A 57,671-nucleotide genomic window follows, 5' to 3' on the forward strand; every position below is an offset into this window, starting at 1 on the left:
TGATTGGGCATTCGTTCGGCGGCGCGGTCGCGATCAACGCGGGCACGCTGAGCCCCATCGTCACCACCGTGATTGCGCTTTCGAGTCAGCTCGCGGGTGCGCACGTGGCGGGTGAGCTGGCGCCCAAGCCGCTGCTGCTGATTCATGGCGGGGCAGACACAATTCTCTCGCATGAAAGTTCGCAGGCACTTTCCAGTTTCTGAATCGCATCGGTCGGCGTCTTCGAGAAACAGTGACCATAGACTTTCAACGTGATCGCCGCCGACGAGTGACCAAGCAGATGTTGAACCTCGGTCACGGGCGATCCGGCCATGATCATTACGCTCGCGAAACTGTGCCGCAGAGAATGCACATTGACACTGCCACAGTTTGGCGCGGCGCAACGTCGGCCGAAGCGTGCCCTTCAGCGTTCGAGAACGATGCAGCGCCGTGCTCGTTGGTCGCTGCGAAAACCAAGTCGGCGCTGCTCGGCGGGCACTGCAGTTTCCAAACGCGCAGGATCGAAACCAGCGCTGCCAGGCGCATCCCAGTCGGCGCGGCGGTTGTCAGGAACGCCTGGTCAATCCCGGCGCCGCGTGGCTGAGTAGTAACGCAACCTCGTCGGCATTCAGCACCTTGGCCGGATCAACCGTCGCGGCGTCACTCTCGTCTTAGCCGTCCACTATCTCCTTGGCCTTTGCCGCAACCGGCGGAAGATCGTCGGTCGGGTTGTCGCGTATTTGCTTGTGCCGGCGAGCCATCTCGAGAACGCGCCCGAGGACCGCGATGATTGCGTTCGTGTTGCAGTGGCCGGTCTTCCTGAAAAGCTCTGCGCGAAACTTCTCGCAGGTCTGAACGTCAATGCGATCCAGACGTTCGGTTCGGAATTTTGGCAGCAGCCAGTTGTCAAGGATGACGCGATAGGTTGGCTGCGGTTCCCGGGCGGCAATTGCCCGTGGGCGAAAACCACTCCTCGGCCTTTTCTGCAAAGGTCGGTATGCGTTCGGGCGCGATGTATTCGCCCCTGCGGATCTGCTGCCGAATCTGTCTTCATAGGCGTCGGCCGCGCGCTTCGTCTTGAAGGTTTGGCCAGGTAGCCGACCTCCGTGGCCGTCTGCCGCCCGAACCAAATATTTGCCATTCCTTTTGACAGTCACCGGTGCGCCTCCGTCGCAAGCGCCTTGACCAGGACAACAGCCGTTTTTGTCGGATTGGCGTTGCCGCATTCTCGACGAGAGACCGTGGCAAATATCACTTTCTAACCGTTGCGCGAGCGAGGCCTGGGGCTGCGCGGTCCCGGTGTCATTCGGGTTACGCGAACTATCCGGAAGCGAATCGCAATTCGTTCGTCAACGGCTGGTTCCGCACCGGCGACAATGGCAGGGTCGATCGCGACGGTTATCTGTTCATCGCCGCTTCGACCGTCAGCGATTTGCCGCTCACTTCGGCGCAGCGGCGCATGTGGTCTCTCTCTGAACTCGAGGAATGACAACCAGGTCCCGCTGCGGTTCGATGGCGAAGACGTTTACGTCTACGAAGCGTACGCAAGGAAGGGGGGAGTTTTCGATTCCGCGATTCCGGCAGTTCGCGTTTCTCACATCTCGCATTAAACGCAACTCTCATCCGCTCAACGAGCTTCCCCGATGCTTTCGTTCCATTCGGCACGAATTAGTGGATCTAGCCTCCTCGATTCTGATACTACGGTGAGTAGCTTTAATCGCCAAAATCAACGTTTGTCATTCAGGAGCCGTGGTTTATGTGCTCAGACGAACTTACTCTTGCACGGCACCGAGGAAATACCGGGCGTCCGTTGAGACTAGATTGCCTGTAGAGTTGTATCGGTCGAATGGACATCCACCAGGCGCTACAGGAGTGGTCTCAGCGAAATCCAGATAGTTTCGCGTTCCTTTCGCTTGACCGCGATCCGCTCACATATTCGCGGCTGTTAACTCATTGCTACCGCGTGATGGCCGACTTGAATCACGCCGGGATCTCGCGCGGCGACCGGGTGGCGGTCGTGCTGCCCAACGGTCCCGAGATGGCGGCTTGCATGCTGGCGGTCGCGATGGGCGCGTCGTGCGCGCCGCTCAATCCGAACTATCGGCGCAGCGAGTTTGAGTTTTACCTATCGGATCTGGCGCCGCGGGCGCTGATCGTCGAGGAGAGCGCGAACCTGCCGGCGATTGCGGTAGCTGAGTCGCTCGGCATCCGCGTGATTCGGCTGCGTCCTTCAACGGCAGACGCAGCAGGAATCTTTACGCTGGATCTTCCGCCAGCTCCGGTGAACGTTACTCCGGTATTCGCGGAGCCCGGCGATGAGGCTCTCGTGCTGCATACCTCGGGCACGACGGCGCGGCCGAAGATGGTGCCGCTGACGCAGGCAAATCTGGCGGCCTCGATCGATAACATTATCGCGACGCTCGCGTTGACGCCGCGCGATCGATGTCTCAACGTGATGCCGCTGTTTCACGTCAACGGAATGATCGGCGTAGTGCTCGCCTCGATAGCGGCGGGCGCGAGCGTGGTGTGCACACCGGGGTTTTATGCTCCGCATTTTTTCGAATGGTGCCGTGAGTTCGCGCCCACTTGGTATTCGGCGGTGCCCGCGATGCACCAGTCGATCCTCGCGCGCGCCCGCGAGCATCCGGAATGGGCCGCCAAGTCCACATTTCGTTTCATCCGGTCAGGAGCTGCCCCGCTCGCGCCCAGCCTGATGGCGGAAATCGAGCGCGTCTTCGGGGTCCCGGTTATCGAAGGCTACGGATTGACCGAGACCGCGCAGCAAGTTGTTGTGAATCCGCTCCCGCCCGGCGAACGCAGGCCGGGATCCGTCGGCGTTCCTGGCCAGACCGAGGTTGGAATCATCAACGAAGAGGGCGAACTCCTGGCATCGGGCCAAACCGGCGAGATCGTGGTGCGCGGACCTGCCGTCATGGCGGGTTACGCGAAAAGTGCGGTGGCCGACCGCGAGTCGTTCATCAACGGATGGTTCCGGACGGGGGACCAGGGCCGCCTCGACGCCGACGGCTACCTCTACATCACGGGACGTATCAAGGAAATCATCAATCGCGGCGGCCAGAAAATTTCGCCTCGCGAAATCGACGAGGTGATCGGCCAGCATCCAGCAGTCGCCGAGGCAGTATCATTCCCGATTCCCGATTCCCGCCTGGGGGAAGACATTGCCGCAGCGGTGGTTCTGAACGCTAGCGATTCTGTCACCGAGCACGGGTTAAGAAGTTTTGTCGCCGATCGGGTGGCCGACTACAAGGTTCCTCGGCACATCCACTTCGTCGATCGAATTCCGGCCGGCCCGAGTGGAAAGGTTCGGCGCATCGATCTTGCCGCGCAGCTCGGAATCAAAGGCAACGATTCGCGGTCACTGACCCGCGCGCCCTATGTTGCGCCGTCCAGTGAAACCGAAAAGACGATGACCGAGGTTTGGTCGCACGTGCTCGGTGTCGATCGCGTCGGCATCCACGATGACTTTCTTTCCCTTGGGGGGGATTCGCTGCTACTCGCGCAACTCGTGCTGCGTTTGCACGAAGCTGGGTGGCCGCAAATTTCCATCCTGACCTTTTTCGATCGTCCGACCATCGCCGCGCTCGCTGCGCTGTTCGATTCGGAAGGAAAAGACCAGCGAGGGACTCCGTACGAATCTTCGGGAGTCCTATCGGTGCAACCCCAAGGTTCGCGCACGCCGATCTTTATGGTGCGGGGATTTACGATTTTCCGCGACCTGTCCCGGCTCCTGGGAACTGACCAGCCGATCTACGCTCTGCTGGATCCGGAAATGATGAATATCGTGCCCCCGTACGACTTCGCGGAGATCGCGAGAATTCATGTAAAAACGATTCTGGGGGTGCGGCCTCACGGTCCTTATGTGCTAGGAGGCTTCAGCGCTGGCGGCCCGTTGGCTTATGAAATCGCGCAGCAACTGATCGCCGATGGACACGAAGTCGCTTTGCTTGTGTTGTTTGATTCGTCCTGCCCGGTGCAACCAAATGTGTCCTCGGCCCGACGGAAACTCTCCAATGCGCGGATACACTTACGCGAGCTTCAGGCTATGGGCGTTAATGAATATTGGGCTTATCTGGCGCCAGTTCTTGGGCGTCGGGTTCAGGCTCTGAGAGGTCGGATTCGCTCTGTGGCACGAGGCGTCAGCATAACGCCTCCGGAACAACCTCTAGGCCAGGATGCTGACCCCTCGCTCGCGTTTCAGGAGTCTTCTCGCGCTTATCGCCCGCGGCCGTACCCGGGCCGCGCAATCCTGTTCAAGCGCACCAGATGGATTTCGAGTCGCTTTGTCTTGCCCGATTGTGGATGGGGCGCATTCATTCCCAACGGGTTTGAGGTCTGCATAGTACCGGGCGACCATTTCGCCATGTTTGTCGAGCCCGGCGTCGCGATCCTGGCGGATAAACTTCGATCTATTCTGGACGAGGTGTCGGGGGACAGGTCGCCGAGCGACGCCCACGTATCGATCGCCCCGGCACCTCATGGGTCGGGTCCCGCTCAACTCGCCGTCGTTACACCCCAGCGCAACGGCTCCGGGAGCGCAGTATCACCGCTAGCGGCAGTCAGCCACCCGCACGCTTTGGGCGCCAACGGAAGTCGCGAGGCGGCCACCACACACTGGCCGATTCAGCCGCTGGGGAAGCGACCGCCACTCTACGTGATGGGCAGCTTCGATGAATTTATCCCACTCGCCTGGAGGCTTGGGCTCGATCAGCCGGTGCTTGGGGTTTCGGTCCCGAACGAGCTTAAACTTCGGATGCCTTACCAACTCGAAGAATTGGCCGCGGCGCAAGTCGAATCAATTACAAAAGGCCAACCTTCGGGCCCCTATTTTTTGATCGGATTCAGCGCCGAAGGAGTACTGGCGTATGAAGTTGCGCAGCAGTTGACTGCGAGCGGACGCGAGGTTGGATTGGTGGTCCTGGTTGATAGTCCATGTCCGGCGGAACCCGATCCTTTTTTGATTCGAATGGTGCGCAATGCCGGAATCCATGCAACTCGAATCTCGCAAGGCGGAATCCAGCAATTGCGACTCGCCGCATCGGGAATCGTCCATCGACAGATTCTAAGAATGAAGATTCACAGTTGGCGGTTCGCGAGTGCCTTGGGGATACCCGTCGGCAGGCCGGCGCCGCGCGAGCCGATGGACGTGGTTCTGGCAAACGTCATCGCAGCCCGCAACTACGTGCCGCAGCCGTACTCCGGGCGTGTGTTGTTGTTCAAGCGGACTCGCGACCTGATTGGGAGATACCGGCAACCCGACAATGGATGGGGTCGTGTGGTGCGCGAGGGACTCGAGGTTTACCGAATTGAGGGCGACCACCTGGCACTGCTGGACGAGCCGGGCGTCGACATTCTGGCCGAGAAGCTAGGCGAGGCGCTCGGGATCAAACCAGAAGAGCGGATGGCCCAAGCAGGGGTGGGATTCTAGCCCCGACGCAGCTCTCGATCTCAGTTACTCAGGTGGGAGTGAATTCTCTGGATAAGCTATTCAGGGGCGAACGAAGGAAAACCCGTTTCCATGATGAGCGAGGAAATTTGATCGATCTGAAGGGTGTCGTTTACGCGCCGAGAGCATTGGTCGGCACCGTTGCGCGCAAGTTGTTCAACGTCCGGCCCGTGCGTCCCTGGATTTCCTATCGTGCCGTGAAATTTCTCGACCATAAGATAACGCCAGATTGGCGCGTGATCGAGTTCGGATCCGGCATGTCCACCCTATGGTTTGCCCGCCGCTGCGGATTCCTGCACAGCATAGAGATCGACGACCATTGGTATCAGCTCGTGGCGCGGCGTTTGCGGGGAGCAAAGAACGTTCGCTACGATCTGCGGCCTCTGGACCAATACTACGATGTGAGTGACTACGCCGACGCCTCGGTGGATTTGGCCTTCGTCGACGGAGAATGGCGTTCGCGATGCGTGGAGAACGTGGTCTCGAAAATCCGCCCGGGCGGGCTTCTGTATCTGGACAATACTGACCTCGAAGAAAATGAACCGGGGGACGATATGCGTCAAGCAGAAGCCCTGGCGTTAAGCGCGTGCAAAGCGCGCGGCGGGACCTACCGTTATTTCGTGGACTTCCGTCCCGGCCGATTCGAGGTCACCCAAGGCTTGCTGGTTCAGTTCTGAGCCGATCGTTAACGGTCAGTTTCAGTACTTGCGATCGATGCCGGTATAATTACGGCGTCGTGGAGAGCTCGCGAGATTCGGTGAAACTCCAACCTGGTGAGGTTCACGTGTGGTTCGGGCGCCTTGACCGCACGCCTGCGCGTGTGGCCCGGATGCGCACCATACTGAATGCCGAGGAGACGGCGCGCGCGGATCGATTCTACCTGGACGTGCATCGCAATCGCTTTATCGCGGGACGCGCGCTGCTGCGCGACTTGCTGGCCGGCTACCTGGCGCAACCGCCGGAAGCGATTCGCTTTGCGTACAACGAATGGGGCAAGCCGTTGCTCGCGCCGGGGTTCGTCGCGAGTGACCTGCGCTTCAACCTGTCGCATTCGCAGGAGCTTGCGATGTACGCGTTTGTGCTCGAGCGCGACGTCGGCGTCGATATCGAGATGATTCGCGAAGAAGTTGCGAGCGAAAAGATTGCGGAAAATTTTTTCTCGCGCCGCGAAGTCGAGACGCTGCGCGCTCTTCCGCGCGAGCATCAGGCGGAAGCGTTCTTCAACTGTTGGACCCGCAAGGAGGCCTACGTGAAGGCCCGCGGCCAGGGACTGTCGATCGAGCTCGACAGCTTCGACGTGTCACTCATTCCCGGTGAGGAGGCGAAGATACTTCGCGGCGACGATTGGAACTGGTCGCTGGCGTCATTCAAGCCCGATCACGGCTGGGTTGCCGCCATGGCGACGCAAGGAAGCCCGCTTAGAATTTCTGAACCGCGCTGGATCTGAGCGGATGCACATTCTCTTTCACTCTCTACGATTGAATAACGAGCGAAGGCCCCCTGAACTTTTCAGCCTTACGCTCGGCAATGTTCGGTGCAAAACTAGGCGTGAATGATCAACTGGACATCAGGCAGGCATCGATCTACCCGGACACCTTGCGTGCAAATGAGTGCAATCGTTGCGGATTGCTTGGCCGTTAGCGAATAACCGACCGGCAGGGCAGTTGCAGCGTATGTACTTAAAAAAGATTTCAGTGCGGATCGTTGTGCTGGTGATTTCCATTCCGCTGGTGGTGCTTGGCACGATTGTGAGCGTGGTGGGGCAGGCGCCGCCCAACCTGCCGCCGCCAGGTGCGTATGTACCGATCCCGAACTTCACCGGTGTTGGGGCCGGGGCGCTTTTCCGAAAGGCGATTAACGATCGCTTTTCGGGCGCACAGCGGATGGCGCCGGCAATCGCGACGACGTCATTCGCAAATCTTCCGGCCGAACAGGACGGGACTTTGATCTATTGCGCGGATTGCAAGCTCACCTCGCCCTGTGCAGGAAGCGGGACCGGCGCGTGGGCGCTTGGGGCGCGGGGTCAATGGTCATGCGCGAGCGGAGCGCTGGAGGCGAGCCTCAACGCAAACGGAAACAAGATGACCAACCTGGCGAACGGGACTGTCGGCGGCGACGCGCTGGCTTTTGGACAGCCGGCCGGCAGCGATCTCAGCGGATCATTGCCCACCCCGATCGTTCAGACCGTGCTCGGCGGCAAGACGCCGGTTTATCTGACCGAAGCGAGTCCGGGGCTAACGGACGCGGTTCTTCCGGCGTTGGGCGTATCGACAAATGCGCAGGGATCGCCGAACTTTACGCTGAACAAGCCCTCGAGCGTCGTCTCGGGCCATACGATGATCGCCGGCTACTTCTCGCAGAACGTCGCCGCACCGACGCCGCCTTCCGGCTGGACTCTTATTCGCAGCGACACGGCTTGCGGCATCTACGGAACGATGGGCAGCTACTACAAAGTGGCGGGCGGCAGCGAGCCGAGCAGCTACACCTGGACCTTCTCTGGTGGAGGCGCCACTTCAGCGGCATTGATCGACGTCGGGGTGACGGCCAGCAATCCGGTGGACGTAATATCTCCCGCCGTTTGCGCCAATGGCCCAACGCTCGCCGGGCTGAGTCTCGGTGCGCAGCCTGAGAGGATAATTCTCTTCGGTGCGGAGTCTAATAACGTCAGCTCGTCGACGCAGGTATTGTTCAACCAAGGGACGCAATTTGCGGCAATCTCCGGGAGCGGCATCGAGCCGTTTACCGGCGCTCAGCTAGCCGCGAGCTACGCCACCAGTCCGCCCGTCACGATGACGGTCGGCGGCGGCGCGGCGCAGATGATCGCTATCAAGCCGGCAAGCACTTATAGCTCGAGTCCGGTCCTGCAGGGTGACGGGTTTGCGGAAGTGACCAACCTTGTCGGAACCTCCGGCAGCAATTCCTCGATCAAAGGCTTCAATATCGACGGCCGCTTCAACGTCAAGAATCCTATCTATGGCGCAAAGGGTGACGGGCTGACCGATGACACGGTAGCGATTCAAGCGGCATACAATGCGACTTGCGCGGCAGCTATTGCATCGAATAGCGCAAACGCAAATATCGGGGCGACGTTATGGTTCCCGACCGGCGTTTATATTACGTCGTTCTCGCTAATCTCTAACTGTTCGCAGCCTATAACCTGGAAATGCGAGAGCGAAGGCGCTTGTATAATTCAGGCAGCATCGGAAGGCTTATTTCCCATCATCATGCACGAGTCGAACAGCTATCTGAATGCGATCACGACCGCCGCGCCGATTCTGGCGACATCGCTCGCCACGGGCGGCGGTTCAGCCCTGAATTGGGGGGTTAATTCTGAGTACATGTACGACTTGAGAGATGCGCAGACTGCGTTAGGTTCGCAGTCAAATGCTACTCCGCTGAATGGACTCTCGGCGTTCAGCGTTGAGGGCTTTGTGAACTATGCTGGCGGCGCATCTTCGCAAATCTATATGATGCACAGCAGCGGCGACGATCTTAATCTGGCCAATATCATGGGCGCAGTAAGGCTAGGTTTATCGCCCGGTTCGCCCAACACGATGGGTGTATGCATTACCACATCGATCACCGGAATCGCATGCGCCGCCGGTTCAGGTGGTAGCTTCACCGCAGGAACTACTTACGAGATCGAAGCCAGTTACGACGGCTCGACGCTGCGGTTGTTTCAGGGAACGCCGGGCAGCACGACAACGCTGATCGGCAGCGTAGCCGCCACCGGCACAGTTATTCAAAAGCCGTCGGAAGTGTGGGCACTCGGTGACGGTGGCTTTTCCATCGGTGGAGTAAACGGCTCTGGTTCTACGCATTGGATTGGGCAACTCGACTCGATTCGCGTCTCGAAGGTCGCGCGCCACACAGCAACCTACACTGCGCCGACAGCGAAATTTGCGAACGACGCTAATACTCTAATCCTGCTTAACAATCTCGCGCAGCAAGATGTCCTGCTACGAGTGACGAATATCAGCTCCGGTTTTTTACCCATATGGATTCCGATTCACTGGGCCGGAAGCTTCGGCACCGGGGGAACGCCGGGAAATATCCACTCGAATTTTGTGAATCTCACCCTTCAGGGCGGCAACTACAACCTGCTCGGCGAGAACGTACTCTACACGACGCTCGATCATGTAACCGGGACCGGCGCTTCGCGTGATGCCTTCAAGTTTGAATATATTTCTTACGGCACACACATCAACCATCTGACAGCCTCGACTCAGCAATATGGCGAATCGAATCTCTCGATGGTTCATACGAATGGTCTGGTACATCTAGCGTGGCTGGATTCGACCGGTAGCTATTACGGGATAGAAGCGATTGACTCGCCTGGTGTCTACGAGCAGCTATTTATGAATCCCGGGTTCAACGCCATTGCGGATCTTGACCTCGGCGGCAGCACCATCTACGACAGCACGTCGATTGCTGAGTTGAGCGTCGATTACGAGAGCGGAGGAACGCCGATTCCGGTCAAGGTATGGGGCGTTGGTGCATATCAGTTTACCGGCGGCAACTATCAATATGATCCAAGCGTGAATGCGATTTGGGCCAATCCGGGCGGCATCAATGCGGGCCTCGCGCTCTCATTTTTCGGAGGTCAGGTTGCCATCTTGGGAACACCGACCAATCCCCTGATTAGTTGGAAGGGAGCAGGGTCACCGGCTACGCCGGCGACATGGATAAATCCGATCGTGAACGGGAAGTCTCTGTCGGCAGCGGGCGTAACGCTGTCGGATAACGCGGCCTATGCCCAAGCGCTCAGCGACGTGACGATTCCGCCGGTAAAGACGGTGGCGACTCTGCCGACTTGCAACAGCGCCGCGAAGGGATGGGAAGTGCAGATCAGCGATTGCAACACGAACTGCACGACTTATCTCGGGACAGCTTTCACAGGCGGCGGATCGACGCGTTCGACGGTGCAATGCAACGGGACCGCCTGGGAGCTGCATTAATTATGAACGTCGGAAATATACTTCGGTCGCTGATTCCGCAGAGATTGCATGACGACCTCTTCCGCCTATCCTCTGCCCGGGTGAACGATGATCTCAGACACACTTACGCGTCGGGAATGTCGATGTGGTGGAGTCTCGAGAACTTAAGGCGATGCGGGTTCCATCCGGCCAACGTGATCGATGTAGGTGCATTCGTCGGGGAATGGACCCGACGAACGCGGGCTATCTGGCCTGAAGCGAAATATCTCATGATTGAACCCCAACCCAATAAGCAAGAGCGGTTACGCGCTTTGTGCGATGACTCGGTTTCCCTTGAATGGGCCCTGCTCGGTAGCGAGCCGTCGGCATCGGTGCGCTTTCATATGGATGACTTCGGGAATTCATCGGTGCTTGAGTCAGTTCAGAACAAATGCCCAATTGCGGAGTCTTTGCCGATGAAGACGTTGGACAGTGTGGTCGCTGAACGTAAGATGAGTGGTCCTATCTTGCTTAAGGAAGATGTCCAGGGTTTTGAGTTAGAGGTATTGCGCGGCGCAAACGAGACGCTGCGAAACACTGAGGTCATCCTGCTGGAAGTCTCGACGCTTCCCTACAACGTCGGGGCGCCTCTCTTCTCGGATGTAGTAGCTTTCCTGGCCGACCGTCGATTTTTGTTTTACGATGTCTGCCACTTGCATCGTCGTTATACCGATGAGGCCGTGTTCCAGATGGACGTTCTTTTTGCTCGCGAAGACAGTGCGCTTCGAGCGGAGAAACCATTCTTTCGACTCCCCCAATCGGAGTGGCGTACTAAAGATGCTCCTTGAGGCTGACGGCGAAAGGATGGGTGGTGCTGATAAAGGATTGCAACACGAACTGCACGGGAAGTCCGTTGAAGAAATAGGAACGTCGGTCTTAGCCACACTTCGCGTGAATGAAGCCGGGGGAGGCTGCCGGATCTAGAGGATTCGGTGCGTAGTACACCTCTATCGGCGGAGGGACCGAGATATCATGGAGAGCAGCAGTTAGATGAGCATCCTCTCCAGGTGCCACCGCGAAAAACGCCACGCATCTGTCGTTGAAGACGACGTTGCGTGGAATGCGCCAAAGCGCGATCAATCGCCATTGTGGAGCCCCGCGTGTCCATACCAGATTCCAAAAAGACGGCTCGAGAATAGCAATCGCGACATTCTGTGAGTCTGCCCAGTTCGCCAGACTGGCCGCGTCGTAGCCTTGCGGCCGCATCCGAAGGCGCACGGGTTCGTTATTTCCCAGGCCGAAAACATCAAGCACGCGCGCACCGCCATAGTACGATAGGGCGCCCACGTCGTCCGCCATCACTACTCGATTTTGATACGCCAGGTGTACAAACGCGGCTGGTAACAGGTGCTCCAAGCGTCTATCATTCACCGCCCTGACAGACTGCACCGTCTCTAGAAATTGCCGCTGTAACATAAGAACCGAAAGAAACACTAATGCGAAACCGAACAGCCTACGATGCTTCCGCAAGAGAGTGTCGAGCAAAAGGATCGCCGCAGTAGCGTCGAGCGTTACGATCCAGGCTTCATACCGGAAGAGCCAACCGAGGGTCGCGAAAAGTAACTGGAGGACGCTCGCGCCTATAGCGGCGACAGCGAAGAAAACCCGAGGGTCAAAGCTATTCCAATCTCGCAACGCGATCCCTGCCGCCATCCCGGAAACGAGAATGATGAGCCACATTACGGTTAGAAAACTAGCGTTTCTGTGAAAATTACTTCTAATATTCGTTTGGAGTGAGTGTAAGAGTCTAGCGACGCTGGCCGACCCCGCTGGCGCAACGCCTTTTATCAGCAAAGAATTAGGCAACAACCAGCCGCCGTGTTCAATCCAGTAAAGTCCGAAGCCGAAAATTGGTATGACTATTCCAATTGCCAGAGCTGCAATCAGAGTCAGGCGTCTCTGGATGAGAGCCAGGCCCATCAACGGTGCAATTACGAATAAAGATTCATAGCGACAGGCAACCGCAAGCGCCGCGATCGCACCCAGCCCTACCAGCTTCGTTGCCGACGAGTCGTTGTCGAACATCTGGCCCACAGCCGCACTGACCAGCGCCAAAGCCAGCGCAGCGTGCAGAACGTGCTCCATCCCAGTGATCGAAAGTGCGCACAGGCCGGTCCCTATCAAAAGAACGACGATGCATGCATCTCGCCAAAGGACTCCATTGAGTATGCGCGCCCATACAAAAATTGCGAGGCCGCCTGCGAGCAGATTCAAGATCAATGGGACCGCGACGAATCCATCGATGAAGCGCTTCGGCCATAAGAAATAGGCCGCCCCGATCATCAGTGAAAATAGCGGGGACGAGGAAGCCGCTGCTGGGTCGGTCGACTGAAGACCCCACACTCCCGAGGTCGCTAGTGTACGACCCAGCGCAAGGTGGATATAGGTGTCATCCAATGGATACGCAAATGGACGCCCAGCGAGAGCGACCAGGAGAAGAGTAATCGCAAGATAACCGACCGCGATCAGGCTGAGGCAAACCATTTCGAAGGAAGAGATTCTCGAGGCAGCTCTGTGTATCGTTTGGGGATGAGCTGAGACTTCAGTTTGAGAGTCGTCCAAATTTAACAGTTGGCGCATCGCGCTTAATCCTGCCTGCTCCATTGGAATTTGCAAGATCGCGCGGAAATCGCGCGCACTACTCCGATCACAGGGGAACCTTGCGGCGACTCTGATCCCTCGAAACCGCTAGGATAGTGGCTGCCATCGACGATATACCCCATTGCAATGTTGGCACCGGTAAAGCGTGAAACGGAGCAGCCTGTAAAACCAGAACTGGGGTTTGCTCGAAGGTCGGATTTCGTGGCTGCCGCATTGGGGGCATTCGGAGGTGGAGCTACCGGCGAGCCTTCCAAACGCACTCAGTATCTTCATACTGTACTCTCAAAACTCTCAGACGCTCAGACTCTTTCTAACCCTGTCAACAGGAACGCTTTATCGCAACCGCGCGGCTGACGGTCCGCGGCAAATCGTTCAAACTCAGCTTGCAAATGCGTGGGTGAAACTGGTCTGATCCTGGCGTGGTTTCCGCTGATTGGTCTGAAGAATCGCGGTGACATGGAGAGCGGTGCATCCGATTGTCAAATTGAGGCATACGATCTTTGCCGGGCGCAAAGTGATGTTGCCTATCGCGCGGGATGCGCGCGTGCTTGAAGTCGGCGGCGGCGACAGTCCGTCACCGCGTTCTGACGTGCTGGTGGACTTCGCACTCGAGCCGCGCGAGCGATGGGGCGGCAGAATTGAGCGCGACGACCGTCCGCTGGTGCTTGCGCGCGGCGAGGCATTGCCGTTTCGCGATAAGGCATTCGACTACGTAATTGCGTTTCACGTGCTGGAGCATAGCGAGCATCCCGAGGTGTTCCTGTCGGAATTGCAGCGGGTTGCGTCGGCCGGATATATCGAGACGCCCAGTTTCTGGTCGGAACGGGTGCTGCCGTTTGTGGTCCATCGGTTGGAAGTCGCGGCGATCGACGACGGCAGTGGTCCGATGCTGGTAATCCGCAAAAAACCGGCGCCGGTGTGCGATCCGCTGCTCGAGCGCGCGTTCAAGGTGAAGATGAACGAGGGCGCGCTGGCGGCGATAAGTCCGGAGGCGTGGGTAACGCGCTTTCACTGGAAGGATCGGATTCGATACACAGTAGTGAATCCGGAAGTTGAGTCGGTGTGGCCGGTGGAGCCGGCGTCGCACGATGATTTCAATCCTCGTACGCGGGTCAGGCGAATCCTGGTGGCAGGGGCGGCGGCGGTATTTGCTTTGCGGCGCCGTCTTCGCGGCGCGAGCAGAATCAGAGCGACTGTGAGGCTGCATTAACACGTCTCTGCTGAATTCATAGCGCGAGAAATAAACCGTCGGGCTCGACTCAAGACGAAAATTTGAGTGCTGTTTGATTGGGCACTCGATGGCGTTTCCATTCCGGATTTTAACCACGGATTGACGTTTGCAACTGATCGGACACGCGAATAGAATTCCCGCGCAGTGTTGAAAGTCTTCGCCTGACTATTCCGGTATCGCAAGGACGTTTGCGTGACGGAAATGGCCAGCAGTGCTTGTACCGAGGGGACCACGGAAAGAGCGCAAGGACGCCCGCTTGTTTCAGGGGGAATACCGAACAGAGCCGATGTCCGAAATCTTCGCATTCGCCGATGGAGCGCTTGCGGCCGCCGTGCTTTACTAATATGGTGGACCTCAACGCGTCTACGCTCTTCTTAGGTCACTTGAGAGACGCCTGAATGAAATCAGGCAGCGTTGCACTTTTGTAGATGCCGATAGCATCAGTTAGGCATCGATTGGGGCAAACTGGGTCCAGCCCTATTGGTTCCTCGGGAATCATGGGATGGCGGACGCGTGTCCGCTGGATAGGGTCCTGAGTCGAGGACGCTTTGAGCCGGCGGTTATCGAGCGACCGAATTCTGACTTTGAAGAAAGGCGATAAATTGAAGACGACGACAAAACGATCCGCGGGCCGGTTGGCTTGGCCGTTTGCGGCGTTAGCGGCGATTGCATTGAACGCCTGCGCGAGCGCTCCGGCGCCAGTTCAACCGGTCACCAGTGCGCCTGGAACGCCGACGATCGATGCTCGAGTGCCGAGCGTGGCAAATTCGGATGCCAATCAAGTACGGTTGAAGGCGTTGTGGGACAAGCGGTCGGCGCGCGCGGAGAAGACGACGGACTTTCCGATCGGACCCGGGGACGTGATTGAAGTCGAAGTGCCGGGAGTTGATGACCTGAAGGATCGAACTGTTCGAGTCAGCGGCAGCGGTCAGATCGAGCTGCCCCTGATTGGAATAATCCAGGCCACGGGGCAAACTGAAGCGGGTCTGCGAGAAAAACTGAGGGCCGCACTCGGCAAGTACATGTACGATCCGCAAGTGGACGTATTCGTGAAGGAGTACCACAGCCGGCAAGTGGCGGTAGTGGGTGCGGTGAGGAATCCTGGGCTGGTGACATTGACCGGATCGGGTGAAACGATCCTGGACGTGATCACTCAGGCGGGCGGAATGACGCCGGACTCGGCGGACGAGATCGTAGTCCTGCCAGAGGTGAAGGGCGGAAGCGATCAGCTCAGGGAGATTGCGAACTCGATGGCCGAGAGCAGTTCCGCGAAACCCGGGACAGATGCGGACTCGCATACCGGCACCACGCAGACGGCGGAGGCCGGGTCCGCGACCGGGGTGATGCCAGCATCGGTGGAAACGGGCGGCGGCGCGGTCGATCTGGCGACGCTGGAGCGTGAAGTGAGCAACGGTCCCGCGGTGGTCATCCCGTTGAAGAGCTCGATGCGCGGCAGTGGAAGATACATGAACATGCCGGCGAATCCCGGCGACATCATTGTAGTTCCCGGCGGGGGAAACGTGATGGTGACAGGCTGGGTCTACAAGCCGGGGTACTTCCAGGTGGGATCGGGGTTGACGGTGCTGGGTGCAGTCGGTTCCGCGGGCGGCGCGATGTTCGCGGCGAATACGGCGGACGCGACGCTGATTCGGAGCGACGGCAGCGGCAACAAGGTTTCAATATCGGTGAACCTGGACAAAATTTCGAAGGGCGAGGATCCCGACATTCCGGTTCGAGCCAACGATGTGATCGATGTTCCGTACTCAGACGTTAAGATCGGGCCGTACGTTTTCTATAACATCCTGACCCGGGTGCCGTTGCCTACCTACGGCTTCTGAAGTTGAAGGGACGATGACTCAACCTTCGCCATATTTTATCCGCCGCACCACGCCGCTCGAGGACGAGGCGGTCGACAGCCGGGTTACCTCCTTCGAAGACGAGGAGGGGCGGATAGATTTCAATCAGTACTGGCGTACCCTCCACAAGCATATCTCGATGATCATCGCGATCTTCGTGGGCGTGACGCTGCTGACGATCATTCGGGTGCTGATGGAAACGCCGCTGTACACAGCGCAGGCGACCATCCTGATAAAACCAGGGTCGCCGCAAATATTCGGAACCCAGGTGCTGGGCGGCGACAATTCGGAGAGTGGAGATCAGTCGGACTACTACGACAACTACAACAAGACGCAGTACGAGATTCTGAAGAGCAGGAGCCTGGCGGTCAGCGCGATCAAAGATGACGGCCTCGAAAAGATCCTGACGGCCGGCGGGAACAAGTCGGGGCCCGGATGGATCAGTTCGGCGCGCATGGCAGTCTCGCATTTCGTCAAGGGGATTTTCGGCGGATCGTCGAGCAAAAAACCTTTGCCCGTGTCGCATTTCGGGCGGGATGCGGACGGAGTCAGCGGAGCAGCGATTGGCGCGTACATGGGCGGTTTGTCGATCAAACCGGTACAGGATACCAACCTGGTCTATATCGTATTCACTACGCCGGACGGCGAGCTGTCGGCGAGGCTGGCCAACGCTCACGCGCACGCGTACATCCGGCAGGGAATCGAGCTGCACAGCCAGGCAAACGAAGAGGCGCAGAAATTTCTCGAGCAGAAGCTGGTCGACCTGAAGGAGAAGCTGCAGAAGTCGGAGTATGCGCTTAATCGGTATCGGCGCGACCAGGGAATCGTGCCGGGCCTGATGTCGTTGGACGGCAAGGAGACGATCGTTCTCGACCGCCTTACCGAGCTGAGCAAGGGTCTGACGGAGGCGCAGGTCGCGCGCCTGGAGATCGAGGCGAAGGTTGAGCTGATTCACAATCATCAGTACGACGCGCTGCCTGAGGTCCACGAGGACAAGATGCTGGCGGACTTGCGTGGTCAATACGACGCGCTGTCGACCGAATATGCCGGCATGGCGAAGCAATTCAAGCCTGACTATCCACCACTGGCTCGGCTGTTGGCGAAACGAGACGAGGTGCAGCGCGATATCGATCAGGAAACCCGTCGCGTGACCGCGAGTATCGAGTCGTCTTACCAGGAGGCCAAGGGCAAGGAAGACCGGCTGCAGGAGGAGATGGACAAGAGCAGGACCCACGCGCTCGGACTCAACGACGCGGCGGTCGAGTATGCAATTCTCCAGCGCGAGGTCGATACCAATCGCGACCTGTACAACAGCGTGCTCCAGCGGATGAAGGACGTTGGGCTTGCGGCTGAGGCGCGTTCGTCGAACGTGGTGATCGTCGACGAGGCCGAGACTTCGACGGTGCCGTCGAGTCCACAGATGTCCAAGAGCGTGATGACAAGCGCGGTTCTGTCGCTGGCGGGCGCGGTCGCGCTGGCGTTCCTGCTCGAATTTCTCAACAACCGGCTCAAAACGCCCGAGGAGGTGGAGCAATACCTGCGGCTGCCGAACCTGGCGGTGGTGCCGGTGTTTTCGTATGTCGAGGAGAAGGGGCGCGAGAGTTTCAGGGCGCTCAAGCTGGCAAAGAAGACCGGCGAGCAAAAGACCGGCGATCAAGAAGCGGTGCCTGCACGTTTGTTTCGCGGGCATCCGCGCGAGCTGATCGGGGCCTCGAATCCATATTCGGTGCATGGCGAGGCGTATCGAACGCTACGCACGGGAATACTTTTGTCGCGCGCCGGCGCGCCGCCGAAACTGATTCTGATGACGAGCACCACCAGCGGCGAAGGCAAGACGGTGACCTCGACCAACGCGGCGGTTTTATTTGCGCACACCGGAGCCAAGGTCCTGTTGATCGACGCGGACCTCCGGCGCCCGCGGTGTCATCGCGTTTTCGGAATAGACAAGGAACCGGGGCTTACCGAAGTGCTGACCGGAGGGCGCACGGTATTCGAGATGATACGTCCGACGCAGGTGGACGGGCTGTCGATACTCACGTCGGGATCGCTGCCGCCGAATCCCACCGAGCTGCTCGGATCGGACAAGATGAAGAAGATCCTGGCCGAGCTCGCGGCGAGTTTTGATTTCGTCGTGATCGATTCGCCGCCGGTATTACCGGTCAGCGATTCGGTGTTGCTGTCGACGATTGTCGATGGCGTGGTGGTGGTGGTGAATAGCGCGACGACGGCCAAACAGCAGATCAGAGTTGCGTGCGCGCGGCTGAAGTACGCGCGATCGAAAATATTCGGAATCGTGCTGAACAAGGTCAATCTGCAGAGTCCGGAGTACAAGTACTACAAGAATTACTATTTCCACTATTCGAATGACATTCTCGAAGGCAACGAGGATTTCGCGCTGCCGCGGCCGAGTACCAAAGAACTCAGCTAGTTCGTCACCCCCGAAGCTCTACCGAGGGCCCGGTAAACGCGCAGTTGCGGGCCCTGTCATTTGCGTATCCTCGACAGAATATTTCAGGCGATTCTGTTCGGCCTGATTTTCCTGGCGCCGCTCGCGTTCGGATCGGTATATCCTTGGGCTTACCGGTTGGTCGAAGCGGCCTGCTTCGGTTTGTTCGCGTTGTGGATGTTGAAGCTGCGGATGCTCGACAGCGACGGCGTGACGCCTGCGCGGCAGAACGGCAAGCTGATCCGATCGATCCGCGTGCCGGTTGGACTGCTGCTGCTATTTTTTGCCTTTCAATCGCTTCCGATCCCACCGGCAGCGTTGCGGGTAATTTCGCCATCGACGTATTCCCAGTACGCGCATATTTTTTCCGACTGGCCCGACCGCGCGCCGGGAGGAGAGCTGGCGTCGATAGACGATCATCAGAAGGCGCCGGCGCCGCAGGCGGAGACCGGCGCTCCGACGATACTGCCGACCAGAAATGAAGTCCTGCAAGGCGCGGCGGTACCATTCTCGCCGCCGGTGGCCGGCCGCATCGATGCGACTCAAGCGAGCGAGGCGAAACCGCCGGTGGCCGGGCTTGCGGTGCCTGCGATCTATTCGACGCGATGGCGTCCGCTGACGATCGCGTGGCCACTCACGAATGCCGGCCTGGTTGGCGCGTTGGCCGTCGCGGCGTTGCTGTTCGCGGTTGCGTTCTATCCGCTTAATGACCACGAGGAATCGAGCGCGGGGATCGAGTTCACGCGCATCACGTTGGTCGCGGTGCTTGCGTCCGCGCTGGTTATCGCGATGGTCGGTTTGATTCAGTGGGCGACGTGGAACGGCAAGATTCTCTGGACAATGGTGCCGCTTGATTGGGGCGCGCCTGATCCGTCGGCGGCGCGCGCGTCGGGGCCATTCGTCGATCCGGATCACTTCGCCGGATACCTGGCGATGGTGTTTCCGTTGATGCTGTCGGGGGCGGTCTTCGGCGGCTTCCCGGCGCGTTCCGGTGCGGATCTCGCGAAACGAATATCATGCGGGTTCGCAGCGTTTCTGATTTTCATCGCGGTCGCACTCAGTCAATCGCGCGCGGGATGGATGGGCTTGGGAATCGGCACGGTCGCCCTGTTTTTTTTCGTGCAAGCGCGATCGCGGCCGACTGAAGATTCAGGCGGGGGCAAGAGAACGGCCCGACCGCTACGCACATCGCTGGCGATCCTGGCCGCGATGGTCGTGCTGGCATTGATGTTCGTCGGCGGGCGCGGACGCGAAGAGTCCACCGCACGCCTGGGCGCGACGGTGTCGCAGGGCAGTCTGGATCTGGGGGAACGCATGGCGCTGTGGTTGAAGACCCCATCGATACTGCGCGAGTTTCCGCTTTTCGGGGTTGGGCTCGGCGGGTGGCCGGAAGTTTTTTTCCGCTTTCAGCCGGTGCCTCGATCAGATTTGCTCTACAACGCGGCTCACAACGATTATCTCGAGCTGTTGGTCGATATCGGACTGGTCGGGATGGCGCTGTTCGGATGGCTGGTGGTCCGGGTGGCGGGGCGACTGCGATCCGCGCTGCGAACGGTGCCCGAGCACATACTTCCCGCGCTGGGGGCGATCACTGCGGGACTGATCGTGATGGCGGCGATCGAGTTTTTCGATTTTGATCTTCAGATTCCCGCGAATCTGATCTCGTTCGTGATCCTTGTGAGTCTCGCGCTCAGGCTGTCTATTCCGGTCGAGATGCCTGAACCGGGGCCGCGGCTGGTGCATCCAGATGAAGGCAAATCGACGGGCGGAATTTTTTACCTTCCGTTGGCGGCTGCGATTGGTCTCGGGATTTTCGCGCTGATGCAGACGGGGCGGCCGTATCCTTATGATATTGCGACGCCCGGTTCGTTGAGCGATGCGCGAGGCCTGCTGCTCAGCTATCCGTACAATCCCGATGCCCATCGGCTCACGCTCGCGCGCTTCGGCGCCTCGATGGAACCGGCGATGCGATCGCGCTGGATTGCGACGTGGGCGTGGCTCGATCCTACCGATCCACACGCGCGCGACCTCTACGCGCAGGATTTGATCGACCGCGGCAGGCGACCGGATGCGATGCGGCAGATAAGCGAGTCGGTATTCGCCGCGCCGATCGCGTCGTGGCACTTTTATCTAAGTCCGCGAATCCTGCCGTGGCTGCCTGACGACGAAAAGCGCGCGATCAACGATGGCCTCGAGCGCGCGGTGGGGGCAGGTTTCAAAGGATCGGTCGACGCGTTGGGGGACTTCTACCAGTCAGTTGGCAAGCCGAGTGAACGTGCGTCGTTGTTCGCACAGGCGGCCGAGCGCGAAGAAGATCCCGCACGACGCGCGCAATATCTTCGTGGCGCAGCCGACGCCTATCTGCAAATGGGGCGGCTTCAAAAAGCCGGCGAGGTGCTGCGGACCGCGATCGACACGGATCCCGGCGAGGCGGATGACTACACCGAGCTAATCGCGCGAGTGCTGGTGCCGGGTGAGGAATTCGAACAGGTGCAGAGTGCCATATCGGATGGAATCGATCGCGGCGCGGACCCATGCAAGCTCGCGCTGAGTGTGGTCAACGGGGCGCAGGCGCTTGGTCGCTTCGACGTCGCTGAGCAGGCGCTCGACACGGCGGTCAAGGCCGATCCGACGTCATATGAATGCACGTTTGCGATGGGCGCTCTGTACCTTGCGACCGGACGGAACGCGCGTGCGGCGTTGCTGTTCGAGAAAGCCACCGAGCTGAATCCGGATTCGGTGCAGGCGTACATCAACCTCGCGATGGCCGCGGATAGAAATTATGACTACTCGACGGCGGAAGCGGCGTACAATCGCGCCGCTTCGTTAGCGCCGCAAGACCAGGACGTCGCGGAACGGTTGGCGGGATTCAAGCGCAAGCTGGCCGACGCCGCGGCGGATTCGAATCGGCCACAGACGATGCCGGCTGAGGATGCGGCGCCGGACGCTCAGGCGTCGCCGGCGGCCGATTCGGACGCGCGGTAGCATCGAGACAAATCTCATGTGTGGTATCGGCGGATTGATTGGAGCGCAGGACGAAGGCGGCATGATTTCGCGCCGGCTGCTGGCGGCGTTGCGTCATCGCGGACCCGACGACGAAGGCATGATCCAGCCGACGCCGACCGTGTCGCTGGTGCATACGCGGCTCTCGATTTTCGATCTTAGTCCGGCGGGACATCAGCCGATGACGGACGGCCCTTCGCGCGATTCGAGCGGGTCGTGGGTCGTGTTCAACGGTGAGATTTATAACTTCAAGGAATTGGAATCGGAGCTCGCGGCGCGCGGGCAGACGTTTCGGACTCGATGCGACACCGAAGCGATCCTGCGCAGCTATCGGGAATGGGGCGAGGCGGCGATATCGCGGTGGCGCGGGATGTTTGCGATCGGCCTCGTGGATCCTGCGCGCGGAGTCGGCTACCTGGTGCGCGATCGGCTGGGGATAAAGCCGCTATATATGAGCAGGCTGCCCGGAGGCGCGTTGGCGTTCGCAAGTGAGCTGCGCGCCTTGATGTCGCTGAGTCCCGAAATGGGTTCGAACGAAGTCGAGCCGGCGGCGCTCGAGAGTTTTTTCGCGCAAGGCGCGGTGCACGGCTACCAGACGCTGATCAAAGGCGTCGAGATGCTTCGGCCGGGCGAGATGCTTGCGGTCGATCTCGCGACCGGCAAAGAACTGCGTCGCGCGACTTATTGGCATCTGCCGTCGGCCGTCGGCGGTGACGCTCCCGCGCGCGCGGACGCGGTCGAGGAGCTGCACGAGGTCGTGACGGGTGCGGTCAAGCTTCATCTTGCGAGCGACGCGCCGCTCGGGCTGTTTCTCAGCGGAGGCATCGACTCGTCTGCCCTGCTGGCGCTCGCCTCGGCGTCGTGGAGCGGCACGCTGCGGACGCTGACGATTGGTTTCGATTCGCCGGAGTTCGACGAGAGCGATATTTCAGCCGCGACTGCGTCCCGGTTCGCGGTCGAACATCAGAATATCCGGCTGGCCGGGTCCGATGTGCTCGGCCAGATGCCCGGCGCGCTGGCCGCGATTGACCAGCCTACGGTTGACGGGTTCAACACTTATTTCGTCAGCAAGGCGGCCCGCGAAGCCGGACTCACGGTGGCATTGTCGGGGCTTGGTGGCGACGAGCTGTTCGGCGGATACGCCACGTTCACCGACGTCCCGCGGGCGATTGCGCTAGCGGAAAATCCGGTGCTCAGCATGATCGCCAGACTGGGCAGCGGTTTCATGCGAAATCGCGCGGGACTGAAGCTGGCGGAAACCAGCCGGCGTCCGGCTGACGCGCTGGCGATGTATCTCCTCCGACGCGAGCTTTTTCTGCCGGTCGAACGTCGAGCGCTGATGCCGCGGCCCGAATCGTCGGATCCTCTCACGGGGGTCGATTCGGCGTTGCTCGAGCAGTTGCGGGTCGAATCACGTGGAATGGGCGCCGCGACCAAAATCAGTTTTTTCGAAATGAACCTCTACATGCGCCACATGCTGCTGCGCGATTCCGACGTCGCGAGTATGGCGGCGCCGATCGAGTACCGCGTGCCGTTTCTGGACCATCGCATGGTCGAAGCGGTTTTCTCGACGCCGGATAGCTGGAAGATGCCGGACCCGCGGCCGAAACCGCTGCTGCTCGATATTGCGGGCGCGGGAGTTGCGCCCGAGGTTTGGCGACGCGCAAAGCGCGGGTTCACGTTTCCGTGGGCAGAATGGATGGGCAAGGACCGGCCGCTCAACCAGGTCGCGGAGGACGCGGTGAACGATACGGGCAGATGGCGCGATCTCGGAATCGACGCGAGCGCACCGCGCAGAACCTGGAAGCAATTTCTCGCCGGTGACAGGCGCGTCAGTCCGCTGCAGATTCTCGCGTTCATCGTGATCCGCGACTATTCCGCGCGATTCAAGCTCCACGCAGCGTGAAGATCCTGTATCTCAATCCGTCGGGAGAGCTGGGCGGCGCCGAACGCAGCCTGCTGTTCCTGATGGCTAGTCTGAGGGCGGCGAAACCTGACTGGCAGATGCAACTGGTCGCGGGGAGCGACGGTCCTTTGATTCGTCGCGCTCGAGAAATCGGAGTTCAGGCGAGCGCAATGGATTTTCCTGGTGCACTGTCACGCCTCGGTGACGCGGGCGCGGGCGGCCCCGCCGGGCGCCAGCAATCTCATCTGCGACTGGCCGGCAATGTGGGACGCGCGGGAGTTCCGAGCATCGCGTACGTGCGTCGCCTGCGCCGGACGTTGGCGCGATTGGCGCCGGACTTGATTCACAGCAACGGCTTCAAGATGCACGTGCTGGCGGCGTGGGCGCGTCCGGCGGGATGTCCGTTGATTTGGCACATTCGAGATTACGTCAGCGCGCGGCCATTGATGTCGCGGCTGATCCGCGCGAATGCGAATCGATGCACGGCGGCGATTGCTAACTCGAACAGCGTCGCCGAAGACCTGCGAACGGTTTGCGGCGACAAGTTGCGAATCCATCGAGTGTATAACGGCGTCGATCTGAATGCGTTTTCTCCGAGCGGGGAGATCGCGAATCTCGACCAGATGTGCGCCATGACGGCGGCAGCACCGAACACGATAGGAGTTGGGTTGATCGCGACGATGGCGCGCTGGAAGGGTCACCAGGTTTTTCTCCGGGCGGTCGCGAAGGCATCGCGCGTGTTGCCGATCCGCGCGTACGTGATCGGGGCGCCGATTTATAAAAATGAGAGTAGCCAGTATCAGATTGACGAACTGCGGCGGATGGCGGCGGAACTCGGCATCGAGGAAATTGTCGGATTCACCGGTTTCGTCGATGACAGCGCGGCGGCCATTCGCGCGCTGGATATCGTGGTGCATGCGAGCACGCAGCCCGAGCCGTTCGGACTCGCGATCGCTGAGGGGATGGCGTGCGGCAAGCCGGTTATCGTGAGCGCGGCAGGCGGCGCAAGCGAGATAGTCAGGCCGGGAGTTGACGCGCTCGCGCATGCGCCGGGCAATGTCGACGCGCTGGCGGATTGTATCGAGAAGCTGGCGGGCGATTGCGGCCTGCGAGATCAGATCGGCGCGGCGGCGCGAGCGTCGGCTGAGCGCCAGTTCTCACGCGAGCGAGTGGTTGCGGAGTTGCTTCCTATTTACCAGGGAGTGGCGCGCGCCGCAGCGTGATGGGTCGCGCGGAGGAAGCAAAAATCCAGTGGCTGTTTCCATGCCTGCTGATTTCGTTCTGCGCGATTTACCTTATCTACTATCCGCCGTCGTACGGAATCGAAGACGAAGGGAATATCCTGCAATTGTCGTACAGCCTGAGTCACGGGACGATTTTTCCCGATCGTGCCGGGCCCTATCCCGGACCTTCAATCGATGGGCATCGAGTTTCGAAGTTCTCGGCCTTTCACGCGGCGATGATTGCTCCGCTGTGGAAGCTCGATTGGCGGCTTGGGTTTGGAGTGGCGGCGTTATTTTTCGTGGCTGGCGCGTTCATCGTCCGCAATTGGCTGACCCGCGAAAACCTCAATCCCGATTGGAGCGCCCTCTATTTTCTTTTGTTCGGATCGCTCTATTACACGCAGACCCTGATGGCTGCAATGCCTGCGGCCGTCGCCGCACTGTTTGGCGTGTCGTTGCTCCTGCGCGAAGAGCCGCGGCCGATGCTGGCGGGACTCATGTTCGGCGCAAGCGTCTTGATGCATCCGTGGATGGGTCCGTTCGCGATAGTGAGCGCCATGGTATGGCTGCTGGAAAATTGGCGAATCGATTTGATCAAAAGAGCGGGCAGGTTGTTTGCGGGAGCGTTTGTCCCGATCGCGATGTTGGCTATTTACAACTTAGAGACCACGGGAAATCCTTTTCGAAGTGTGTACACACTTATGGGGCATCAGAACTCATTTGTGGGTGATCATTTCGGATCGTACGCGTTGTTCTACGCGGCGTCGCTCGCGATATTTCCACTTGCAGGATGGGTAGTGTTTTCGCCGAAATGGGCCAGGGGCTGGACGCTGCCGGCGACGAGTGCGGCGATGGTCTTGCTCGCGTCGCTCTACTACTACCGCGACGGGCTCAACCTTTCGGCGTCCGCGGTGCAGAGCACGATGGCGTTGATCGCGGGCGCGATTCCCGGCCAGCGATTTCTGATACCGGTGTCGATGGTCGCATGCGTTCCGGCGGCAAGGTTTCTCGACGCGCAATCAGAAAAGATGCCGTCGTGGGTAAGCCGTCTCGCCAGACCGGTCGCGTTGGCGGCGTTCATAGCAGGCTTCGCAGTAATGAGCACGGCGCATAGTTCCTTTCTTCGCGCGCACGCGACGGTGCAGAAGGCGCTGTGCGAGACTATTCCGGGCAACGCGCCGGTTGCGATTTCCGATGACGTGCTGAAGGAGACGGCGCCGATTTGCGAGGTATTCGAGCATGCGGTGCTGACGCAGGATTCCGCGGTACCGTCGCCGGAAATGTTCACCGCGTGGCTTGGTGCGCCGGGCGCGCGTGCGCCGAGTGGTTGGCTGGAGAAGCGCGACACGAAGACTTTTCAAATCAGATCATGGATCTGGAATCGCGATCTGTTTGTAGCAGCGCCGTCGGGAGAATCTTTGCGTCCGGCGCGCGGTGCTAGCGAGCACGCTCCGTCGGCATAGCCAAAAAAATGACTCGCGTTCTGCACATCGGCAGCGGCAATCTTTACGGCGGCGTAGAGACGCTCATGGTAACGCTCGCGCGCTTCCGCGAGAGCTGCCCCGCGCTGGAGCAGCAGTTCGCGGTTTGCTTCGAAGGGCGGCTGAAACGGGAACTCCTGGTGGCGGGCGCCTCCGTGCATGACCTGGGTGAGGTCCGAGTCCGTCAACCTCTATCGATTTGGAAGGCACGCAAGCGCCTCTTCGAGCTTATCGAAGAAAATCAAATCGACGTGGTGATCTGTCACATGGCGTGGACGCAAGCGCTGTTCGGTTCCGTGGCGCGGGCGTCACGCGTGCCGGTCGCGATGTGGCAGCACATGGCGTCGAACGGGCGCCATTGGCTGGAGCTATTGGCACGCTGGTCGGGCCCTGACCTGGTGATCTGCAACAGCGAATATTCGGCGCGGGAATTTCGCGGATCCTTTTCGTCGATCCCGATTGAAGTGGTGCACTGTCCAGTAGCGGCGCCCACTATCAGTTACTCGCGGGTCGATCATGACGCGGCCCGGTCTGAATTTACGACTCCAACTGACGCAGTCGTCGTCGTGCACAGCAGCCGAATGCAGGAATGGAAGGGACACCGACTGCTCATGCAGGCTGCATCGAGGATCAAATCGAATAGCCAGTGGATTCTTTGGTTCGTGGGTGGGGCGCAGCGCGGGCTCGAACAGAGCTACCTCGCCAGTCTTCGCACCACCGCGGCAGAACTCGGAATCGAGGATCGCGTGCGATTTTTGGGTCAGCGCAACGACGTCGAGCGGCTGCTAGCGGCCTCGGACATTCATTGTCAACCGAATATTTCTCCGGAACCCTTTGGGATTACCTTTATCGAAGCGCTCTATGCGGGAATTCCGGTGGTCACGACGCAAATCGGCGGCGCGACTGAAATAGTGAACGATTCATGCGGCGTCATGGTGCCGCCCAACGATCCCAACGCACTAGCCGCCGCACTTGAGCGGCTCATCGCTGACGGTGAACGACGCTGTCAGCTGGGGAGCGCAGGACCGGCGCGGGCGCGCGAGCTGTGCGACCCGGTCAGGCAGATGAATCTCCTGCGCACGACGCTGCTCAATCTATGCGGCTCGGGCAGAACAGTTGCGAGTCCCGCGCGATGAATCTCCGATACGAATTTTCGCAAAGCAGCCGCGTTCGCGATGGTAGCCGGAAGTGATGCTCCAGGAACGTACGATCGAAGGACAGCACGCGGCATTGTTGCCGATCATTAATACGCTGGACGGTATTTCCCACGCTTCACCGATTCTCGATTTGGGATGCGGAACCGGTGCGTGGCTCAAACGCCTTCATGATGCGGGCTATCGCAATTTATGGGGAGTCGACCGCGATACGGAGGCGTTCGGGGCAAAAGAAATCGCACATTTCGTTCCGGCCAATCTCGACGCAGACGATGATTTGCCGCAATTGGCGAACTTTGAGTTAGTGACCATAATCGAAGTCATTGAGCATGTAGCCAATCCACAAAGACTGGTCGAGCGAGCATTCCGCGCGCTAGTTCCCGGCGGCCAGCTACTGATCACCACGCCGAATATCTATTCGCTGCGAGCTCGCGTTAGATTTCTGTTGAATGCGGGCGTGCCGTATTTTGAACAGGCGGCCCATTCGACATCGATCGAGCTGGACCATATTCACCCAATTGTGCTCGAGGCATATAAGCGCAAGATTTTCACGCCGCTTGGACTGTCCCTCGTGCGTGTTTGGTCTTACCCTGACGACGGCAGTAACGGTTCGCGATGGTTTGCTCGACTCGCGGCGCGCGCGATGCGGTTAGCTCTTTCTGACTATTTGCCCGGTGATACCATCTGCCTTCTGCTCCGTAAACCTGAGCAAAACGGAATAGCAACCGCATGATTGCGTTTCTAATCTGTCTGCTGGGCTTTGTCTCGGTGTATATCGCGGGACGACGGTCGTTGTCGGCTGGCGTGGGCCTCGCGCTATCCTTCGGGTATATGTACGGATTGATCCGCGGCAACGTTCCTCAGCCGGCCGCGTACTTTGTTTTCGATGCAAGCCTGGCCGGGTTATACCTGGCTATTCTCACGCGCAAGCGCACCCCAGTTGAACGGCGCAAGATGCGGCAGATCGCGCCTTGGGTACTGATAATGACTGCGTGGCCGATCGCGCTTGCGTTGCTTCCGCTCCAGGACAGTCTCATTCAATTGGTCGGGCTCCGGGGCCAGGTATTTTTTCTGCCGTGTTTGCTGATAGGAGCGATGTTGGACGATCGTGAGCTTAGGAAGCTGGCCTTCTGGCTGGCCGCCCTCAACATCGTGGCTTTTGCGTTTGGGGCGGGCGAATACATCTGGGGGATTGCCCGATTTCTTCCGCGTAACGCCTCCACCGCAATTATCTACATCTCCAAGGATGTGGCGACGAGCAGCGGCGATTTCGCGTACCGAATTCCTTCGACCTTCGTTAATCCCGCAGGCTATGGCGGAGTGATGGTCCTGACTATGCCGTTGCTCGTCGGCGCGTGGGCACGAAAAGGGGAATTTACCTGGAACCGCGTGTTGTTTGCCGTCAGCATCGGAGCAGCAGTATTGGGCGTGTTCATGTGCGCTTCTCGCAGTCAGGCCGTGCTAATGATCGTGCTTGCCATAGTAGTATCGTTGTCCTTCCGGGTTCGTTTGACCGCCTACCTGGCGTGGGCTGTAATCGCCGTGGCTGTAGGATGGATGGTAGTAACATCGCCGCGCCTTCAGCGATTTACATCGCTACAGGACACGAGTTATGTGCAGGTCCGTCTGCGGGGCAGTGTTAACCAAGGGTTTCTGGAACAGGCGGAAAACTATCCGCTAGGCAATGGACTGGGCGGCGGCGGCACCAGCATCCCGTACTTTCTGCAAGACCGGCTGGCGAATCGGCTGGTAATCGAGAACGAATACGCGCGCATAATGGCGGAGCTTGGTATCCCGGGCCTGGCTATGTGGATTGCTTTTATTTTCTGGGTTTTCACACGCGCAGCGCCGCGGAGATCCGATCCATGGTTCATCGGGCGGCGCCTCGCCTACGTGGCCACCCTGATGTTCCTCGCGATGGGGGTGATTGGACTGGGATTGCTGACCTGGGTCCCCGGCACCGCAATGCTCATGTTACTGATCGGCTGGGTCGCGGTTCCGAACCGGCTGCGAGTCGCGGTAGCCGATCCGTGGGCGCCTGCGATTATACGCAGTGACTTCATCCGATCACGTGTGGGAACTTAGATGTCAGTTTCGGCGATCAAAATGTCTCAACCCTCGCGCGCGCGGACCTGGGTGCTCGTGGCGGGCGGATTCCATCGCAGCGGCGGCATGGACGCGGCCAATGCGGCTCTGGCGACCCATCTTGCGGACCGCGGTAGCAAAGTACACCTCGTATGCCATCGGGCCGACGAGGATCTTCGCCAACATGAGATGGTCGAAGTCCATCGCGTTGAGCGGCCGGCGGGGTCATTTTTTCTCGGCCAATGGTTGATCAACTCCAGCGGCCGGCAAGTCGCCCGCACGGTGCTGACGCAGGACGCTTCGGCGCGCGTAGTGGTGAACGGCGGCAATTGCAACTGGCCCGATATCAACTGGGTCCATTACGTCCATCACGCGTGGCGCGAAATGGATAGCGGCGGTCCGCGACTGTCGCGTGCCAAGCTGCGGCTCGACAAATCCGTGGCGCTCGTCCGTGAGCGACGAGCACTGATTCGCGCGCAAGTGGTAATTGCCAATTCAAATCGTACCCGCGACGATTTGATCAATCTCTTGGGGATTCCCGCAGAACGCGTACACACGGTCTATCTCGGCAGCGAACCTCACTGGAAGATGCAGACTCCTGAACGCCGCACGTCGGCTCGGGAATGGCTGAACAAGCCGGCGGACCGCCCGATTGTGGCGTTCATCGGATCTCTCGGATTCGACTCGCGAAAGGGTTTCGACACCTTGTGGGAAGCGTGGCAAAAGCTGTGCACGCGCAGCGATTGGGATGCCGATCTGGTCGTGGCAGGCGCAGGTCGCGCGCTGCCGGCGTGGCAGGCGCAGGTCGCGCACGCGGGCCTGGGCAGTCGCGTATCGATGATCGGGCACACGGACCGAATTGCTGACGTCCTTGCGGCGTCGGATCTGCTGGTGAGCCCGGTTCGATACGAACCTTACGGCCTCAACGTTCAGGAAGCCTTATGCTGCGGAGTCCCGGCTATGGTCAGTGCGAACGCCGGGGTTGCCGAGCGCTACACTGGGGATCTTCGCGACTTACTGATTCCTGAGCCCACCGATGTTGATGGATTGGTGGCGAGGATGCTTGGATGGCGTTCGGCAATGAATAGCTGGAAGCAGAGTGTGGCGCCGCTTGCACGTCAATTGCGCGCGCGCACCTGGGAAGCGATGTCACGCGAGATTATCGAGATCGTCGAAGATGCGCGGCCGGCCGAGCTGGCGGCGTCATCGAACTGAAGAAAGGATTTTAAGTTGGCGTCAGCGTTGACAAATAAAGTGCCTCCTCCGGAAATGCCGGAGGCATCGGGCGACCACGCGATCGAATCGACGCCGATAATCACGATCGTGGCGGGCCGGCGATCGGCCGGACTTGATCTGTACGAACTGTGGGTGCACCGCGATCTTTTCTATTTCCTGATGTGGCGTGACGTTAAGGTCCGCTACAAGCAAACACTGCTTGGCGCTTCGTGGGCGATTCTTCAGCCGCTGCTTACGATGCTTCTCTTCACGGTAATCTTCGGCCGGTTGGCGAAGGTGCCGTCGGACGGAATTCCGTATCCGATTTTCGCCTACGCAGGACTGCTGCCCTGGACGTTTTTCTCAAATGCGGTAACCATCAGCAGCAACAGCATGTTGGGCAATGCCGCGATCATCACCAAAGTTTATTTCCCGCGGATGATGATTCCGGCCGCCGCGGTCGGAGCGGGACTGGTCGATTTTGCGATCGCGGGCTTGATTCTGGTCGCGATGATGGCCTGGTACAGATTCGGGTTGAGCATCGCGGCGTTGATGCTGGTGCCGCTGGTGATTCTGACTGTGATTCTCGCGCTCGCGGTCGGAACCTGGACGTCGGGCCTTAACGTGAAATATCGCGACGTTCGATACGCACTGCCGTTCTTCATTCAGATGTGGATGTATGCGTCGCCGGTGATCTACCCGACCAATTTTGTGCCGGCGCAATGGCGATGGCTGTTGGTGCTGAATCCTCTGACCGGGGTGATTGAAGGATACCGGTCGGCGCTCTTCAACCGGCCTTTCGAGTGGCGGCATCTGGCGGTGTCGGCGGCGATCAGCATCGCGATGCTGGTTTACGGAACCTATTCATTCAAGCAGATGGAGCGCGAGTTTGCCGACATCATTTGAACGATGGCCGGCGCATCGGTTCGCGCGTGCAATACGACTCTGAATCCGATCATCAAAATTCGCGGCCTGGGTAAGCAGTATCGAATCGGGAAGCGACGCGTCAGCCGCACGCTTCGCGAAGCGGCGATGGATTCCATCATCGCGCCAATGCGTTACTCGCGATCCCTGCTCAGGCCAAAAGCAGAGGGCGCGAATTACGGCGAAAAACATGACACGATCTGGGCGCTGCGCGACCTGAGTCTTGATGTGGGAGAGGGCGAGGTGCTCGGCGTCATCGGGCGAAACGGCGGCGGCAAGTCGACGCTACTCAAGGTCATGTCGCGGATAACGGAGCCGACGACAGGACGGGTTGATCTGCACGGCCGCGTCGGAAGTCTGCTCGAGGTCGGCACCGGATTTCATCCGGAGTTGACGGGACGCGAGAATATTTTTCTGAGTGGCGCGATTCTCGGGATGCGGAGAAATGAAATCGAGCGGAAGTTCGACGAGATCGTGGCGTTCGCCGAGATGGACCAATTCGTCGACACTCCGGTCAAACATTATTCGAGCGGGATGTACGTTCGATTGGGGTTCGCGGTCGCGGCGCATCTCGAGACCGAGATCATCCTCATCGACGAAGTGCTGGCGGTGGGCGACGCGGCGTTTCAGAAAAAGTGCCTCGGTAAGGTTGGCGACGTCGCGCGCCAGGGCCGCACCGTTTTGTACATCAGCCACAACATGGCGTCGGTCGAATCGGTATGCGACTCGTGCATCTATCTCATCGGCGGACGGCTTGAGGAAGCGGGCAAGCCGCGCGACGTGATCGCGAAATACATGGCGTCACAGACCCGAGCGAACCCGGGCACGATTTCACTGGCGGAGCATCCGGGTCGCAGGCCCGGATACAAGCCGCATCTTCAATCCCTGGAATTGCGATCCGGCGCCAAGACTGCGGTTGGAGCAATTCGTATGGGCGACCCGCTGACAATAATGATGAGCTTTGAGGCGGCAATCCCTCTGCGGCCCATAGCCGGAGTGACGATAAAGACAATCCAGGGGATGCCGGTGTGTTCCGTGAACGACAGATTTTCGATGCAGCTGCGTGATTGCAAGATAGTATCCCGCGGGACGGTGGTTTGTGAGATCGACAAACTGATGCTTATGCCGGGCCAATACAGCATAGATGTATCGTTCGGCGACTTCGGTCCGGAGCTGGATGTTATATCCGACGCGATCTCGTTCGATGTGTTGCCCGCCGAGCTGTTGGGAAACGGACGGCTGCCGCCGTCAAACCAGGGCCCCATGTTTTGCGCGGGAACGTGGAAGCTACTCGAAGATAGAGATCGACTGTGACGTACTGGCGCGGATAAGAACCCGAAAAAATGTTGGAATCAGTACAACGATTGGCGCGCGCGGCATCCGGCGCCATTGGCAGAGAGTCGTGGATCATTCGGCAGTTACGACCCGCGTACGAATCAACGCTGCAAATGTTGAGCGGCGAGCGCGGCGTGCCGTGGGAAATTAACGGCGCGCCCTTCAGGATTGACCCGCGGTATCGCAACCAGTTGGGAAAAAACTACGAGGCAGACGTCGCGCACTTCCTGAGCCAAAGAATCAAGCCGGGATCGATTTGTTTCGACGTCGGCGCGAACGTGGGCGCGTACGTATTGCAGTTGGCGCATTGGACCGGTCCGACAGGAAGGGTCGTCGGATTTGAACCGAATCCGCTGGCAGTCGAAGTCTTGTCGGCGCACGTGCAGTTCAACGGGTTCGAACCAATCGTCACTATCGAAAAGAGCGCGGTTGGATCTTCCAGCGGCAGCACGACGATGTATTGTTCGGCCGCTGATGGGATGAGCCGACTGGCCGAGCAGAACCGTCTGCTCGACTCGGCAGAGCGCATCACGGTGCCGATGATAACGGTTGATGATTTCTGCGCACGGACCGGACTCGAGCCCGATTGGATATTGATCGACATCGAGGGATTTGAGCTTGCGGCACTTCGCGGGGCTGCGCGCACGATCGAAAGGCGTCGCGGGAGCCTGGGGTTGGTGGTCGAGATCCATCCGGCACTTTGGGATTCGGCGGGTATCAATCGCGCCGATGTCGAGGGATTTCTTACTGAGACGGGATTGCGCGCCGTACCGTTGAACGGGCAGCAGGATCCGTTGGGAGAATACGGCCTGGTTCATCTTTCGTGGAGTCAGTCCTGAGCGCGACCTGCGTTTTGGCCCAAGCGACGCGGTGACAGCGTGGAACATTATTACTGGAGAGTATCCACCTCAGCCCGGTGGAGTCAGCGATTATACGCGGCTGGTTGCGGAGGGCTTCGCTGCTGCTGGCGATGATGTTCGCATCTGGGCGCCACCAGTGGTGGGACCGGCTCCATCGTCACGGCACAACATCCGAGTAAGTCGTCTCCCGGATCACTTCGGACTTCGTGGCCTTAAGATTCTCGCGCAAGAATTGGAGAGTGATCGGGCCGCGCGAGTGCTGGTCGAATACGTACCGCACGCATTCAAGATGAGAGCGATGAACGTCCCGCTGTGCCTGATGCTGCTGCGCCGGCGTCACAGCGACATTACCGTGATGTTCCACGAAGTCGCGTATCCTATAAGTCGAGGGCAATCGATTCGTCACAACGTTCTTGGCGTCGTCCACCAGGCGATGGCGGCTATGCTGACGCGAGCAGCGTCAAGGATATTCGTCGCCGCGCAGAGCTGGACCGAGATGCTTGCTCGCTACGCGCCGAAGGGTCGCAAGATTGGCTGGATGCCGGTGCCGAGCACGATCCCGGTGGTCCGCGACCGCGCGGCGACACTCGCGGTGCGAACACGCCTGGCGCCGTCCGAATCGCGATTGCTGGGGCATTTTGGAACCTATGGGACGCTGGTCGCCGACCGACTGAAGCCTGCATTGGAATCGATTCTCTCGACGCATCAAAGTGCGCGAGTTCTGCTGATTGGGCGCAACGGTGAGAAATTTCACGACGAGTTTGTCCGCGAGCATCCAACATTTGCGTCGAGGTTGTTTGCCACCGGAGCGCTCGCGGAGTCTGACGTCTCAATTCATATCGGCGCGTGCGACGTGATGATTCAGCCGTATCCGGACGGCATTACCTCGCGCAATACCAGCGCGCTTGCGGGTATCGCTCATGGAAAAGCGACCGCGACCACGACCGGGAAACTATCGGAAGACTTCTGGCAGCGGAGCGGAGCAGTGTTTCTTGCGCCAGACCAGAACGCTGAAGCGTTGGCGCGAGGCACGATCGATCTGATCAATGATCGGGATCGTGCAAAGGCGATGGGCTGCGAGGCGGTCAGGTTGTATCGCGAGGTCTTCGACCTCGAGCATACGATCGCAGCTCTGCGGGAAGCTTGATGCGAGTCGCCGTCGCAAATTGGCATAGCCACGTAGTAGGCGGCGCTGAGTCCTACATAAGAGGAGTGGTGACGGCGCTCGAGTCGGCCGGGATCGAAGTCGCGATGTTGAGCGAACGCGAATCCGCCGCCGGCCGCGAGAAAATCGAGTTGTCTGCCGGCGCGCCGACCTGGTGCGTCAGTGACATTGGCGAGGAGGCGGCGCTCGCGGCGATGCGCGCGTGGCGTCCCGACGTGGTGTACGTTCATCTGATCGAGTCGACAACGCTCGAAGCGCGATTGCTCGAGCTGGCGCCCGCAGTTCTGTTTGCGCATTCGTACCACGGCATGTGCATCAGCGGCGAGAAGACCTTCAGGTTTCCGGATGTGCGGCCGTGCGGACTGCCTTTCGGATGGAAATGCCTGCTGCACTTTTATCCAAATCGATGCGGCGGCCTTAGCCCAATCACCATGTGGCAGGATTATCTGAAGCAGAGCGAGCGGCATTCGATGCTGCCGAAGTACTCGGCGATCGCGACGGCTTCGGAATATTTGCGCCGACAACTCATTGCGAATGGCGCTAAGCCGGAGCGCGTTCACAAGCTTGCGATGCCGGTGAGCGCTACTTTCACACAGGCGGGCAGTCAGCCCGTTGCGTCGCGCACCCATGAAACGAAGCGAATAATTTTTGTCGGGCGAATGGGTCTGCTGAAGGGTACGGGAATCTTACTCGACTCGATGCCGGCGGTTGCGGCCGCGCTGAACTCGAAGATCAATCTGACTTTTGTCGGCGACGGGCCCGGCCGGACGGCATGGGAAGAACGCGCGCGCCGGTTGGAAGCCGCAGACGCGCGAATCAATATCGAGATGGCCGGATGGAAGAAGCCCGAAGAAATCCGCGCGGTGCTGGCCGAGGCCGACCTGTTGGTTGTGCCGAGCGTGTGGCCGGAGACTTTCGGGCTGGTTGGGCCTGAGGCCGGGCGGTTGGGCGTACCAGCCGCGGCGTTTGATGTTGGCGGTATCTCGGAATGGCTGGTTGACGGCGTCAATGGTGAGCTCGCTCCCGGAAATCCACCGACTGCCCAAGGACTCGCCGATGCAATCGTGCGATGCATCCGCGACCCCGCGGTCCATCAACGTCTGCGCGCCGGAGCATTGGAGGTTTCACAAAGATTCGACACCAGGCTCCATGTCCAATCGCTCATCAAGATATTTCAGCAAGTCGCGGAACCTGAATTACGACGGGAGTCGGAATCGCTGGCTGCTGTCAGTTGATTCACGGTGAAAAGATGAGAGCCGTGCCGCTGGTTTCCGTAGTAGTACCTGCATACAACGCGGAACGGACACTCAAGGCGAGTGTCGACAGCGTGCTTGCGCAGGATTTTCGCGATTTTGAAATAATCGTCGTGAACGACGGCTCGTCAGACGCGACCAAAGCGATACTCGAGGCGTACGATTCTCAAATTCAGGTGATTGATCAGAACAATCGCGGCGCTCCTGCGGCACGCAACGCCGGAGTGAGTGCGGCGAGTGGAAAATATGTCGCGTTTCTCGATTCCGATGATCTGTGGAGTCCGGACAAGTTGACCCAGAGCGTGCGCGCCCTGGAGGCGAATCCTTCCGCGTCGCTGGTGTTTACGGATTGTTGCGGACTGCGCGCGGACGGCACCAGTTCTACATTTTATAGCTACCAAGGCGCGCCCTCATTGAAGGAGATGCTCGACAACGGATTTGAAATCGTCCCGAGTGCGGTGACGATGAGGCGTGACGTCTTCGAAGCTTGCGGAGGATTCAGCGATCGCTTTGCCCCTATCTACTTCGAAGACCTATGGCTGTGGTTCCTTGCGCGCGAGTTAGGCGAGTTCGAATATATTCCGAAAGAGCTGACTACTATAAGGCTCCGCGACAAGCGCCTCGCCGACAGCTACTTCATTAACGGACGCACCTATATCGAGTTCCTGCGACAACGCTATGGACATCGCGCGCGCGGTGCGATTCGGCAGACTTGCAAACATCTCGCGGGCGTGTCGGTGCACGAGGCATTGCGAAGAATGGACGCCGGCGACAGTTGGGGTGCCGCGGGCTGGTGGATATACGCGATTCGCTTGCGGCCCACCCTTATCGCGGAGTGGGGCAGCCGAGTGTTCCGCCCGCGCAATCTCCGACGACTGGTCAGGACAGTTAGTCCATCGTCAAAGGTCTCCTAATCGAACAGGCTGGTTGGGTGGTGCCTGAAATAAAGGAAATCGCAAGGAGATCGATTCCGCAGCCGCTGTGGACGATGCTTCGTCTCGCGCGCGTCTGGTCGAGCGTTCATTTCTATCGCGAAAGAAAAGTGACCCACGTCTACGGCGGATTTCCGCTGTCGGTCTGGCTCACGGATCCGCTCGCGCAAGGAATGGTATGACGCGGATTGGCCGGAGCTTCCGGAGATCGCATTGCTCAAGACCGGGCGTCTCAAGCAGGGTGCGCGGGTGTTCGATCTCGGAGCGCATCAATGTGTGGTTGCGATGATGCTGTCGCGGATCGTCGGGAGCGAAGGGCAAGTCGTGGCGCTCGAAGCGAATCCGCACAACGCGGAGGTCGGCGAACGTAATCGCGCGCTCAACCATATCGCGCGACTCAAGGTTCTGCATGGCGCAGCGGCGAGAGAGCCCGGAACGATCGAGTTCAGCAAGGGCCTGAACGGCGCCGTCGTCGGGAACGAGCGCGACTGGGGACTGCAGCGCGTCCGTGCGTATTCGGTGGACGAGTTGGCTCGCGAATTCGGCCGGCCGGATGTGTTGTTCATCGATGTCGAGGGATTCGAGTGCGAAGTTTTGAAGGGCGCTCGCGAGACCCTGCGCGATCGGCCTGACGTATTTATCGAGGTCCACAGCGGATGCGGACTCGAGCGATTCGGCGGTTCGCGTGACGAAATCCTCAATGCGTTTCCAGCTGATCACTATCAGCTGTTTTCTGCCGCCGCCGACTCGCCGGAATTCATTCCGGTCAAGGATGTAAACGCGCTGCCCGAAAAGAGATTTTTTCTGGTCGCTCTGAAGCGGCAATAAAGGACGCTCGAATCAAATGGCTTTAGTATCTCGCGCTATACGGACGCTGCCGCCGTCGTGGATTGGGTTCGTGTCCGATTTGGGAGTGAAATATCCGCTGGTGGCGAAGTGCATCCGATGGGCCGGGACCTCGATGCACGAGCAAGATCAGATAATCGCGCGCGGCTTCGCCAAAGGTCTCAAGATCAACATTGGCTTTTCGCACGTCGGCTACGTGCTGGGCACCACCGAGCCGGAAGTGCAAGCTGCCCTCGATATGCTGCTGCGGCCGGGAATGACGGTTTACGACATCGGCGCAAACGTCGGGTTTCACGCGATCAGCGCCGCGCGCCGGATCGGGCCGGAGGCGAAGGTCGTCTGCTTCGAAGCGTTGCCAAGTAACGCGAAGCAGATCGAGTACAACGCCGCGTCTAACAAGTTCACGAATATACAGGTGGTCACCACTGCCCTTGGAAAGTCGGAAGGCGAGGCCGCGTTTTGGACCTCGAGGCAGCCGACCTGGGGCAAGCTGGCGTCGGTCGGAAAGAAACCGGACAAGTTTGCCAAAGAGGTCAAGGTCAGGCTGCGCCGGCTGGATTCAGTGGTCGACGAATTGAAGTTACCGTCGCCCGCGCTGATCAAGATGGATGTCGAGGGTTCGGAGATCGACGTGCTCGAAGGCGCGCGGCAAACCCTCGAGCGGTATCGGCCGACCCTTCTGATCGAGGCGCACGGGACCAACGCGGCGATCGAGAATTTTCTGGTGGCGATCGGTTATCGCGTCGGTGTGCTCGGGAAAAATATTCCGGTCGCCGATGCGTACTGGAACGCGCATATTTTTGGGATCTCCGCCGATCCAGCGAGAGCTCAACAGATTTTCGACGGTCTTCAGAGCATCCAGGCGTGACCCAGGCGTCCACCACTTCAGTCAGCGTTGGCCTATCGCGGATGCCGAGCCTCGCTGGTCGGACGCGCGCGCGTCGACGACTGCTGACGATCGGACATTCGTACTGCGTTGCGGTGAATCGGCGTCTTGCGCATGAGATGGCGCGCGAAGGAGGCGAGGATTGGGAGGTTACCGCGGTAGCGCCGGAATTTTTCCACGGCGACCTGCGTTCGGTCCGAACCGAGAGCATGCCGGGCGAGCTTTGCCGGCTGGAAACGGTGCCGGCGTTTCTCAGCAATCGAATCCATTTCTTTTTCTACGGACGCAGGCTGCACGATATTTTACGCCGCCCCTGGGAGATTGTGCACTGCTGGGAGGAGCCGTTCATCGTGGCCGGCGGACAAATCGCGTGGTGGACGCCGCTCGAGACTCCGCTGGTGTTCTGGACCGGACAGACGATACCGAAAAATTATCCACCGCCGTTTGCCGCGATCGAGCGTTACTGCGTCTCGCGATGCGCGGGATGGACTGCTCGCGGTGAGAACGGGGTCGAGGCTTTGCTGCCGCGCGGATACGACCGCAAGCCGCATCGCGTGATGCCGCTGGGGGTTGATGTTGAATTATTCCATCCCGATCGCAACGTTGGTGAACGCGTGCGCGCTCAACTTGGATGGTCGCCGGTGGGCGCGCCGGTGGTCGGCTTCATGGGTCGTTTCGTCGAAGAAAAAGGAATTCGCACGCTGACCGCGGCGCTCGATCGGGTCGAGTCCAAGTGGCGCGCGCTGATTGTCGGCGGCGGCCCGCTCGAAGGATTTCTGCGCAAGTGGAGCGCGCCCTACGGCGACCGAGTGCGAATAGTAACTGGAATCCCGCATGATCGCGTGCCCGATTATCTCAACGCCATGGATCTGATGTGTGCGCCGAGCGAGACCGCGCCCAACTGGCGCGAGGTGTTCGGTCGCATGATCGTCGAGGCCTTTGCGTGCGGCGTTCCGACTATCGCGTCGAACAGCGGCGAGATTCCGCGAGTGGTCGCGGACGCCGGAAAGATTGTAAGCGAGCGCTCTCCGGATGAATTGGCGGATGCGATCGAAGACCTGCTGGAAAATCCGGCGCAGCGGCGTGAGTTCGCAGCGCGGGGACTCGAGCGGGTGAGGACCACATATACCTGGTCGATCGTGGCTCGCCGTCATCTCGATTTTTTTGAGGAATTGCTGCAGCGCGGCGCGGTCTAGCGCCACAAATTTCGAGTTCTCGATTCGCATTCCAATGGACAGATTGAAAGTCGCGGTCGTTGCCGACTACGCCGAAGAGGGCTGGGCCAGCATGGACCTGGTGGCCGAGATGCTGACTGCGCGGCTGACGAGCGTGCATCAGGACGCGATCGATGCGAGGCTGATACGTCCCCGATTTGTGAGACCGCTGACGCGATTCGGGTCGCTGAGAGGCAGCAAATCAGCGTTCAATGCAGAGCGCGCACTCAACCGGTATTTTCTGTACCCGCTGTGGCTCCGGCGGCAGCGCGGAAAATTCACGCTGTTTCATATCGTCGATCACAGCTACAGCCATCTGACGAATCATCTGCCGGCGGACCGAACGATCATCACCTGTCACGATATCGACGCATTCCAGGCGCTGCTGACGCCGTCGCCTGGAGTGCGTTCAGTGATCCCTCGGGCAATAGCCAGCCGGATTCTGAGGGGCTTTCGCCGCGCTGCGATGGTCACCTGTGTGAGCCGGGCGACGCGCGACGCGATTGTCGAGAATGGCTTGCGCTCGCCGCTGACGACAGTCGTGATTGCGAACGGCGTCGATGCTGTCATGTCGCCGGAGCCTGAGCTGGCGGCGGACCGCGTGGCCGAAAATATTCTCGGCCGCTGCGACGCAGATGCGCCCGAAATCGTTCACGTCGGAAGCACTGAGCCGCGCAAACGGATCGAAACGTTGTTGCAAATCTTTGCTGGAATCGCGCGCAAATTTCCAAACGCGCGACTCATCCGCGTTGGCGGCGGTCTGTTGCCTGAGCACTGGCGAGTCGCCGGAACGCTCGGAATCAAGGATCGAATCGTGATCATGCCGTTCCTGGAGCGGAAAGTTCTCGCATCGGTTTACCGGCGCGCAGCCGTCGTACTGCTGCCGTCGGACGCGGAAGGCTTCGCGTTGCCGTTAGTCGAGGCGATGGCCTGCGGACGCCCGGTTGTCGCCAGCGATTTGCCGGTGCTGCGTGAAGTGGGCGGCGAGGCGGCATCTTACTGTTCTGCCGGCGACGTTACCGCCTGGATTCAAACCGCCTGTGCGTTACTGAACCGACGCGACGACCTCGATCGAGTGCGGGAGCGAACTGAGTGGGCAGCGCGATTCTCGTGGGACACTTACTCTGCCAGCACGATCGAGGTTTATCGCGCAGTTGCCGATGTGGCCGCTGGAAAAACGACAACGCTTGCGGTCCAGAGCCTCGAGCCAACTACCGAGTAGCAGGCAAACACTGCCATGAAACCTGAAATGTATGATAATTATACACCTAGTAGGGTATCCGCCTGCCTGATGCGGAAAACCGCCGACCGAATGCCGACCACCAAGCGTTCGGAACCAGGGGCTGCCGTCGACGATTGATCCGGCATTGGCGGGAGATGGCTGAGTCATGATGGAGAAGATTGGCATGCAAGCCGAACCTAATTCGCGGCTCAAGGTCCTCCATATCGGAAAGTTCTATCCGCCGCACGCCGGCGGTATGGAGACTCACCTCGAGACTCTTTGCCGCGAGCTTCGAAAGACGATGGACGTGCGCGTGCTGGTGGCCAACGACAAGCGTCGAGACGAGGATTCGATCATCGACGGGGTCAATGTTTCGCGCCTGGCAATCAATTTCCACATCGCAGGCGCGCCGGTATGTACCAGCATGGCGTGGAAGTTAAGACGGTCCACGGCGGACATCGTTCACGTGCATTTGCCGAATCCCGCGGGAATCATCGCGGTGATGGCGAGCGGCTACAAGGGCAAGCTGATCGCCACATGGCATAGCGACGTGGTCCGTCAACGGCGGCTCGCGCGAATTTTTGCGCCGATACAGCGGCGGTTTCTGCGCAAGTGCAGCGCGATCATCGCAACCTCACCCAACTACGTCGAATCATCGCCCGATCTCGCTCTCTTCCGCGATCGATGCGAGGTAATTCCCTTCGGCATCAGTGTCGATCAATACCGCCGCGTCGACTCGGACGCCGTGAAAGCTATCCGCGACCGTTATCCCGGGCCGTTGCTGCTGGCGGTGGGACGCCTGGTCTATTACAAGGGCTTCGAGTATTTGATTCGCGCGATGAAGGAGATCAACGCGACGCTCTTGATGATCGGCGAGGGACCGCTGCGGCATTCGCTGGAGCAGGAAGCACGGTCCGCGGGCGTGGCGGATCGCGTAAAGTTTCTCGGTGCGCTTTCCGGCATCACACCTTACTACCACGCGTGCGATGCGTTTGTGCTTTCGTCGGTCTCGCGTAGCGAAGCGTTCGGAATCGTGCAGCTCGAAGCGATGGCTTGCGGCAAGCCGGTGGTAAATACTTCGCTGCGGTCGGGCGTACCGTTTGTGTCGCTCGATGGCGTCACGGGATTGACGGTAGTGCCGCGCGACTCGGCCGAAATGGCGAAGGCGCTGAATCGGTTGCTCGAGGACGACGAGTTGCGCAAGAGGTACGGTGACTCCGCGCTACATCGGGTGCGTACCGAATTCACTGCCGACGCGATGGCGAAACGCACGCTCGACGTTTATCAGCAAATCGTCAATGCTGGACTTCGTTGTCGCGACGTCGACGAACAGGTCGGAAAAAGCGCGGAGCTGAGTTCCGCTGCAATCTGAGTTTCAACCAGCCGTCGGAATATTTCCCGCTGACTATGTTTAAAGCGGTATCAGCCTATACAAAATCCCTCGCGGCGGTGGCGCGATGGCGCCTGGGGTATACCTTCGCGCTGGTGGTGATCTCGTCGCTGACCGAAGGGCTGGGGCTCGCGCTGCTGCTGCCGACGTTGCAACTGGCAGGGGTGGACATCGGCTCTGGCAGCGCTGCTGGACGCTATGCTGCGGTGGTTCGCGAAGGGCTCGGAGCTGTCGGGCTGCGACCGACCTTGGCGTTGATGTTGGCGCTGTTTGTTTGGATTATCTGCGTGCGCGCGATCGTGACGCGAGCGCAAGGCATGGCGATTACCGTTTTGTTCGAGACCTTCGCGCAACACCTTAGGCAGCGCCTGTTCGAGGCAGTCAGCGGGGCCAACTGGCTATTCATCTGCAAAAGCCGCTCGTCCGATTTTGTGCACGCGCTTACCAATGAAGTGGATCGCGCGAGTGGCGCGGCCCATCAAGGTCTGTACAGCGTGTCGGGCGCGGCGGTCGCGGCACTTTATATTGTGGCCAGCTTCATCCTGTTCCCGGCATCTACGCTCCTGATGCTGGCGCTATGCGCCGTGCTAGGGCTGTTGCTGCGCGCAAAGACCCGGGCCGTCTACAGCGTCGGCAGTGAAGTTTCCGATGTGACGAACTCGGTCTACGCAGCCGCCATCGAGCATTTCCAAAGCATCAAGACCGCCAAGATGTACGGCGCGCAGCGGCGCACCTGCGATATCTTCTCGGGGCTGACCCGGGAAATGACCGCTACCGGACTCCGGCTGACCAACGAGCAACTTTCCGCCGACGCATGGTTCGAGATCGGTTCCGCGGTGATGATGGGTGGGATGCTGTTGGTGGCGATCAAGTGGATGGCGATCTCGCCGGCCGAAGTCCTGATTCTGCTGGTCCTGTTCGCGCGCGTGTTGCCGCGTATCAGATCGATGCAGACTAGCTATCGCGGCTTTGTCGCCCTACTGCCGGGGTTCGCCACTGTTACACGTATCGAAGAGCAATGCCGGGCAGCGGCAGAGCCGGACCGCGACGTCGGGCAGCCGATGGAGTTTCGATCGGCCTTGCGCTTCGAAAATGTCTCCTTCACCTATCCGCCGAACGCGACTCCGGTTCTGCGCGGCATCGATCTCACGATTTCCGTCGGTCGGACTGTCGCGATCGTTGGACCTTCGGGCGCCGGGAAGAGCACGATTGCTGATCTCGTCATGGGCCTGATGCCGGCCGGCTCGGGGCGGGTAACTGTTGACGGCACTCCGCTCAATCCGGCGCGGGCACTCTCGTGGCGTGAGGGAATCGGTTACGTGGGGCAGGACACGTACCTGTTTCATGACACCGTGCGCGCCAATCTCCTGTGGGCGCGGCCCGACGCAAACGAAAACCAACTGCGCGCCGCGCTGCGGAAGGCAGCAGCGGACGAGTTCGTTGCACGACTTCCGGATGGAATCGACACCATCGTCGGCGACCGTGGAGCCACACTCTCGCAGGGAGAGCGGCAACGCCTGGCGCTCGCTCGCGCAATCCTGCGCCAGCCGCGGCTACTGGTGCTCGACGAATCCACCAACAGCCTCGATTCGGAAAACGAAGCGAGAATCCTTGGCGCGATCGAGCAGATGCAGGGCGGGATTACGACCGTGCTGATCGCCCATCGGCTGTCGACCATCCGCTGGGCCGACCTGATCTACGTGATCGAAGACGGTCAAGTCGTGGAGTCGGGCGATTGGACGACTCTCTCAGCCAGGCTGGACGGCCGGTTCCGGAGCTGGTGCGTCGCGCAGGGGTTAGCCGCTTGATGATGCAACAGACACCCGCAGCAGAACTACTCCTGGCCGTCGCGCGTCGTTTCGCCGGGATCGAATCACCGGAGGAGATCCGTCTACGCGCGAGCCGTGTAACCGATTGGCGCGCCGCGATGGATCTGGCGCGAGCGCACGGGATGGAGCCGCTAGCCGCGTACTACATCAATACTGACTGCGCCGGGATGTTCGCACCGGAATTTCACAAACGCCTGCGCGCGATACTCGTCGGCAACACCGCCAAATTCGTGGTCCTGAGCACCGATCTTATCAAGGTACTGCGCATTCTTGAGGGTCGCGGCATTCCGGTCGTTCCGCTGAAAGGCCCCGTCCTCGCCGAGAAACTGTTCAGCGAAATCCCTTGGCGCGATAGCTGCGACCTCGATCTGCTGATACCCCGGATAGACATCGGGCGGGCCAAAGATGCGCTAGTCAACGCTGGCTATCGGCTCGATTCTGAGCTCCGTTCCAGTGAGGAGAACGCCGCCTTTCATTGGACCTCGCAACTAATCCTGTACCCCGACGGTATCGGCCCAGCGCTTGATCTCCACTGGGAGTTACTGCCAAGCCTGTTTCCCTGCGCGCGCTATTTCGATTCAGTCTGGCAACGTCTCCAGCACTCCGCGTTCGACGATATCGAGATTCTGGCGCTCTCGGCCGAGGACCAGCTCTTCTTCCTGTGCGCGCACGCTGCGCGTCACTCGTGGCATGGCCTGCGCCATGCTGTCGATATAGCCAGGCTTATCCGCGTGAGCCCCAACCTGGACTGGGATTCGATAATCCACGCAGCCCGCGGCTCCGACGGCGTGAAGGTCCTGGCCCTGGGCTTGTGGATGGTAAATCGTCTACTCGAGGTGGATCTCCCCGAGACAGCTTTGCGCTTTGCCAACGCTGAGATAGACGGCCGGCAGTTCGCGTCTCGGCTGCTTGAGCGGATGGTGATCACAGATCCGGAGCAATACGAAACCTCATCGGAGTTGCGGCTGCAATTGCAGCTGGCCAACGGCTGGTGGCCGAAACTACGGTGCGCCGCTGGCTATGTACTCCTGCCGACGGCTGCCGAAGGCGTCTTACGACTGCCGGCGTCGCTGTTCTTCCTCTACTACCTCTATCGTCCAATCCGGCTGACAGCGAAATACGGTATGAAGTTTTTTCGAATGATTTCATGCGAAATTACTCGCACTCACGCCCCGACCGATGGTCTTATAACTGGGAAGGGGTAACGATATGGACCTGCATCGCAAAGCTACTACCAGCGAACGTTTCGATGAAATAAGGAAAGACCGCGCCGAATTTGGTCGCGCCTACCGTTTGCGCTTGCGTTCAAAGCAGCTTAAGCCTAGCATCGTGCCCCAAAGCTCACGGATGCGATACCCGGTCGATTGTATGAGAGGGGGCGAAGTCAGCGTCTTGCGGGGAGTCTCTCCAAAGGTTGTTTTCGCTACTTTTATGTTAGGTTTGCTCGCGATGCCCGCGAGGGCGCAGGACTCTGCGCCTTCTCTGAGGGAGTCGATTAGCGGGTACGAGTCGGCCGCTCATCAATACTTCCAGGGCGTGCCTACCGACTGGAGCAGTCGCCACGTCGTCTTTTCGAAGCCCCAACCGGGCTCCGACGCCGAAGATAAGATTCAGCGGGATCCGCGCTACTGGATTCAACAGATTCAGCGCGCGCAGCTCGCCGACGACTCCAATTTGGTTGCCTCGCACAACAGTGCCGCCAAGGCTGCCAAGCCGCGGCCCTTGCCCAAGTCGCATAAAGATTGGGCGTTCTCATTGGGCAACGGCAGCGTCGCCCAGAACATGTTCCCCGCCAAGTTCAGCTTCAACACGGGCTCCGGCACACTCACGAGTGCCAACTGCACCAGCGATTTCGCAGTCTATGGCCTGAACGTGGCCGGTGCGACCGCAGGTCAGGCGAACCTGGTCGCGCTCGACAATCTCTACTCGGGAACCAGCCCCACCGGATTATGCGGCACCGCTCCTACCGTCTTGTGGGCTTACAATGTCACTACCCAGACCGGTGGGACGGTGACCACGTCGCCGCAGCTCTCCTTGGACGGCAAGGAAATCTTATTCGTCGAGAGCTACAGTGGCGGGTCGATTCTTCACGTGCTGCGATGGAACTCGGCTGACGGCGGCACCGTCGCCAGTGCCAAGGCTCCCGCGCAGACCCACACCGCGTTCAGCAGTTGCACCGGCTCCACGTCGTGCCTGGTCAATATTCCTCTGGGCACCAGCGGCACCCATACCATCAGCAACTCGTCGGTATTTTACGTTTACAGCACCGATACCGCCTACGTAGGCGATGACGCCGGGACGCTCTATAAGATCACGCCGGTGCTCGGCTCCGGCACCCCCGCCGTGACCACCCGTGCCGTCGGAGCGACTACCAAGCTCACCGGACCGGTTTTCGATGGATCGAGCGGGCTCGTGTTCGTCGGCGGTGCGAATGGCGTCCTCTATGCTGTGGTCGGGAGCACGATGGCCCTCGCCACCCATTCGACTCTCCAGGTCGGGGACGCGTCCTGTTCAAGCGGCAACAACGCCTTGGCCGATGCGCCGCTGGTCGACGGCTCCGACTCGTTCGTATTCGAGACCGCGATGACCGGAGCGGACGGCACGCACACGGTTGTGGTCCAGGCTGCCACCACCGGAACCAACAGTCCGACCGGGACTGGCTGGAGTGCGGCGGCGATTGCCGACGTCGGCACCGGGGACGAGGGATGCGGAAGCTCCGCCGCGTTTCCAACCCACACTCCGCAGTTTGACAATACCTACTACTCGACGCCCTCAACCGGCCACCTGTGGGTCTGCGGCGCGGAGAACAACGGGAGCACGCACCATCCAGAGCTGTGGAACGTCGCGTTTTCCGGGACTCCTGCCCTGCTCGGCACTGTCAGCGGCGTCACCAGCTCGATAAACACGACCAACCATGCTCAATGCTCGCCGCTGACTGAGTTCTTTAATACCAGCGATCTTTTGTACCTTGGCGAAGGCCTTAGCGGCAGCTTTGGCGACCTGTACGGCTTCACTATCAGCGGAACTACCGCGACCGCCATCACCGGCTCTCCCGTGACCTATCCATCAGCCACCGGTGGCACCAGCGGTATCATAATCGACAATATGGCTATCCAGGCGCAGGCCTCGAGCATCTACTTCACCACGCTGGCGAAATCGACCACTGTATGCGGTGGCACTTCGGCGTTCTGTGCAGTAAAGCTCACGCAGGCTGGTCTGGATTAGTTGGTGGATAGATCAGGTATGGGGAGGAACGATCGTCAGATGAGAACACGAGTAAAAGTATGGTTTGCTGCTTTTGCAGTAGGACTCCTGGCGATGCCCGTGTGGGCGCAGGAGTCGGCGCCGACCCTCGATGACGCTATCGCAGGGTATGAATCCGCCACCCACCAGTCGTTCCAGGGCATTCCCACCGACTGGACCAGCCGGCATGTCGTTTTCTCAAAGCCCATCCCAGGCTCGGATGCGGAGTACAAAGTTCAGCAGGATCCGCGCTACTGGATGCAACTTATTCAGCGCGCTCAGGCATCGTCAGATGAGGCGGTAGCGGACGCAAAGGCTGAGAAGAAGAAGAAGCAAAAAAAGAAAAAGGTAAAGCCGGTCCCAATTAAGAAAGACTGGAGCATGAATTTGCAGGGCACCGCGAGCACTGCCCTCGAAGGTGTATTTCCTGCGAAGTACTCGTTCGTCACCAGCGGCGAGAGCTGTAACGATTACGTCGCCTTCCCAACCGGCCAGGTTCCAACCGCGGCTCATCCGAGCATCGTCGGGTTCAAAGATTTGTATACTAACGATAGCTGCGGCGCGACGATTCCAGTGGTGTCCTGGTCGTTCGATACCACCAACGCCGACGCAGCCGCGATCGTCACTTCGCCGGTGCTATCGCTGAACGGTACCCAAATGGCGTTTGCCGAGGGATCTCATCTGGTTCTAATCAAGTTGCCGACCTCGGGAACGAGCGGAACTCTAAGCGGCCCTACCGTCCTTACAGAGCAAACCACACCCGCCAACTATGCTGCGTGCACTCCTGCTTCCACAGGATGCATGTTTGCGTTCGCGCTGACTAATCCCGATACCAATTCTTCTCCCTACTACGATTCCCAAACCGATACCCTTTACGTGGGAGACAACAAAGGACTCCTTTACAAATTCAACCCGGTCTTTAATGGCACTCCGGCAGCAAGCGGCTCGCCGGTCACGGTCGATGCGGGCGATAGCCTGACTGGCCCGGTTTTTGATGCAACTTCGTCGAACGTTTATGTGGGTGATTCGAGCGGATTTATCAATCAGGTCAGTAGCACGAACGTCGTCACGAGGTCAGGTCGGCTGGGCGCGGGCTCGGGCACGGCCACCATTAATACGGATCCAAGCGGCGGTGACACGACTACAGTGGGAGCTACCACATATACGTGGCACGCGACCTGTCCCAATGGAACTGAGCAGTGCGTCGTTCACAGCGGAAATACCACCACGGACGCAGCGAACTTCGTTGAGGCCATCAATGGTACATGTGGTTCTACCACGAATTGTGTAGTAACGGCTCCCAATGCTAGCGCTACAGCCACGTCTACGACCAACGTCGTCACCATCCAAAATACGACCTTCGCAAATGTCGCGTTAACCAACACCTCGGCCAGTATCACTATAGCGCCGACGCCCGGCGGGATTGCTGCTGGCATGGTGGATGCTCCGATCGTCGACAGTGTGGCGGAAACTGTCTACAGCTTCGTCGCAAGAGATGCTACGACGACAGCCGACGCCGGGGTTCGTCTACTCCCGATCCCGATCACGGCAACATCGGTTGGCACGATGGCTATCATCGGTACCAGCAGCCAAGCGACTCCGATCTATAGTGGCACTTTCGACAACAAATACTTTACCGCAGCGAGTGGCGCGAGCCCGAGCGGAAATCTCTACGTCTGCGGGGATCCCGGCGGCGTCCCCACTCTCTATGGGGTAGCCATTGCCTCTAACGCTTTGAGCACCGTAACCACAGGTCCACCTTTGGGAACCGTCGCAGGTACAACGTGCTCTAACGTCACCGAGGTGTGTAACCCCGGAACTGGAGCCTGCACCAACACGCCTAGCGGGAACGCCGTCGATTGGATCTTCTTAAGCATAGAGGCCAGCGTCAATGCCACCAGGACGCCGTCGGGATGCACGGCCGTCGCCGGCCAGGGTTGCGTGATGGCGTTTAATGTGACCGCCCCTCCAATCACGGCCACCACTAACGCAAGTTCCAGCGTAAACGAAGCCGGCGGGACGAGCGGGATAGTGATCGACAACGTCATAGCAGTTGCGACCGGCGGATCACAGGTCTATTTCACACCGCTGGCCAACTCAACATGCACCGGAAATGCTGGCTCGACCGGCAGTACCGGCAGTGGGCCCTGCGCGACCCAAGCAGCGCAGAATGGCCTGTGATGCAGGCATCGCAATAGGAATTATGTGAGAATAAATCGCGTGCGCAGAGGATCAAAGGCAGCGGAGAGGGGAGAGTCGTTAGCATGAGCAAACACGAGAAGAACGAACGGTCGCCGCGCGCGGCTGCGCCGAAAAAGCCGTATCTCAAGCCGTCATTCGAGCGCGAGGATGTCTTCGAAACTCGGGCGCTCAATTGCGGCAAGATGCAGAGCACCCAGGCTTCCTGCCATCAGAATCGCAAGACTTCCTGATCTGTGGCCTCGCATCAGCCGCATCCGCGGCATGAAGGCTCTTTCTCGCGCGCTCAACTTCGTTGGGGGACTGTGATACGGGGAGCTCCGATGCGAACGTCTCTTGTGGTTATCGCGGGCATTCTGATGCTCGGATTGGTGGGGATGCGAGCGTGGGGACAGGAGCCAGCGTCCACTGATCTGAATGCTCAAATCAATGGCTACGAGCGGGCCGCGCACAGCCCGTTCGTCGGCGTCCCGACCGATTGGAGCACCAGCCATGTGGTCTTCTCGGCGCCGGAGCCCGGTTCCGAGGCGGAAGACCAGGTTCAGCAGGACCCGCGCTACTGGATACAGCAGATTCGGCGCGCCCAGCTTCAAGCCGACGACTCGATCACGGATGAGTCGGAAGCCATCTCACTTCCGGATGGTAAAAAAAAGAAAAACAAGAAAACCAAGAAAGTCCCAATAAAGAAGGACTGGAGCGAATCGCTCGGCGCTGCCGGGGCCAAAGTCGGCGCAGGCTTCTTTCCCGCAAAATTCACCTTCGGAACCTCCGCCGCGAGCTGCAGCGACTACGTCGCGTTCAATACGAGTCTGGCCGGATCGGCAACGCAGGCGAGCATCATCTCCTTCACCAACGTCTATAGCGGCTGTGGTGGCACTGTTCCCACGATTGCATGGGCTTTCAATACGGGAGGAACGGTTGCGACTTCGGTAACGCTCTCTTCTAACGGCGCCCAGCTGGCATTCGTCCAGTCTGTCGGTACCACGGCGAACCTGGTTCTTCTGAAATGGAACGCAGGGCCGGCCGCCAATCATGCCCTGACGCTCACCCTGAACAGCACCACCGCTATTGTCGCGACTGCCGGGAGCTTCAGCGCCGCCGATGTTGGCGCACAAATCACCGCGACCGGGATACCCTCCGGCGATACCATCGCGGCTGTCGCCAACAGCACTCACGCCACATTGGCGACCGCCGCGACCGCGACCGCCACGGGTCGCGCCGCGACCGTTCATGCCGAAACTGCCGTACTCCCCGGAGTAGCGCCGACCGTGACCAACGGCAACTACCGCGCTTGCACGGCGCCCTGCATGACTACTATCGCCTTCAGCGGCACTCCCAACGACACCAACTCATCGCCCTACTATGTTTATGGCGGCACCAACGCCGACACGATCTTTGTCGGCGACGATACCGGCGATTTGCACAAATTCACCGGCGTATTCAACGGAACGCCGGGCGAGATAACCACCGGTGGATTCCCGGCGCAGGCGGCCGTGGTAAAAATCAGCGGCCCGGTTTACAACGATCCCTCCAAAACAGTCTTCGTGGTCAGCTCGTTCGATGGCGCCACTCCGGGCAACGGCGGCAGAATTCATGAGGTCAGCGCTTCAACGGGAATAACTCCATCTGCGGGCAATTCAAACATTCTGGGCCCGTGGACCTCGGGGGAGGGTGGTTGTAACAGCCCGGGCACGTCCGGAACCGGCACCCCTTTGACGACAGACGCCCCAATAGTCGACCCCGCGGCGGGCACCAACGGGATGGTCTACGTGTTCATGGGCAACAATGGGGCAGGTAACGCCGCGGTTTACCAGTTCGCCCCGGGTTTTGCCGAGACGAGTTGCGGAAACATGGTGACGGTGGGAACCGGCTCGACCAGCGGTGTGCCTCTCTATTCCGGCGCCTTCGACGCGCTTTACTTCGCCGCGGCGCCGACCGGGAATATCTACGTTTGCGGGACTACCGGCGGCGACGCTCAGCTCTGGAGAATACCCATAACCGTAAGTTCAAATACCTTGGGCACCCCGGTCGCAATTACAACGACCTTGAGCACGGCTGCCACCACCTGCTCTCAGGTGACAGAGTTCCAGAACGGTGCTGTTGATCGAGCCTACGTAAGCGTTGAAGCGAGCGGTCGCCCAGCAAATTGTGGCGGCACCGGATGCGTGATGTCTTTCACCATTACTTCTGCCTTGGCAGCCGGTGCGACTCCATCTGCGGTGTTGCCGGAATCCGGCGGGACCAGCGGGATCGTCGTCGACAACGCGTCCGCTTTCAGTGGCGCCTCGCAGATTTATTTTTCAACCCTAGGCGGCAGTACGGCAATTCAGGCGGCGCAATCAGGACTATAAGCCAACCCGGCGGTGCATTTTGGAAGCAACCACCGACACATTTGACCACGTAGGATGCGAACTGGTCGCCGGTTCGCTGCGCGCCGGCAATGAGGTGCGCGTCCGGGTGGCCGGGAGCAGTATGGTGCCGACGCTCTGGCCCGGTGACGAATTGCGGATACGCGCACTGGCGCCCGCCGAGTCAGTGGGGCGGGCCGCCGTGCCCGCCAAGGGCGATCTGCTGCTGTTCGTGCGCGACGGACGTCTCTGCACGCATCGGCTGGTAGCCCGCCTCGATCAGGCCGGCGCCGCGCGACTGATTACCCGTGGCGACGCGGCGCCGCAATGCGATCCGCCGGTTGCGCCGTCGGAAATTCTCGGCACGGTCGCCTCGATAACTCGCGGTGGACGCGAAATGCCGATTGCTTCGTCTGCCGCTCAGAGGCTTCTATCGTTTGCAATCCGTCACTCAGATTTTCTTCGGCGTGCGGCGTTGAAGATTCACGCGATTCGCAGTCGGACATGGACGCTGCAGCAAGTTTGACGTCGCCTGTGGCGCAAGGGTGCGGGGGTCAAACCTCGGTCGTGATAGGCGGTCTGGCGATCAACATTCAATCCGCCAATCGCGACTTTATCGCGATGCTCGAGCGTCGATACGCCGGCTTCGTCGCCGAGCCTGCCAACGGAGGAATCCAGCTGGAGGTCGAGGTGGTCGCAGCGGTGGCTAACAGTGATAGCGACGACGAAGAGCTGGAAGTTCGCTACGCGGATGGGCACTGGACCATCAACCGGGGCGACTTTCGCGCGCAATGGGACCCTGTAAGCATGCGCGGATCCGTGCGGCAGGCCGCCTATCCGTATGCGATCGATGCCGTCATGCGCATCGTGCACAGCCTGGTGCTGGCGGAGCGGGGCGGCTTCCTGGTGCATTCGGCGAGTGCGGTTCGCAATGGGCGCGCGTTTTTGTTTTCGGGAGTATCGGGAGCGGGCAAAACCACGATTTCGCGACTGGCGCCGCCTGACGTGACGCTGCTCACCGATGAAATCTCATACGTGCGTCGCTTCGGCGAGCGCTACCAAGCGTGCGGTACCCCTTTCGCCGGCGACTTGGGCAGAGCCGGGGAAAATATTTCGGCGCCGATTGCGGGGTTGTACTTGCTGGTGCAGGGGCGGCACAATGTTGCGAGCCGAATCGGAGCGGCGGACGCGGCGCGACGATTACTGCGAAACATTTTGTTTTTTGCCGACGATGCGAATCGAGTCGAACAACTGTTTGGTTCGGCTTGCGATTTCGTGTCGCGGGTTCCGGTTTACGAATTGACCTTTCAGCGCGATGAAAAAGTTTGGGACCTGATCGGATGAGGGGAGGAAGCGTGGACACCAGCGATATCTACATCAAGCCGAGTCCCGACATCGCGGCTCGAATGATGGCGGACGAGATGGTCGTCATGGCGGTCAAGAATTCCAGGGTGTTCAGCCTGAATCCCACCGCTGCGCGTATCTGGACCGCGGCCGATGGCGCAACTCCGCTGCGGGAAATCGTCGCGCGGGCAGTAGTTTCCGAATTCGAAGTGGATGCCGACACCGCCTATCGAGATGCGCTCGAATTGGTCAAGGAACTCGCGCAGGAAGGAATCCTTCTGCTCGCCGACCATCCGATCCTGCAGGAGAGCGCATGAGCAAGATTTTCGAGAACCTCAACGCCAAAGCAATCCAGATGGGAATTCCGCTGGGCGTCCACCTGGACGTTACCTGGCGCTGCAACGAGCGCTGCGTGCATTGCTACCTCGACCACGACGACCTCGGTGAACTGAGCTACGACGAAATCGAAGATCTGATGAACCAGATGGCGGAGGCGGGCGTCTTCTTTCTGACCATCAGCGGCGGCGAGCCTCTGCTGCGCAAGGATCTGTTCGCGATCATCCGTCGCGCGCGTGAACTGACTTTCAACGTCAAACTGAAAACCAACGGAATCCTAATTCGGGAAAAAGAAGCCGCTCTCATTCGCGATCTCGGAGTCGAGACGGTTCAGGTCAGCATCTACTCCCATCGCGCCGAGGTTCACGACGCGATCACCAAGGTGAAAGGCTCGCTGGAGCGCTCGATCGAGGCGATTCGCTTCATGGTGTCACGGGGACTTAAGGTCACGGTGGCCAACGTCGTTATGAAACAGACCCGATGGGATTATCCCGGCGTGCAGGCGCTCGCGGCAGAGCTTGGCGCTTATTTCACCGTCGATCCCACCATCACGCCGCATATCAACGGGGACAGGTCGTTGCTGCGTTTGAACGTCGACCGCGATACTCTGCGCGAGATAATGAACGACAAAACCATCGCCGGCGAGGAGGACGAATTCATCGCAGTCGCTCCAGGAGCCGACGAGGACGTCATGGATAACATCCCGTGCAGCGCAGGGCACAGCGCCTGCTACGTCTCTCCCTACGGCGACGTATATCCGTGCGTGCAATTTCCGCTGCCGAGCGGCAACGTCCGCCAGCAGAAGTTCATCGACATCTGGAAATATTCTCCGCAGCTGGAGGAAGTCCGATCGATACGGACCCGCGACCTGCCGGTGTGCTCGACCTGTTCCCATGCGGCCGGATGCAGCCGGTGTCCCGGGCTTGCTTATATGGAAGGAAACATGCGAGGGCCTTCGACTGCTGATTGCGAAAAGTCCTACGCTCGGACTGGGGTCCCCAGCGCAAACATGCTCATCCGACAGCGGACGGGGTCAGAGGGTTAGCGTTAAAGTGCTCGAAAGTGGGCTACGAAGGTTTCTGCAATCGGTACAGTCCATTAATTTTTACATTATTTGTGAGTTTTTACGTAATCGTGAGGCCACTGGAATCGAGTTGAGACCGCTACTCTGCTATATAAGAGCCAATCCTGATGTCGAAGCAGCCTTGGCCTACGATTGCGTCTGTTTTTGTCAGGATGTGCAGTATGCCAAACTGGACCACCAATTCGTGGCGCAGATGTATTTAGTGCCTGGAGGGGCGTGACGTAGATGCAGTATCGGGGGATTTTGAAATGGGTGCGGGCGTGTTCGCTGGTGGTGCTTGCGATGATCGCGATAGCTGCGATCGCTCCGGCGGCTCACGCGCAAAACACGGTCGGTACGATCACGCAACTGGCCGGAACCGCGAACATCCAGCGCGCCGGCGCGACCATCGCGGTAGCGCCGAACATGCCGGTCATGCTGCACGACAGAATCGCGACGGATGCCAACGCATCGTTGACGATTGGCTTGGTTGATAACAGCTCGCTGCAACTGGGCTCCTCGTCAACCCTGGTCATCGACGAGAGCGTCCTGGTGAACGGAGTCGGTGCGCCGAGCAAGGTCGGACTGCTGAACGGCGATCTTCACTCCCTGATCGTGGGCGCAATGAAAGGCAGCTCCACAACCTTCGAAGTGAACACCCCCAACGCGATCGGAGCTGTTCGCGGAACTGATTTTCAAATGCATACTGACACCAACGGCCGCCAGGGATACCCTGATTGCTTCCAGTTCACTGACCTGAGCGTCAACGACGGCACGGTGCAGTTCTGCAATACAGCTACTCCGCCCGAATGCAAGGACATCAAGGGCGGTCAACACTCGACGATGGCATGCGGAGGATTCGCCGGGGCGAGTGGCGCAGGCTTGGGCGGCGTGGTCGGTGCGACAGCGCTTGGAGTAGGCCTCGCAGCAGGTGCCGGCGTGGGCATCGCGGCTGGAGCCGGAGCGTTTGGCGGGTCGTCGTCACCATCGAAATAAAGTAAGCCATCGCGGATGCAGATCGCGCTTACGGTGCGCTGCCTGATACTGCCGCGGATGGCCTGACCGTTGCCGGGACAGACAGAGGTCGCCCTATCGGGCGCAAAGTCTGACTGCCAATCTCAGCCGCTAGTGAAATCTCGAGTTCGTAGTGGCCGGGTGAGTCCGGCGCAAGCGCCGACGCATCGAGATCCATCGAGCCTCCCGGAAAGACATCCAGGTGAAGCGCGCTCCGCGCTTCATCGTCTCCCACCACCTTCCCGTCACGCCTCCATTCCCATCTCAGACTAACCATTCCGCGTTCATCCGCTGAACGCCCCCCGAGCCACACGGCCCTGCCGGTATTGATGGCGCGGATGGAAATATGGACGCGCGCCCCCGGCGCGGCGTCATGTGGAGGCGTGTTGAGCAGCATCAATGCACCGTCGAGCAGGTCCGGAGAATTGCGGCTGGTCACGCGATGACCCAGCGCGATCCTGATCGCGTCGAAAGTCGATCGAAACGGATCGACGACCGGATTGTCGCCCCATAACCACAGGCGCTGGTCCGCGTCGTTGAGAGCCCACTGGTTCCATCCTCGATAGCTGATAAAAGCGCCGGACGCGTTCGCGGTTACCGACCATGCACCGAGCATCGCGAACACAACGGCAAGCGCGCGACGATTGCGAATCGAATCCGCGAGCGGAAACAGCGCAAACGCCATTATCGGTGTCAGGTCCGCGAGCAGGCGCGGGCCGAAAGACTCACCGCCCGATGTTTTATGCCATTTCGCGATCAGCAATATCGTCAAAATCGCGCCGACTCCCAGGTAGCGCAGCAGAATGTCGCCATTCTTTCGCCATGCGAGCACCAATCCGGCCAGTGACAGAATGAAAATCGGCGAATAGAAAAGCAGTCCGCGGCCGGGACTCAGCATCGCTACCGCCAATCCATTTGCGAACGAGGTCGTCCATAGTCCGCTTGGCGCGACGGTTTGGCTGCCTACTGCTGTCGGCTCGGTGAGAAATTGGATCCGCAGCGGCGATCCGAAGTAAATGGCGCTGTACCAGAGTTGAAACAGCAGCGGTGGGATCGCGGCCGTGATGAAAGTCCAGATCTCGCGGCGATAGTAGATCAGGACGTACAGTCCGAGCGGCGCCGCGATCAACGCATCGGCGGAGCGAGTAATCACCTCGAACGCGAGCGGCAGACCCGCATATCCTGCCCAGCGTGGATCGTCGCGGGCGCGGACCAGGCAATAGATCGCGGCTGCCAGAGCGAGTTGCGCGGGGCCATGCTGCCACAGCGCCTGGCTGCTTACGCTGAGACTGGTGGTTGCGAACGCATAGACGAAGGTCAGGAGCATCGCCATCCAGTTGGCGGTGACGCGCGCGGCGGCCAGATAGAGCAGCAGGGCGGAAAGCGCGACGATCGTCGCGGCCGAGACTTTTTCGAGCTCGGCGAAAACGCGGCTGCTCGGGCTCACGCCGCAAACCACCGACGGCACATAAAAGGGCAACGCCATCAGCGCGGCGCCGACCGGGTAGTCAGACACGTAATGCCCGCCGCTCTCGCGCAGATAATAGGGAATCTTTTTCTGGCCGGGAGTGACCAGTTGATCGAGGTAGAAGTTCCTGTGAAGCAGGATACTCAGCGGCAGATTTTTCGCGGGCACCGAATCGCCGCC

General features: G+C 59.7%; 43 protein-coding genes and 1 pseudogene (1 of these 44 running past the window's edge). 40 read left to right on the forward strand and 4 right to left on the reverse strand.

Annotated elements, in window-relative coordinates; all coding sequences use genetic code 11:
- Nucleotides 1-203 (forward strand): annotated as a pseudogene (locus WB650_RS05855) (alpha/beta hydrolase); the annotation flags it as partial.
- On the opposite strand, the gene WB650_RS05860 reads toward WB650_RS05855, so the two are convergent.
- Together WB650_RS05860 and WB650_RS05865 are read right to left on the reverse strand one after the other, a co-directional pair.
- A complete protein-coding gene (locus WB650_RS05860) occupies nucleotides 143-352 on the reverse strand; it encodes a tyrosine-type recombinase/integrase (protein WP_422304037.1) in 210 nt (69 codons plus the stop codon). The pseudogene WB650_RS05855 and the gene WB650_RS05860 overlap by 61 nt on opposite strands.
- Nucleotides 353-650: 298 nt before the next feature.
- Complete coding sequence (locus WB650_RS05865; protein ID WP_423959766.1) at nucleotides 651-1,109, reverse strand: hypothetical protein; 459 nt, start codon at nucleotides 1,107-1,109, stop codon at nucleotides 651-653.
- Nucleotides 1,110-1,825: 716 nt separating this feature from the next.
- Between WB650_RS05865 and WB650_RS05870 the strand changes: the two genes are divergently transcribed.
- From WB650_RS05870 to WB650_RS05890, 5 genes are all read left to right on the forward strand, one after another.
- Nucleotides 1,826-5,425, forward strand: a complete 3,600-nt coding sequence (locus tag WB650_RS05870; protein WP_422304035.1) for an AMP-binding protein — start codon at nucleotides 1,826-1,828, stop codon at nucleotides 5,423-5,425.
- A 107-nt stretch (nucleotides 5,426-5,532) separates the two neighbouring features.
- Nucleotides 5,533-6,120 (forward strand): class I SAM-dependent methyltransferase, encoded by a 588-nt coding sequence (locus WB650_RS05875; RefSeq protein ID WP_422304034.1) that lies wholly within the window; start codon nucleotides 5,533-5,535, stop codon nucleotides 6,118-6,120.
- An 80-nt stretch (nucleotides 6,121-6,200) separates the two neighbouring features.
- Nucleotides 6,201-6,890: a 4'-phosphopantetheinyl transferase family protein gene (locus tag WB650_RS05880; RefSeq protein WP_422304033.1), complete on the forward strand. Its 690-nt coding sequence runs from the start codon at nucleotides 6,201-6,203 to the stop codon at nucleotides 6,888-6,890.
- Nucleotides 6,891-7,116: 226 nt separating this feature from the next.
- The gene (locus WB650_RS05885; protein WP_423959768.1) at nucleotides 7,117-10,401 is read left to right on the forward strand and encodes a glycosyl hydrolase family 28-related protein; all 3,285 of its coding nucleotides are present in this window, start codon (nucleotides 7,117-7,119) and stop codon (nucleotides 10,399-10,401) included.
- Nucleotides 10,402-10,403: 2 nt separating this feature from the next.
- Nucleotides 10,404-11,207 (forward strand): FkbM family methyltransferase, encoded by an 804-nt coding sequence (locus tag WB650_RS05890; protein ID WP_423959770.1) that lies wholly within the window; start codon nucleotides 10,404-10,406, stop codon nucleotides 11,205-11,207.
- A gap of 88 nt (nucleotides 11,208-11,295) precedes the next feature.
- Here WB650_RS05890 and WB650_RS05895 read toward each other — a convergent pair whose 3' ends face one another.
- Nucleotides 11,296-13,023 (reverse strand): hypothetical protein, encoded by a 1,728-nt coding sequence (locus WB650_RS05895; protein WP_423959772.1) that lies wholly within the window; start codon nucleotides 13,021-13,023, stop codon nucleotides 11,296-11,298.
- Nucleotides 13,024-13,471: 448 nt separating this feature from the next.
- On the opposite strand from WB650_RS05895, the gene WB650_RS05900 reads away from it, so the two are divergent.
- The 34 genes from WB650_RS05900 (at nucleotide 13,472) to WB650_RS06065 (ending at nucleotide 56,005) form a co-directional block, all read left to right on the forward strand.
- Entirely contained in the window at nucleotides 13,472-14,230 is a 759-nt protein-coding gene (locus tag WB650_RS05900; protein ID WP_423959774.1) for a class I SAM-dependent methyltransferase, read from the forward strand.
- A 779-nt stretch (nucleotides 14,231-15,009) separates the two neighbouring features.
- Nucleotides 15,010-16,089, forward strand: a complete 1,080-nt coding sequence (locus WB650_RS05905) for a polysaccharide biosynthesis/export family protein (RefSeq protein WP_422301530.1) — start codon at nucleotides 15,010-15,012, stop codon at nucleotides 16,087-16,089.
- Between the two features lie 13 nt (nucleotides 16,090-16,102).
- Nucleotides 16,103-18,535 (forward strand): GumC family protein, encoded by a 2,433-nt coding sequence (locus WB650_RS05910; protein WP_423959776.1) that lies wholly within the window; start codon nucleotides 16,103-16,105, stop codon nucleotides 18,533-18,535.
- 60 nt (nucleotides 18,536-18,595) lie between these two features.
- The gene (locus tag WB650_RS05915) at nucleotides 18,596-21,538 is read left to right on the forward strand and encodes an O-antigen ligase family protein (protein WP_422303914.1); all 2,943 of its coding nucleotides are present in this window, start codon (nucleotides 18,596-18,598) and stop codon (nucleotides 21,536-21,538) included.
- 16 nt (nucleotides 21,539-21,554) lie between these two features.
- Entirely contained in the window at nucleotides 21,555-23,462 is a 1,908-nt protein-coding gene (asnB, locus tag WB650_RS05920) for an asparagine synthase (glutamine-hydrolyzing) (RefSeq protein WP_423959777.1), read from the forward strand.
- Nucleotides 23,459-24,685: a glycosyltransferase family 4 protein gene (locus tag WB650_RS05925; protein ID WP_423959779.1), complete on the forward strand. Its 1,227-nt coding sequence runs from the start codon at nucleotides 23,459-23,461 to the stop codon at nucleotides 24,683-24,685. The genes asnB and WB650_RS05925 overlap by 4 nt, the downstream gene beginning before the upstream one ends.
- The gene (locus WB650_RS05930) at nucleotides 24,685-26,148 is read left to right on the forward strand and encodes a hypothetical protein (RefSeq protein ID WP_423959780.1); all 1,464 of its coding nucleotides are present in this window, start codon (nucleotides 24,685-24,687) and stop codon (nucleotides 26,146-26,148) included. The genes WB650_RS05925 and WB650_RS05930 overlap by 1 nt, the downstream gene beginning before the upstream one ends.
- 8 nt (nucleotides 26,149-26,156) lie before the next feature.
- Complete coding sequence (locus tag WB650_RS05935; protein ID WP_423959782.1) at nucleotides 26,157-27,302, forward strand: glycosyltransferase; 1,146 nt, start codon at nucleotides 26,157-26,159, stop codon at nucleotides 27,300-27,302.
- A 55-nt stretch (nucleotides 27,303-27,357) separates the two neighbouring features.
- On the forward strand, nucleotides 27,358-28,053 hold the full coding sequence (locus tag WB650_RS05940) for a class I SAM-dependent methyltransferase (RefSeq protein WP_423959833.1): 696 nt from the start codon (nucleotides 27,358-27,360) through the stop codon (nucleotides 28,051-28,053).
- Nucleotides 28,050-29,405, forward strand: coding sequence for an O-antigen ligase family protein (locus WB650_RS05945; protein WP_423959784.1), 1,356 nt, complete (start codon nucleotides 28,050-28,052; stop codon nucleotides 29,403-29,405). The genes WB650_RS05940 and WB650_RS05945 overlap by 4 nt, the downstream gene beginning before the upstream one ends.
- Nucleotides 29,406-30,620 (forward strand): glycosyltransferase family 4 protein, encoded by a 1,215-nt coding sequence (locus WB650_RS05950; protein ID WP_423959786.1) that lies wholly within the window; start codon nucleotides 29,406-29,408, stop codon nucleotides 30,618-30,620.
- A 39-nt stretch (nucleotides 30,621-30,659) separates the two neighbouring features.
- Nucleotides 30,660-31,526: an ABC transporter permease gene (locus tag WB650_RS05955; protein ID WP_423959788.1), complete on the forward strand. Its 867-nt coding sequence runs from the start codon at nucleotides 30,660-30,662 to the stop codon at nucleotides 31,524-31,526.
- A gap of 3 nt (nucleotides 31,527-31,529) precedes the next feature.
- On the forward strand, nucleotides 31,530-32,858 hold the full coding sequence (locus WB650_RS05960) for an ABC transporter ATP-binding protein (protein ID WP_423959789.1): 1,329 nt from the start codon (nucleotides 31,530-31,532) through the stop codon (nucleotides 32,856-32,858).
- Between the two features lie 29 nt (nucleotides 32,859-32,887).
- Nucleotides 32,888-33,718, forward strand: coding sequence for an FkbM family methyltransferase (locus WB650_RS05965; protein ID WP_423959791.1), 831 nt, complete (start codon nucleotides 32,888-32,890; stop codon nucleotides 33,716-33,718).
- A gap of 31 nt (nucleotides 33,719-33,749) precedes the next feature.
- Complete coding sequence (locus tag WB650_RS05970; protein ID WP_423959793.1) at nucleotides 33,750-34,886, forward strand: glycosyltransferase family 4 protein; 1,137 nt, start codon at nucleotides 33,750-33,752, stop codon at nucleotides 34,884-34,886.
- Nucleotides 34,886-36,139: a glycosyltransferase family 4 protein gene (locus WB650_RS05975; protein WP_423959795.1), complete on the forward strand. Its 1,254-nt coding sequence runs from the start codon at nucleotides 34,886-34,888 to the stop codon at nucleotides 36,137-36,139. The genes WB650_RS05970 and WB650_RS05975 overlap by 1 nt, the downstream gene beginning before the upstream one ends.
- Before the next feature lie 14 nt (nucleotides 36,140-36,153).
- Nucleotides 36,154-37,071, forward strand: coding sequence for a glycosyltransferase family 2 protein (locus WB650_RS05980; protein ID WP_422303900.1), 918 nt, complete (start codon nucleotides 36,154-36,156; stop codon nucleotides 37,069-37,071).
- Between the two features lie 20 nt (nucleotides 37,072-37,091).
- Nucleotides 37,092-37,271: a hypothetical protein gene (locus WB650_RS05985; protein ID WP_423959798.1), complete on the forward strand. Its 180-nt coding sequence runs from the start codon at nucleotides 37,092-37,094 to the stop codon at nucleotides 37,269-37,271.
- A 31-nt stretch (nucleotides 37,272-37,302) separates the two neighbouring features.
- Nucleotides 37,303-37,917 carry an FkbM family methyltransferase gene (locus WB650_RS05990; protein ID WP_423959799.1) on the forward strand — a complete coding sequence of 205 codons (615 nt, stop codon included), beginning with the start codon at nucleotides 37,303-37,305 and terminating at the stop codon, nucleotides 37,915-37,917.
- A 16-nt stretch (nucleotides 37,918-37,933) separates the two neighbouring features.
- Nucleotides 37,934-38,803 carry an FkbM family methyltransferase gene (locus WB650_RS05995; RefSeq protein ID WP_423959801.1) on the forward strand — a complete coding sequence of 290 codons (870 nt, stop codon included), beginning with the start codon at nucleotides 37,934-37,936 and terminating at the stop codon, nucleotides 38,801-38,803.
- 41 nt (nucleotides 38,804-38,844) lie between these two features.
- A complete protein-coding gene (locus WB650_RS06000; RefSeq protein ID WP_422300770.1) occupies nucleotides 38,845-40,017 on the forward strand; it encodes a glycosyltransferase family 4 protein in 1,173 nt (390 codons plus the stop codon).
- 34 nt (nucleotides 40,018-40,051) lie between these two features.
- Entirely contained in the window at nucleotides 40,052-41,257 is a 1,206-nt protein-coding gene (locus WB650_RS06005; RefSeq protein ID WP_422300756.1) for a glycosyltransferase family 4 protein, read from the forward strand.
- A 166-nt stretch (nucleotides 41,258-41,423) separates the two neighbouring features.
- Complete coding sequence (locus WB650_RS06010) at nucleotides 41,424-42,629, forward strand: glycosyltransferase (RefSeq protein ID WP_422300757.1); 1,206 nt, start codon at nucleotides 41,424-41,426, stop codon at nucleotides 42,627-42,629.
- A 35-nt stretch (nucleotides 42,630-42,664) separates the two neighbouring features.
- Entirely contained in the window at nucleotides 42,665-44,455 is a 1,791-nt protein-coding gene (locus WB650_RS06015; RefSeq protein ID WP_422300758.1) for an ABC transporter ATP-binding protein, read from the forward strand.
- Nucleotides 44,455-45,681, forward strand: coding sequence for a nucleotidyltransferase domain-containing protein (locus WB650_RS06020; RefSeq protein ID WP_423959803.1), 1,227 nt, complete (start codon nucleotides 44,455-44,457; stop codon nucleotides 45,679-45,681). The genes WB650_RS06015 and WB650_RS06020 overlap by 1 nt, the downstream gene beginning before the upstream one ends.
- 244 nt (nucleotides 45,682-45,925) lie before the next feature.
- Nucleotides 45,926-47,701 carry a hypothetical protein gene (locus WB650_RS06025; protein WP_423959805.1) on the forward strand — a complete coding sequence of 592 codons (1,776 nt, stop codon included), beginning with the start codon at nucleotides 45,926-45,928 and terminating at the stop codon, nucleotides 47,699-47,701.
- 39 nt (nucleotides 47,702-47,740) lie between these two features.
- Nucleotides 47,741-49,900, forward strand: a complete 2,160-nt coding sequence (locus WB650_RS06030) for a hypothetical protein (RefSeq protein ID WP_423959807.1) — start codon at nucleotides 47,741-47,743, stop codon at nucleotides 49,898-49,900.
- A gap of 83 nt (nucleotides 49,901-49,983) precedes the next feature.
- Nucleotides 49,984-50,151, forward strand: coding sequence for a hypothetical protein (locus WB650_RS06035; protein ID WP_422300762.1), 168 nt, complete (start codon nucleotides 49,984-49,986; stop codon nucleotides 50,149-50,151).
- 90 nt (nucleotides 50,152-50,241) lie between these two features.
- The gene (locus WB650_RS06040) at nucleotides 50,242-52,269 is read left to right on the forward strand and encodes a hypothetical protein (protein ID WP_423959809.1); all 2,028 of its coding nucleotides are present in this window, start codon (nucleotides 50,242-50,244) and stop codon (nucleotides 52,267-52,269) included.
- Between the two features lie 19 nt (nucleotides 52,270-52,288).
- Entirely contained in the window at nucleotides 52,289-52,792 is a 504-nt protein-coding gene (locus tag WB650_RS06045) for a S24/S26 family peptidase (protein ID WP_422300764.1), read from the forward strand.
- Nucleotides 52,771-53,610, forward strand: coding sequence for a hypothetical protein (locus WB650_RS06050; RefSeq protein ID WP_422300765.1), 840 nt, complete (start codon nucleotides 52,771-52,773; stop codon nucleotides 53,608-53,610). Before WB650_RS06045 ends, WB650_RS06050 begins: the two co-directional genes overlap by 22 nt.
- Before the next feature lie 11 nt (nucleotides 53,611-53,621).
- A complete protein-coding gene (locus tag WB650_RS06055; protein WP_422300766.1) occupies nucleotides 53,622-53,927 on the forward strand; it encodes a PqqD family protein in 306 nt (101 codons plus the stop codon).
- Nucleotides 53,924-54,991, forward strand: coding sequence for a radical SAM/SPASM domain-containing protein (locus tag WB650_RS06060; protein WP_422300767.1), 1,068 nt, complete (start codon nucleotides 53,924-53,926; stop codon nucleotides 54,989-54,991). Before WB650_RS06055 ends, WB650_RS06060 begins: the two co-directional genes overlap by 4 nt.
- Before the next feature lie 264 nt (nucleotides 54,992-55,255).
- A complete protein-coding gene (locus WB650_RS06065; protein ID WP_422300768.1) occupies nucleotides 55,256-56,005 on the forward strand; it encodes a FecR family protein in 750 nt (249 codons plus the stop codon).
- A 28-nt stretch (nucleotides 56,006-56,033) separates the two neighbouring features.
- On the opposite strand, the gene WB650_RS06070 is transcribed toward WB650_RS06065, so the two are convergent.
- Nucleotides 56,034-57,671 carry the 3' portion of a hypothetical protein gene (locus WB650_RS06070; RefSeq protein WP_423959812.1) on the reverse strand. The gene runs 282 nt beyond the window's last position, so only the last 1,638 of its 1,920 coding nucleotides appear in the window; its start codon lies off the right edge, out of view — the gene reads right to left on this strand; its stop codon occupies nucleotides 56,034-56,036.

Origin of the sequence: Binatus sp. (SeqCode), from assembly GCF_049584895.1 — a bacterium.
Lineage (GTDB): Bacteria > Desulfobacterota > Binatia > Binatales > Binataceae > Binatus.

Coding starts and splice junctions, on each gene's coding strand:
- WB650_RS06050 (WP_422300765.1), top strand. CDS start 52,771: ATGGACGCTGCAGCAAGTTTGACGTCGCCTGTGGCGCAAGGGTGCGGG.
- WB650_RS06005 (WP_422300756.1), top strand. CDS start 40,052: ATGGACAGATTGAAAGTCGCGGTCGTTGCCGACTACGCCGAAGAGGGC.
- WB650_RS06060 (WP_422300767.1), top strand. CDS start 53,924: ATGAGCAAGATTTTCGAGAACCTCAACGCCAAAGCAATCCAGATGGGA.
- WB650_RS05885 (WP_423959768.1), top strand. CDS start 7,117: ATGTACTTAAAAAAGATTTCAGTGCGGATCGTTGTGCTGGTGATTTCC.
- WB650_RS06065 (WP_422300768.1), top strand. CDS start 55,256: ATGCAGTATCGGGGGATTTTGAAATGGGTGCGGGCGTGTTCGCTGGTG.
- WB650_RS06015 (WP_422300758.1), top strand. CDS start 42,665: ATGTTTAAAGCGGTATCAGCCTATACAAAATCCCTCGCGGCGGTGGCG.
- WB650_RS06040 (WP_423959809.1), top strand. CDS start 50,242: ATGCGAACGTCTCTTGTGGTTATCGCGGGCATTCTGATGCTCGGATTG.
- WB650_RS06020 (WP_423959803.1), top strand. CDS start 44,455: ATGATGCAACAGACACCCGCAGCAGAACTACTCCTGGCCGTCGCGCGT.
- WB650_RS06035 (WP_422300762.1), top strand. CDS start 49,984: ATGAGCAAACACGAGAAGAACGAACGGTCGCCGCGCGCGGCTGCGCCG.
- WB650_RS05930 (WP_423959780.1), top strand. CDS start 24,685: ATGGGTCGCGCGGAGGAAGCAAAAATCCAGTGGCTGTTTCCATGCCTG.
- WB650_RS05995 (WP_423959801.1), top strand. CDS start 37,934: ATGGCTTTAGTATCTCGCGCTATACGGACGCTGCCGCCGTCGTGGATT.
- WB650_RS06030 (WP_423959807.1), top strand. CDS start 47,741: ATGAGAACACGAGTAAAAGTATGGTTTGCTGCTTTTGCAGTAGGACTC.
- WB650_RS06025 (WP_423959805.1), top strand. CDS start 45,926: ATGCCCGCGAGGGCGCAGGACTCTGCGCCTTCTCTGAGGGAGTCGATT.
- WB650_RS06000 (WP_422300770.1), top strand. CDS start 38,845: ATGCCGAGCCTCGCTGGTCGGACGCGCGCGCGTCGACGACTGCTGACG.
- WB650_RS05870 (WP_422304035.1), top strand. CDS start 1,826: ATGGACATCCACCAGGCGCTACAGGAGTGGTCTCAGCGAAATCCAGAT.
- WB650_RS06010 (WP_422300757.1), top strand. CDS start 41,424: ATGATGGAGAAGATTGGCATGCAAGCCGAACCTAATTCGCGGCTCAAG.
- WB650_RS05980 (WP_422303900.1), top strand. CDS start 36,154: ATGAGAGCCGTGCCGCTGGTTTCCGTAGTAGTACCTGCATACAACGCG.
- WB650_RS05910 (WP_423959776.1), top strand. CDS start 16,103: ATGACTCAACCTTCGCCATATTTTATCCGCCGCACCACGCCGCTCGAG.
- asnB (WP_423959777.1), top strand. CDS start 21,555: ATGTGTGGTATCGGCGGATTGATTGGAGCGCAGGACGAAGGCGGCATG.
- WB650_RS05890 (WP_423959770.1), top strand. CDS start 10,404: ATGAACGTCGGAAATATACTTCGGTCGCTGATTCCGCAGAGATTGCAT.
- WB650_RS05940 (WP_423959833.1), top strand. CDS start 27,358: ATGCTCCAGGAACGTACGATCGAAGGACAGCACGCGGCATTGTTGCCG.
- WB650_RS05975 (WP_423959795.1), top strand. CDS start 34,886: ATGCGAGTCGCCGTCGCAAATTGGCATAGCCACGTAGTAGGCGGCGCT.
- WB650_RS05965 (WP_423959791.1), top strand. CDS start 32,888: ATGTTGGAATCAGTACAACGATTGGCGCGCGCGGCATCCGGCGCCATT.
- WB650_RS05950 (WP_423959786.1), top strand. CDS start 29,406: ATGTCAGTTTCGGCGATCAAAATGTCTCAACCCTCGCGCGCGCGGACC.
- WB650_RS05960 (WP_423959789.1), top strand. CDS start 31,530: ATGGCCGGCGCATCGGTTCGCGCGTGCAATACGACTCTGAATCCGATC.
- WB650_RS05945 (WP_423959784.1), top strand. CDS start 28,050: ATGATTGCGTTTCTAATCTGTCTGCTGGGCTTTGTCTCGGTGTATATC.
- WB650_RS05895 (WP_423959772.1), bottom strand. CDS start 13,023: ATGGAGCAGGCAGGATTAAGCGCGATGCGCCAACTGTTAAATTTGGAC.
- WB650_RS05935 (WP_423959782.1), top strand. CDS start 26,157: ATGACTCGCGTTCTGCACATCGGCAGCGGCAATCTTTACGGCGGCGTA.